Here is a 57,671-nt window from a genome sequence, read left to right as displayed (position 1 = left end):
CAGAATTCTGAATTCTTTGTTAAAATTGATGACCAGCCATCCTTTAAGGTAACGTTAAGAGCCGATTACAGTTGGGAACAGTTAGGGATGGCTACTCAATTCGTTGAATTAAAAGAGGGTACACATTCAATCGCAATCAGCAAATACAACCAGGATACAGGTGAAATGGGGCAGGGAGCAGCAACTCTTGACGCCATTGAGCTTAATTATAATGGAGAAATCGGGGCGAAGCCAAATTACCGTGTACAGGCAGAATTTGCCGATTATGACAGCAACTTAAGAAGAGAGAGCAAAGCACCAGGCTTTGAAGGTGCAGGCTATGTCACAGGCTATCATGACAATTCAAGCAGTAATACGAATCGATCGGGCCATTCACCAAACAGTAAGTCATCTGACGCAAAAACTCGTTTTGTTATGAGTGTTCAAGAAGACGGGATGTACGATGTAACCGTAAGATATTCTACTCAAAATACAGGTGATCTTACTATTGACCATGATCGAAAGAATGCACTGAACATACCAGTAAATAATACCAATGGAAAATGGCAGAGCACCAAAGTACGGATGTTCTTACGTGAAGGAATTAATTTAATCGATATTCAATCCAGTGCGAAACTAAGCTTAGATTATCTTAATGCATCCTATGTAAATAGTGATCCAATTTATTCAGAGGAAGCAGAAAATGCTAAAGTGGTTGGTGAACCTGCAGAAGGAGATCCATCATTAATCCGTGATGATGCGTTTGCAAAATATGCATCAGGCGGCAAATATGTAAATGGTATTACTTCCTATGACGGTAATGAAAGAAACTTGGAGCTTACTGAAGTAGAAGTCCCAGAAGCAGGTCGCTATAAGCTCGTAGTCCAATATGCAAACGGTGAGTATTCTGGGTCGCATTCGTACAATAATAATGTGGTGGAACGGTATGCACAAATATCCGTAAATGGCGGCGAGTCAGAAACAGTGTATTTTAAAAATACTATTTCATGGCAGCAGTTTGCGACGGTTACCATTGACGTTAATCTTAAAAAGGGTAAAAATAGCATTAAATTTTATAATAATAACACCTATGACGGTGGTGCTAATCCTTATGGAGGAAGCAATGGATCTGGAACAGCACCATTTGTTGATACCGTAATGGTACCAAAACAATATACACCTGCGTTTGACAAATTCGAGATCTATGGACAACCGACTGTTGTAGATAAAAAAGAAAAATAAAAATAATTAAATGTGACCTCAAAAAAGTCGTGTTATCGGCCATGTTGAGGTCCTTTTTAGTTAGTGATGATTTAGCAGAAAAGGAATTAGTATATTTATAATCTTTTCTGTTTGAGATTGGGATGTAAGACTGATTAGGACTGATCAGTAAACTGTTCAATTCGTAGCTCGCTTAATAATATTAAGTGGGCTTTTTAAATGAAATAGATGGATAAATAAAATAGCTAATTGGAAAGATAAATTAATTAAAAGTGGATATTTTATGATTTGATCAAGAATTCTAAATGGATTCTGTTCTAAGAGAACGAAACCAGTGTCTTTTAAAGACAAGATGGTTAATAACCATATAAGTAAACAGGAGATTTAAATGGAAGATACACTTATACCAATTCTGAGAACGGGTGTCAGCTTTATGCTTTTAATACTCGTTACTCTGGCTATTGGAAAGCACATTAACTCTCATAAAAACCACTATAGCTTTGCCTTATCCGTTACGATTGGTTCCTTTATAGCTAACATGGGGTTTGATACGAATTTAAAGTTCAAAGAAATGCTGATTTCATTTCTTGTATTAGTTTTAATTTTTTATTTGTTCATGGTGTTATCTTCGAGGAGTCGAAGTTTTAGAAAATGGTTATCTGGTAGACCTACCGTGCTAATAGAAAAAGGAAAATTACTTGACAAGAATATGAAAAAGGTAAAGTTCTCGATTGACGATCTTAATCAGCTTTTGAGGGAAAAGAATATCTTTAATATATTTGAAGTGGAATACGCATTACTAGAAGTGAACGGGGAATTATCTATTCTTAAAAAGGTACCGTTTCAAAATGTAATAAAAAAAGATTTAAATTTGCCCAATTCATCGGAGTCGCTACCAATTGAACTAATAATGGACGGGAAAATCATTGAAAAGAACGCTTCCGGCATCTATAATCGTGAGTGGATTGAAGCTGAATTCAAAAGAAGAAATTTACGATTAGAAGAAATTTATTATGCTGTGGTAAATAGCGGTGGTTACCTTTTTGTAGACAAATATGAAGATAAACTATCTTCACCTACAGATGTTGAATAGTCATATTGATAAAAATATATCTGTCACCCGGAGAGATACTAAGATAAGGTATGAGGGAGTCTTACACAGTTTTCAATAAAAGAGAGATATTTTTTGTGATTAGACGTTCCCTCGGTTGTTCTTTTTATAGTTTTACAAGATGCCCCTTTAATATTTAACTAAATTGTCTTTTAACATATGAGTGACCTTTTCTCTTTCTTCTTTAGATACATTTAAATAATAAATACCGTCAATCTTTCCGCCAGTACCCTGGATTTCATACTCTGAAATATTATTTATACATTCACGATAGTTTTTTTGTATATTCATCATTTCATCAAAGGTCATATTTGTTTTTACATTATCTCCCATAGCTTTCAGAATATCGTTAAAGCGGGTGACAGATGAAATGCTTGTAGCCTTGGCAAGAATTGCAGTAATGATTTGACGTTGGCGTTTGTTCCTGCCAAAATCGCCATCTGGATCCAAGTGTCTCATTCTAACGTATCCTAGTGCTTTATCCCCATTAAGTTCTAAATCACCCTTTTTATAATGATACCCTTTTTCATAGTATCCTTCATCAAACCAATCCAAGTCATTTTGAATTTTAACCCCGCCAACAGCATTTACAAGGGCTTTCAATGCCCTCATATTCACCCGGATATAATAATCCATTTGTATACCTGTGAAGTTTTCAACCGTTTCTATTGCCATTTTAGGTCCTCCAAATGCATAGGCGTGATTTATTTTATCTATTGTACCCTTTCCGATAATTTCTGTTCTTGTATCACGTGGGATGCTTATCATTTGCATGGTGTCATTTTTAGGGTTCAAAGTCATGGCAATTAATGTATCAGAGCGGCCCCTGTCACCAGCCCACTCATCTACTCCCATAAGCAGTAAGGAGATAGGCTGAGGGGATTGGGCAGTCTGTGTGGACTGACTGTTCTGGCTGATTACGGGTTTAATCTGCGGCCTGTTCAACTTTATGGTTTCATGCATTTCACTCGCTGTATCTTTTACGGAATTATATAAATAAAAGACATATCCGCCAATTCCAATTGCTATTACAGCAATGATACTTGTGACTATTAATAAAATTTTTTTCATTGACCATTCCCCTTTCCGATCATATAGTCTTTAAAACATTTGAAGCATATCTATAAAAAGCTCAAGAATCTGGAACTTAATTACTATGTAAGGAGAAAAGACTGCACTAGCAGTAATTGAGGTCCGTCCGAATTAGATAGCAATTGATGCAAGATTGATGCAAAACTAAAGGGCTACCGTTAATGAGTATGCTGTCATTAACTGAATATGAACCGTCATAATTAGAAAAATGTAGGCTTCCCGGCCCATTCCATATGTCCAGGTCATTAAAATCAATGGACAAACATAATATGAATAGACCCAAGCCGAATGACACTAATTCAATGGAGGTAGATCAATGGAAGAAAAGCTTTCCTTAAGAGAGGGATTTAAGGTTTTCAGGAAGTGGTTGTGGCTTATTATATCTCTGACTTTAGGAGCAGCGATTACAGCGGCAGTTATTAGTTTTTTTTTCCTAAAGCCTGTGTACCAAAATAGCTCTCAGTTTCTGGTTAATCAAAAGAATCCGGCTCCTGGACAGGTGTTTTCTGAGAACGACATACGGACAAATGTGGAATTAATCAATACCTATAAGGCTATCATTCTAAGCCCCAGGATTCTAGACCGTGTAGATGAGGAATTAAATCTGAAAATACCAAGTAATACTTTAGCAAAAAAAATCGAAATTTCCAGTGCAGAGAGTTCGCAGGTGGTTACCGTACTTGTGACGGATAATGATCCAAAACTTGCCGCAAATATTGCCAATACGATTGTTAGTATTTTTCAGTTAGAAATCCCTGATCTGATGAATGTAGATAATGTGAAAATTTTATCCGATGCTCAAGTGCCTTCTAATCCAAGACCCGTTTCGCCGAATAAAATTCTGAACATTGCTGTCGCCATGATTTTAGGTGCCATGGCAGGTGTAGGGATAGCCTTTTTAATAGAATACTTGAACAACAAGATTAAAACAGAAGATGATATTTTGAAAAAATTGCAGACACCTGTTCTGGGTGTGATTTCCCATATTGGGGATAAAGAAATAATTAAAATCCACGAAACGCAATCTGTTCAAAATAAAAAAGGAGCAATGCTTGATGGTGCGTCGTAAGAAGCAAATTAAAAATACAACAATGCGTTATTTAATTACAAAGCTTAGCCCGCGTTCTTCTATTTCTGAACAGTACCGGACAGTCAGGACCAATATTCAGTTTTCATCCGTGGGTGAGGATGTAAAAACCATACTCGTAACCTCAGCTTCTCCTGGTGAAGGGAAGTCGATGACAGCTGCAAATCTAGCTGTTGTCTATGCCCAGCAAGGCAAATCGGTTTTACTTATAGATGCAGATTTGCGGAAGCCAACGGTCCATTATACCTTCCGTGTGGATAATTCCAGGGGACTTAGTAATATTTTGGCAGGCGGGGCAACACTTGTAGAGGCTGTTATTACAAGTGAGGTTGAAAATCTGAATATCCTTACCAGCGGGCCAATCCCGCCCAATCCATCTGAATTGCTTGCTTCAAAAAGAATGAATGCTTTGATTGAAGAAGCGCGGCATTTTTATGACATTATTCTGTTTGATACGCCCCCCATTTTAGTTGTGACAGATGCTCAAATTTTGGCCAATATATGTGATGGATCCGTTTTGGTGGTCCGCAGTAAATGCACAGAGTTTGACCCGGCACAGAAAGCAATTGAAGTGCTAAATGCCGCTGAGGGAAAGATACTCGGAGCGATCTTAAATGATTCGGACAAGAAAGAATCGGACTATTATAACTAAACTTACCCTAAATATGGACAGTCCAATTCTACTCAAAGAAGTGACTTCGGTAATTACCGTAGTCATTTTATTTTATTAATTTTTATCATTGTAATATTTTAAAAAATACTTTCATAGATTGAAATAGCCATATAGGAGCTAAGGCACATGACAATCGAATTAATACAAGATTTCTATATTACTAGGGGGGAAAACTGATTGACAAAAATAAAAAAACAATTATCCCATCAGCAGGTCTTGGTACCCGATAATGTAGAAATTCATTACATAAGTCTAGATGAGCCTTAGGCCATGCGGTATGGTGCACACGTAAATTTATTGGCAATTAGCCATTTGCAGTTCTTTTAGGTGATGATATTGTACAAGCTGAGAAGCCGTTCGAGGAACTGCTCCTTCTAATTTAGCAATCTTGGAAAACACAGCAAAATAAACCCTATCAACTGGAGGAGAAAATATGAAAATTACTGTGGTTGGTACGGGTTATGTTGGTCTTGTGACGGGTGTCAGCCTTTCTGAAATTGGCCATCATGTAACCTGTATAGATATAGATGAAGCAAAGGTTGAGATGATGAAACAGGGGATCTCACCTATCTATGAGCAGTCTTTAAGCAAATTAATGATAAAGAATATTGAAGCAAACCGTTTGTTCTTTACGACAGAAGGATTAGGGGAGACTGAGGTAATTTATATTGCTGTTGGAACACCTGAAAATGAAGATGGTTCCGCTAATCTTAGTTTTGTCATTCAAGCAGCACTTGATATCGCAAAACACATAAATCGGGACACAATTGTAGTTACTAAAAGCACTGTCCCGGTTGGTACAAACGATAGACTTAAACAGATAATCAATACAAATCTAATAAATGATGTAAAAGTAGAAATTGTTTCAAATCCTGAGTTTTTAAGAGAAGGGTCAGCGATTCATGATTCCTTCCATGGTGACCGTATTGTTATAGGAGCCGATAGTGAGGAAGCTGCAAGTATTATAGAAGAAATAAATAAGCCATTTGGCGTAAAGATATATAAAACCGATATTCGAAGTGCCGAAATGATTAAGTATGCTTCGAACGCTTTTCTTGCCACAAAAATTAGCTTTATCAATGAAATTTCAAATATTTGTGAGCGTGTGGGTGCAAATGTGGAGGAAGTAGCCCATGGCATGGGCCTCGACCAGCGCATCGGAAACCAATTTCTAAAAGCGGGCATTGGCTACGGTGGTTCCTGTTTTCCGAAAGATACAAAGGCACTTATCCAAATTGCCGGTAATGTGAACTATGATTTTGAATTGCTAACGGGTGTAGTCAATGTTAACAAACAACAGCAAGGCCTCCTTTTAAGAAAATTAAAGAACCGTTTGGATTCGCTAGAAGGAAAGAGAATTGCTGTCCTTGGCCTGGCATTTAAACCGAATACCGATGATATGAGAGAAGCGGCGTCCATCGTAATCATTGAAGAACTTGTAAGTCTCGGGGCGTTTGTTGTTGTGTATGATCCGGTTGCTATGGAGAAAGCGAAATCAATCTTATATTCTAGGGTGCAGTATGCCAAAACTGCTGCGGAAGCTATTCTCGGCTGCAATGCAGCATTAATTGTTACTGAGTGGGATGAGGTTAAGAATTTGGACCCAAAGTTATTTGAATCAATGGCATATCCACTTTTGATCGATGGTAGGAATTGTTTTGATCTCGAGGCACTGAGGGATCACAAAATTGAATATCATTCAGTGGGCAGGCCGGCCATTAAAAACGTTGAATGTAAGACTTACGTGTAACTCTTAAATAAGCATAAGGCAGTGGGGGATATACATTATGAGTATAGAAACTTCTCAAGTTGAAGCCGCTCCTTCAAAAACTGCAGCAGTAACAAAAAAGGCTAAAATTTCATCAATATATCTATTCGGAAAACGCAGTCTCGATATAATCGGAGCCATTTTAGGATTAATCATTTCATCGCCCCTTTTTATTGTTATAAGTATTATGTACAGCTTTGGTGATTCCAAAGGGCCGTTATTTTTTAAACAGCAGCGTTATGGAAAGAATGAAAAGCTCTTTTATATTTATAAGTTACGGTCCATGGTGGTTAATGCGGATGAAATCCTAAAAAGGAATAAGGTGTTATATCAAAAATATATTAATAACAATTATAAGCTTGAACAGGATGAAGATCCCAGAATTACAAGATTAGGCCGTATTTTGCGAAAATTCAGTCTGGATGAGCTTCCTCAATTAATAAATGTTTTAAAAGGGGAAATGAGTTTAGTTGGTCCCCGCCCAATTGTTGAAGAGGAATTAAAAGAGTATAAACATAAAAGGCAAGACCTCCTTGCTGTGAAACCAGGCATGACCGGCTACTGGCAAGTGTGTGGAAGAAGTGATATAGGTTATCCGGAAAGAGTGGATTTGGAACTTTATTATGTTTATCACCAGTCCATGTATTTAGATATCAAAATTTTGCTTCGAACTTTAGCTGTGGTGGTTTTAAAAAAAGGTGCATACTAAAAGCGGAAAGTGTGATAATTTTTTATGAATAATCTGCCAGAAAAAATTAGTGTAATTATTCCTACCTTTAATAGAGAAAAACTAGTTATGGAAGCGATAGACAGCTTAAGGAACCAAACCTATAAAAACCTTGAAATTATTATTGTCGATGATTGCTCTACTGATAATACCCAAAACCGAATAGAAAATGATAGGGATACACGGATTGTTTATGTTAGACATGAGTATAACAAAGGGGGATCCCAAGCAAGAAATTCTGGGATTGAAAGAGCTACAGGTGAATTTATTGCCTTTCTTGACTCAGATGATCAATGGCTTCCAACTAAACTAGAAAAACAAATGGAAGTATTTAAAAACAACAGCAATGTAGGCATTGTTTATACAGGATATAAAAATGTATCAGGGACATCGGTACGGTCCGAGGTTAATCCTCATCTTAGTGGAAACCTGTTAACCGAAATTCTAAAGAAAAATTGTATAGGCACGGCATCAACGGTTCTAATAAAGAAAAACCTTCTTTTAGAAGCAGGGAGTTTCGATCCTGAATTGCCAAGCTGCCAGGATTGGGATTTGTATGTGAGGCTGGCCCAAATTACTGAATTTGGTGTAGTGGAAGAAGCTGTTGTTTTATATAACGAACATGATGAAGGCAGAATTACCACGAATATAAAATCTGTTCTAGCGGGCCATCAGGCCTTTTATAAAAAGTACTCTTCTTTAATAATACAGTTAAACAAAAAGGATTTTCATGTACTTCACGTAAATATGGCAAAAGTGATGGTTAGAATAGGAATCGTCGGCCAGAATAGGATCATAATCAACAAGGGTCGGGATTTCCTTAACTTTGCTATAAAAGCTTATCCGTTTTCTATAAAAGTATATTTAATTTACCTTGGCACACTTTTAAATAAAAAGATGCTTTTGAAGATGTATTATTTGTTCAAAAAAAGGCTTTTACATTTTTAGTACTTTTCTTAAGTAAACCTCTATCTAATATCAAAAATGGGTCGTTCATATTAACTCATATAAAAATTGGGGATGGACTATGAGAAAAAAAGTGTTAATTATTTGTGAAACCCTTAGTGGGGGCGTTCGCAAACATATTATCAATATTTTGCAATATCTTTCACCGGAAAAATTTGAAATTGCCATTGCTTATGGAGAAAATCGGACCGATGAAATATTTTTGGATTTTGCCCATAAAAATATAGAAAGATTTACGTTCTATCCCATTTCTGCTTTTGTAAGGGAAGTTAAGGTTTTTCAGGATTTAAAAGCAATCATGCAATTAAATAGTATTATTAAAGATTTCCAGCCTGAAATCATCCACTGCCATAGTTCAAAAGCAGGTGGCGCCGGCAGGCTGGCTGCCCTCTTTTATAAATCCAGGAAAATTATTTATACTCCACACGGCTATATCATGCAGTATCCATACATTAATAAACAAAAAAAACGAGTATTTGGCTTAATTGAAAAATATCTGGGCAAAATCACGGATTATACGATTAACGTATCAAAAGGGGAGCAGGCTATTGGGCTTCACTATAATGTTTTTTGTTCGCATAAAAGCGAGGTTATTTATAATGGAGTTGAGGAGAAAGAGCTTGGAGGGCGTCTAATTACTAAGGGAAATAGAAAAATAGTTGTTGGTACTTTGGCAAGGTTTGACCAGTCGAAGGATCCAAAAACCTTTCTTGAAATAGCCATATTGATTGTGGGACTACATCCTAATGTTGAGGTTTGGTATGCAGGAGACGGAGATTATTTTAAAGAGGAATTTTTGGAAGCAATAAAGGAAATTCCTCAAATCAAGTATTGCGGGTTTCTTAGTTCCATAGATCCATTCTTAAGTGAAATTGATATTTATTTATCAACTTCGCTGCACGAGGCTTTGCCCTATTCCATTATTGAGGCTATGGCAATGAAAAAGCCGATTGTCGCGTCCAATGTCGAAGGGAATAATGAGCTCGTTATTCATAGGTATAACGGATATCTCTATACTCCAGGCGATGTGTCTCAAGCAGCAGCTTATCTTTACAAACTAATAAATGATAAATCTGAGATTGATAGGTTTCAAAAAAATAGTTATCAACTATTTAAAGAAAAGTTTCATATCCAGAATATGATCAATAGGCTGGAAGAAGTTTATGAAAAATAAGGACTTATTGGACAAGGCAGCTACTCGGGGCAAATAACAAAAATTAAAGGAACGTCCAAATAACGGAGTTGAAATAATGTATCAGATGAAAAATTATTTTTCCAAAACCATGCTCATTGCGCTGCTGTCTTTGCTGTTAGGATGTATGGCTGTGTATCTGACAGTCTTTATTCATATACCAAATAATACTATTTATCCAGTGATTCTATTTGCTTTCATTGGAGCTGCAGGCTTTGTTGTTTTGTTTCTTTTAAAATGGGAGAAATTATTATTTCTGTTTGCGTTAAGTGTTGGTTTTCAACTCAATGATCCATCTCCATATGAAATTATGTTTTGCCTAATGATTCTTTTATTTTTAGTAAAGAGGATTCCTTTTAATAGGGAAATGTTGAACAACTTTCTCTTACTTATGCTTTTTTTATTTGTTTTGTTTGGGACGTTCTCCATATTCTTTTCAATTAATATCCATAAGGCCGCAGCATGGCATTTAATTACGGTCTATTTAGTGCTCAGTGCTTTCTCTCTTGTATTAATTATCAAAAATGATAAACAGCTTGTTTATTTTCTGAAAGGATATGTAGTGGGCGCCGTTGTGAATAGTATGCTGGGAGTGATTGGTTACCTGGCTGGCAAAAGCCAGGGCCGAGGCAACCGTCTCGAAGGTTTTTTTCAGGATCCCAATATCTTTAGTCCTTTTGTAGTCATTGCCATTTTGTTAGTAATCGAGGACAGTGTAGCTCCAAACTTATTTAAGTCTAAAATATTTAAATTTCTTTCTATTGTCTTAATGGTCGGTGCTCTTGTATTGGCGATGTCGCGTGCAGGATGGATTAACTTTGCCATTGCCTTGGCCCTGTATGCTGGAGTTAAAATCTTAAAAAGACAGCTTAGGCTAGGTTTTGTCATCAAGTTTCTTCTGGTACCATTTTCGGTTTTGTTATCCATCCCTTTTATATTCCCTGGTTTAAATTTCATGAACCAGTTAAAGGATCGAACAACACTTCAATCCTATGATAATGACAGGTTTGGCGCTAATTATTTCACTTTGAAAGTTGCAGAAAATCATCCTTTCGGAATTGGGCCAGGAGAAATTACGTCCATCTATTATATGGATACTCATAATACCTATTTAAGGTTATTTGCGGAATACGGCTGGTTTTCCGGTATTTTTCTGATACTGTTTTTCTTATTTCTTACTGGCGTTTTACTGAAACGAAGTCTTTCTCACGATAGAAGGGATTTTAATCTTTATTTAGTCCTTTTATGCTCATTAGTGGGGACGCTGGTTAACATTATCGTTGTTGATGCTCTTCACTGGAGACATTTTTGGGTTTTAATTGCACTTTGTTATTATCTCATATTTTTTAAAAAGGAACCTGCTACTGCTTTAAAAGGGGAAATCCAATGAGAAAAATATGGGGAAATCGATTAGTCGGAAACATAATTTCCTTGATCGTGCTGCAGGGAAGCAATTACCTGTTTCCTTTAATTACATTTCCGTACTTAATAAGAACGTTAGGTGTGGGAAATTACGGAGTACTGTTATTTTGCGTTGGCATGATGCAATTTTTAACTATTTTTATAGACTATGGTTTTAATATTTCGGGAACAAAGGATATTTCGATTCATAAGCACAGGATGGATAAGGTAAATGATATTTACAACATGATTCTAACAATTAAAATGATCCTCGTCTTAATAGTGGGGATTGTCTACTTCAGTCTTGTTATAACGGTGCCTTTTTTCAGTGAACACAGAACGGCCTTTCTTTTAAGCTTTCTTATTATCATTGGCAACACTCTATTTCCTCTTTGGCTGTACCAAGGTCTGGAAAGAATGAAGTACATTACTTATTTCAATATAATTGTGAAAGCATTCGTGACCCTGTTAATTTTTATTTTTATAAAAAATACTAACGACCTAAACCTTGCAGTGATTTTTCAAACCTTTTATTTCATCCTACCTGCCATCATTTCTATTCTTTTCGTAAAGATAAAATTGAAGATAAATTATAAGGCAGTCCGCGATATCAAAAAAATAAAAGATGAACTTAACCGTGGAAAACATATCTTTATGACAACCCTATGGATTAACTTTTATAGCCAGGGTCCAATAATTCTTTTAGGATTTATATCCGGAAGCCGTGCTACAGGAATTTATGGGATGGGGGAAAAAGTCCAAGGAGCTTTTTATGGTTTAACGCAGCCCTTTACCCAAGCGCTATATCCGTATTTATGCGATTTGTATGAAAATAAGAGGGGACAATTCTACTTATATAAAAGGAAGCTGTTAGGGATAGGGTTATTGTTCTCCACTATAATCGGTATCACCTTATTTGTATTCTCAACCCCAATCGCAGCGATCGTTTCTGGTAAAAAGGACTCCGCTATTATCTCACTGATCGAGGTGTTTGCTATTGTTGTATTCTTATCGACTGCCAATACCTTAATGGCAAGAATCATGCATGCGGTTAATTTATCACATGTTTTAAATAAAGGTTATTCTGTGGCAGCTATTGTTTTTGTTGTTTTTTCCATCCCTCTCACGATTTTGTTTCAGGAATTTGGTATGGTATGGGCTGTTATCATCGCGGAGATTTCTATATTTGTTTTTAATATTCGCAATGTAATTAGTATTAAGCCCGCCGAGATACTGCATCCCGCTTCTGAGAACAAGGTGGTGTCTGATGGCTAAAAAGAAAGGTGAATATAGGAAAAAGATGAATAAGATATAGAGCATTATATGAAGGAGTTGTCTTCCAATGAAAAGTGATAAGCATGGTACTTTCATTATTTCCCTAGATTTTGAGCTGTTTTGGGGTGTTCACGATGTATATAAAAAAGAGCAGTATGAACAAAATATCCGTGGAGCACATAATGTTGTTTTGTCCTTGTTGGATATGTTTACGCAATATCAAATTCATGCCACATGGGCGATTGTTGGAATGATTTATTGTAAAAACATAGAAGAATTAGCAAGTTTCGTTCCCGTCCAAAAACCAGCCTACTATAATAAAAAACTATCCTCCTACCATTACTTTGAAAACAATCCAATAGATGAAAAAGACAAGGATCTATTTTTTGCTCCTTATTTAATTAAGCGTATTGCCGCAACACCAGACCAAGAGATAGCTACGCATACCTTTTCCCATTACTACTGCTTGGAAGAGGGGCAAACAATAGAGCAGTTTTCAGCCGACCTTCATCTTGCTCAGCAAATTAGCCTGCAGCAAGGCAGGGAAATAAAGTCGATTGTTTTTCCCCGCAATCAAATCAATGTAAATTATATAAAAGAGTGCAAACGACTAGGAATAAGAGCTTATCGTGGGAATGAGGATAGATGGGTGTACCGCCTGCAATCTACGGAGAAAAAAAGGTATATGAAACGGGCCTTACGTCTTTTAGATAGATATATAAATATATTCGGCCACCAGACTTTTGAGTTGCCACAGCAATCCTCTGATGATCTGCCACTTAATATTCCATCAAGCAGGTATTTAGCTAGATGCTCGGATAGATTAAAGTGGCTTGAAGGCATGCGATTGAAACGAATTCTAAGCGATATGACCTGCGCAGCCCAACAGGGCAAGTCTTATCACCTATGGTGGCATCCACATGATTTTGGCAGGAATACATGTGAAAATCTGGCGTTCCTGGAGAAGATATTGGAGCATTTTTTACATTTGCAAAAAACATATGGATTCAGGAGCAGGAATATGAATGAGTTGGCCTTGGAAATAACTCATGAAAAGGAAGAGAGAAATGAATATAAGATGGAAGAAACTGTTTTTTAATATAAATGAGATATACGGAAAAGTGGAAGATTCGGTGGAACTGCAGAAAACAGACGTCCATGTGTTTTTTCAACAGCCAGGGATAATCGAGGCGGCAAAGTGGAATACGCTGCATAAAGAAACTCGAACACTGTTTATTGAACTGCATAAGACAGAAGAACAATTACGAACTGAACTTAATAAATCAACTCGCTATCAAATTAACAAAGCTGAAAGAGATGGTTTAACTATACGAGTCATTACAAACCCCAATGCTATTGATTTAGAGGACTTTAAACTCTTTTTTAACGCCTATGCTAAAGAAAAAGGAATAGAATTATTCCAGGAAGAGCGCATAAACGGAATAGCAGGTAATGGAAAACTCTTTATTACCTATGTTTATCATAAGAATGGGGATAAACTGGCAGGACATTTATATATTGCAGATGGTAAGCGTGCTGGTATGTTTTACTCCGGCTCCGTAAGGTTAACTAATACCGAAGTACCAAAAAATGATGTGGGCCGTGCCAATCGGTATCTACATTGGCATGATATTCTATTTTTTAAAAAGGAAAACTATCAATTATATGACTTTTATGGAATATCATTGGATGAAAACAATAAGGATCAGCAAAATATTAATCAATTTAAAAGAAGCTTTGGAGGAAAAGAAGTGACAGAGTATCGAAGCTTTATTCCGCAAACGCTGAAAGGAAATCTATTTGTCTTCCTATTAAAAATAAAGTGGCGCAACCAAGTAGAACTGATAAAAGGTAAGATGGTACAAACGAACAGATAAGGGCCTAGAAAGGGTCCTTTTTCTATTGTTATAATATTGGTAAAGTTATATATTAGTGATGCACATAATACAACCTCCGGGTCCTTTTATTGGAAGATGCTTTCACAGAAATAAAAAGATTAAAATAAATTTAGGTAAAATGGGCTCAGTCTATTATGACTGAGCCTTTTCGTAATTATTTGTTTTCGAACTTCTTAATAGGTGCAAATAAATAATTTACTAGTTATGTGCGTTTATTTTTTTGTTGCTTTTTGATTTCGGTCTTTTTTTTGTTAGAGTTTTTAGCATTTCTGTATTGTGAAGGAGATAGATTCGTTACTCGTTTAAAGGATTGTGCAAAGAATGACTGGGAAGAAAAGCCGATAATGGTTGAGATATCTGAAATTGGGTAGTTGGTGGTTTCTAACAAAATTTTACTTTCCCTAATGCGGGTTTGTATTAGATATTCAATCGGTGAAACACCGACGGATTTCTTAAAGGAATGGGAAAGATAGTATTTATTGATATGACCAGCCTCTGCTAACGTATCCAGATTGATCTCTTCGCGAAAAAACTGCTTAATGTAATTTTTGATAAAAGCCACATCTTTACTGATCTTTTTAGTAGAGGTCTTCTCCAAGTTAAAAGCTTTTTTTCTCATCATTTTAAGCAACAAAATTTCTAATATATTTTGTATGATCAATTCAAAATCTTCCTTTTGGTTTTCCACTTCCTCCACTAATTGCTGGAGGTATAAGAGATAGACCTTTTCCTCTTGTTTAAAATTTAAAAAAGTGACTTGTAAACCCGGATCATCTGGAGACGAAAAGGCGAGCCCTTGGATACCCAGTGCAATGTATTCGAGCGGATGATCGACACCAGACTTTTCCGTGTGTTCAATATTCGGATTGATAACAATTACATCATGCTCTTTAACAGGAACTTCTTGATTGGAAAAGATAAAAGTCCCTTTGCCTTTGGTAATATACAATAATTCTGTAAAATGATGTGTATGGTTGGTACTATGCCAATCTTTGTCATATTTTGATTTTGTTACATAGAGAAGTTTTACTGGAAGATGGCCTCGTTGCGATTGCGGAACCTCATAAATCTCATTTGACAAATGATTCCCTCCTTCATCTGCAATCTGATACCTGAATTATAGGATTTTTAGTGAATTATTACAATGAAAACAAGATATCTAAAAAACTGGACAAGATGTTTGTTGTGAAAGCGTTTTTTTATTTCGTATACTTTACCTATAAAGTGAAAATAAAGAGGAGGGTCAAAATGAAGATGAAAAAGAAGTTTTTGTTGTCAGGAATGACAGCGTGGTTATCCCTTAGTTTAATAGCCTGTCAGAATAGCGAAACTACAAATGGTGATGACTCTAAGGATGGTAAAGATTCGGGTAATAAACAAACCCTTCAAGTGGCGGCGCTTGAATCTGCTTATGGGAAAGATATGTGGACTAAAGTGATCGATGCTTATGAGGATGCCAATCAAAATGTCAACGTGGAGTTGACGGTAGATAAAAATCTCGAGGATGCGATTAGTCCGAATATGAAAGCCGGAAACTATCCGGATGTAGTGTTATTGGGAACCGGGAGGAAATTGGCCTTAACAGAAACATTGATTAAGGATAAGGCATTAGAAGATATTACTGATGTTTTTGATAAGAAGGTTTTTGGTGAAGATGCCAAAGTTAAGGATAAGCTAGTACCAGGTTTTACTGATACACTTGCCACTAGTCCTTATAACGACGGCAAAACGTATATGGCACCGATGTTTTATAGTCCAACAGGATTATTCTATAATGCCGCCTTGTTAAAAGAAAAAGGCTGGGAAGTACCAAAGACCTGGGATGAGATGTGGGCGTTGGGCGATAAAGCGAAAGCAGAAGGAATCTCTTTGTTCACGTATCCTACGACCGGTTACTTTGATGCATTCTTCTATTCTTTATTATTAGAAGTTGGCGGTCCGGAATTCTACAATAAAGCGATGAAATACGAAGATGGCATTTGGGAATCTCCTGAAGCAACGAAAGCATTTGAAATTGTCGGTAAATTAGCGAAATACACTGAGCCAACAACAGTTGCCAATGCAAATGACAAAGATTACACGAAAAACCAACAATTGATTCTCGATAATAAAGCACTGTTCATGCCAAATGGTACGTGGGTCGTTGGTGAAATGAAAGATGCCCCAAGAGCTGATGGCTTTGTATGGGGAATGACAGCGTTGCCGGCTATTGAAAATGGCGGTGACCGTTACGCATTTACGTTCTTCGAACAAATGTGGGTACCTGCTCAAGCTAAAAATAAAGATGCAGCGAAAGACTTCTTAACTTTTGTGTATTCAGATAAAGCAGCAGCTATTTTTGCAGAAGCTGGTGCGATTCAACCAATCGAAGGTATCTCTGAAAAGCTGACTGGTGACAATAAACTCTTCTATAGTATCTATGATTCCGGAGCAAAAGCTGGTATGGGTGGATTTGCTGCAACAGAAGCTGTTGAGGGAGTCAGCATGGCAGATACATTATTCAGATCCATCGACAGCATTGTTTCAGGTGATAAAAAAGTGAAAGATTGGCAAAAATCCGTTGAAAAAGTGAGTGACCAATTACGGTCGGCAATAAAATAAAATAAAATAAACTAGTAGTTTTATAGTTCACTAATATAACGGTGAGTAACTCTTCTCACCGTTATATTTATTAGTAGAGGTGATAGCAATGAATAAAACGATAGAAAAAAGGATTTTTATCTTTGTTTGTACGGTACCCGCACTGATTTTGCTAACCATTTTTATGATTATTCCTACAATTCAGGTATTCAGGATGTCCTTATATAAGTGGGGCGGATTTTCTAATAATAAGGTATTTGTCGGGCTCGATAATTTCAAAATTTTATGGAATGATATGAACTTCTTTCGATCACTTCAAAACAGTATTGTATTGATTGTTATCGTTACACTCATCACCATGGTGCTGGCAATCTTGTTTGCCACTTTGTTAACGAGAGAAAAGATGAAAGGCAACAGCTTGTTCCGGATTATTTTCTATATCCCTAATATCTTATCCGTAGTGGTCATTGCTGGGATTTTTTCTGCGGTTTATGATCCAAACACAGGTTTGTTGAATAATCTACTTGCTTTATTTAACCTTGAGAACCTTCAAAAAATGTGGCTAGGTGATCAAAAAATAGCCATCTTCAGTATTGGCGGCGCGCTCGTTTGGCAAGCGGTTGGCTATTATATGGTCATGTATATGTCCAGTATGGCGAGTATCCCGGAAAGCTTTTATGAAGCATCTGCTTTGGAAGGGGCAGGACAAATCAGACAATTTTTCAGTATTACCTTGCCGTTGATTTGGAATAACATTCGGACCACGTTAACCTTCTTCATTATTAGTACGATTAATTTAAGTTTTCTTCTTGTCCAAGCGATGACTGGCGGCGGGCCTGACGGATCGACGGAAGTATTTTTAAGCTATATGTATAAGCAGGCTTACACCAATTCTTCGTATGGTTACGGTATGGCAATTGGAGTGGTCATCTTCATATTCTCATTCGCATTATCGGCTATTGTCAGCCGCGTCACAAAACGGGACGTGCTGGAGTATTAGGGGGTCCATGAATAATGAAAAAACACAAAGGCATGAGTGCAGAAAAAGTTTATCGTATATTTATCTTTGTCACACTGATCACATTAGCAATTTCAATTATTATCCCGGTTGCATGGGTTTTCTTAGCTTCACTAAAGCAAAACAAAGAATTTTATGGAAGTCCGTGGGCCATGCCAAAAGGTTTCTATTTTCAAAACTTCATAGATGCATTTGAAAAGGCCAACATGGGCACGTATATGTTAAATTCGGTCATGGTGACTGCCTTGGCGCTTCTTATCTTATTAGTTGTTGCTTTACCAGCAGCGTATGTATTGGCCAGATACACCTTTAGAGGCAGTCAATTTATAAATACCTTGTTTAAAGCAGGCTTATTTATCAACGTGAACTACATTGTCGTTCCGATTTTCTTGATGTTATTGGATGGGGATACCTTTTTACGAGGACAATTTGGGGATGGAGTCCTACTAGACAATTTATTTATTTTAGCTGTAGTTTATGCAGCGACCGCTTTGCCATTTACCATTTACTTGTTGTCTAGTTATTTCCAATCGCTGCCGTCTACGTATGAGGAAGCTGCGTTGGTCGATGGGGCCGGATATTTCAAAACGATGATTTCGATTATGATTCCAATGGCCCGGCCCAGTATCATAGCCGTCATCTTATTCAACTTCCTGGCATTTTGGAATGAATACATTATTGCGTTGACATTGATTCCAGGTCCAAATAAGACCTTGCCTGTTGGGTTAATGAACTTAATGGCAGCTCAAAAATCTGCTGCTAATTACGGCCAAATGTATGCGGGAATGGTTCTCGTCATGCTGCCGACCTTGATTTTATATATCATTGTTCAAAAGAAATTGACACAAGGGATGACCCTTGGCGGATTAAAAGATTAGGAGGATTTATATGGAAAAGAGAAAAGGTCGCGTTACCTTGCCAAGTGAGGAAAACTTTCTAAAGGAAACACAAGAATTGATGGAACGATGGGGCGCGGATGCCATTCGAGATAGTGATGGAACGAAACTGGATGAGACAATAAAGCAATTGGATGCGAAAATTTATACGACCTATTTTGTTGCCCGCGGCAATAATGAGTTCGCGGAGAATCACATGGATGAATGCCAACAGCTTTATTTAATGAGCTTGTTCAACACTGCACTTACGGACGAACTGGAAATTGATTTTATGAAGGGCTATTTTGAGGAACAAGTGAGACCTGATTACCTCCATGATCCGAAGAAATACTGGGAGGTCATCGACCGGACAACCGGTGAAGTGGTTGATGTTAATGAGTGGGACGTAAACGAAGCGGCAAATCGGGTCTACATTACGAAGGCGATTCCTTGGCACGAATACACGGTATCCTTCTTAGTTTATGCCATTTGGGATCCAACACAAATGTACAATCATATCACCAACGACTGGGGCGATAAGCCACATGACATTCCTTTTGATGTCAGGCAGCCACACTCGAATGAATTTATGAATACCTATTTAAAACAATGGCTGATAGAAAATCCGGACACGGATGTCGTGCGATTCACAACGTTTTTCTACCATTTTACCCTTGTGTTCAATAATCTAGGCAAAGAAAAATTTGTCGATTGGTTTGGTTATGGTGCGAGTGTTTCAGTGGCTGCGATGGATGCCTTTGAACAAGAAAAAGGCTACTGTTTAAGACCGGAAGACATCGTTGACCAAGGCTATTACAATACTTCCTTTCGAATTCCCACGCCAGCCTTTTTAGATTATATGGATTTTGTGCAAAAGTTTGTCGCCGAAGAAGCGAAGAAGCTCGTGGACATTGTTCATGAAAGCGGGAAAGAAGCGATGATGTTCCTTGGCGATAACTGGATTGGTACGGAACCGTATGGAAAATACTTTGAAAATATCGGATTAGATGCAGTGGTCGGCAGTGTCGGCGGCGGAGCCACATTACGTATGATTGCCGATATCCCGCATGTCCGTTATACAGAAGGACGATTCTTACCTTATTTCTTCCCGGACACGTTTTATGAAGGGAACAACCCTGTGATTGAAGCCAATGAAAACTGGATAACGGCCCGAAGAGCGTTATTAAGGAATCCTGTTGATCGGATTGGTTACGGCGGTTATTTGAGCTTGGCCTATCAATTTCCGGATTTTGTTTCCTATATTGAAAAAGTGACCGAGGAATTCCGTGAAATCTACGACACGATCAAAGGCATTACACCTTATAGCGGTCTTAAAGTTGCGATTTTGAATTCTTGGGGCAAGCTGAGAACTTGGCAGACACATATGGTTGCCCATGCCTTATGGTATAAACAAATTTATTCTTATTTAGGCATATTAGAATCCATGAGCGGCGCTGCCGTGGATGTTTCCTTCATTAGCTTTGATGATGTCATCAATGATGGGGTGCCTGAGGATGTTGATGTCATTATTAATGCCGGAGACGCTGGAACCGCTTTTTCCGGGGGAGCTCATTGGACAAATGAAAAGTTAGTCACGACAATCAGAGCCTGGATTTATAACGGCGGGGGCTTCATAGGAATTGGCGAACCGACAGCCTGCCACCATGAAGGCCATTATTTCCAATTGGCGAATGTCTTAGGTGTTGACAAAGAACTAGGATTCAGTTTGTCCACAGATAAATATTTTGTCACTCCTGTCGAAATGCATTTTATTTCTGCTGACAGCACCCAGTTTGATTTTGGTGAAGGAATGAAAAATATTTATGCATTGTCAGAGGACACGGAAATTATTGAGTATTCAAATGGAGAAGTTCACCTTTCCAGTCATCCATTTGGTGAAGGCAGGGCCGTCTATATCGCGGGGCTCCCATACAGTGAGGAAAACACAAGGATGTTGATGCGGGCGTTATACTATGCGGCCCATAAAGAGGAGGAATTCCATAAATGGCATGCCAGCAACATCCATTGTGAAGTCCATGCCTACCCATCTATTCGAAAAATGGCGATTGTCAACAATTCGATGAAGGAGCAAACAACGGTTGTCTTTGACGGAGAAGGCAACAGTAAAGTAGTGACGTTGGCACCTAGTGAAATCCGGTGGGAGGAATTCCTAAATGAAAGCTAATATTATAGTCGTTATTAAAATTGTTGTGTTTATCATTTGTCTAGCTTTGATTATCAACGACCAAAAGACAGCCGGTAAACTCGAACTGGGCATCATGTTAATCGGATTAGCCGGTCTTTTAGGACTTCTTTATGATTACAATCGAAAATACATTTAAAAAAAGTAAAACTTTATTGAGCTGGTTTAAACGCTCGATAAAGTTTTACTTTTTTAGCGAGGAAGATTTTCTTAAGAAAATTAAAAATAATCCAAATTTCTATATACCTGTTGGGTTGACACTACAAGAGTGGGTGATATAATTTTTTAAAAGAATGTTAGTATGCTTGAAAGGGTGGCTTATTATAATGGAACCACTGCAGTATGAAAGTCTAATTCCACTTTATCATCAATTAATGGAAAGGCTTAAGGATTCTATTGAAAAGGGACTTTGGACACATGGTGATAAAATCCCATCTGAAAATCAATTGATGGATCAATTCGGTGTGAGCCGTAACACCGCTAAAAAGGCAATTGAGGAGCTAGTTCAAGAAGGGATCCTTTACCGAATTCAAGGAAAAGGTACCTTTGTGGCTAAACCAAAATTGCAGCAGTCATTGATGGGGTTTTACAGTTTTAGCAAAGTATTAAAAGAAAAGGGAATGAACCCCAAAGATATCATTCTAAAAATAGAGGAAGCTAAACCAACTACAAAAATCCGGGAAGCGTTGCAGCTTGGGGAAGACGAGAAGGTCATTGAAATGAAACGCCTTCGTTGTGCCAACAATGAACCTTATATTTTGGAATCGTCTTTTATTCCGAAAAACTTGATTTCAAATATAGAACAGCTTAAAAAGGTTGGCGAAGTATCCTTATATGATTTATTTACACAAGAATTTAATATCGTGGTAACTAGAGCTAAAGAGGCGTTTGAACCAGTCCTCATTCGTTCTGAGGAAAGTAAATATTTACAAACGGAAGAAGGTCTTCCGGCACTGTTGCTTGAACGAACAGCCTATGATGTTAATGGTGTTCCTGTTGAATTTTGTAGATCCATTGTCCGAGGCGATCGTTGCCGCTTTTATACGGAACTAACGTAAAGGCTGAAATTACTAAAAGTTTCATTGAGTTCAATAGAATTCTGAGAAATCTAATAAATTAATTTAAGTTGATGGGTTGACAGGTTAACTAGGGAAAGAGTATATTCTTATTAGTTGAAATTTTCAGTTAAGACTAACTGGAAGAATCTTTTTTGAAAAAGACCTGCACTTTCAACCTATTAACTTCTCAATTTATTGGACATATTCTTTTAGAAAACAACGCCTCTTTTACAGGACATAATAAAAATTTACAAGATATTTTCGAAATAGGATAAAAATTTGTTATCCTATTTATGCAAGTACTTAACACATAATTAAGAGGTGTTTTATTAGTGGCAAGATTAAAGGATATTGCGGAATATGTAGGCGTTTCGATCTCTACTGTTTCGAGAGTCATTCAAAATGATCAGACTCGAAATGTTAACCAGGAAACAAAAGCGAAAATTTGGGAGGCTGTTAAGGAGTTAGGCTATGTACCAAATCAGCATGCTCGAAATTTAGTTACCAAGAAGGAAAAGAAGAGTAACATAAGAACAATGAAAATTGGCTGGGTTGCCAATCCAAGACAAGCGGAAATTAACCCATACTTTGCCAAAATTTATACAGGTATTTACGATACACTAACAGCTAATGATTACACCCTTATCAGTATTACCAAGGATGAGCTTGAAAACGAGGCGCTGCTTCTTAATACGATTCATGACTTAGGGATTGAAGGACTTCTGCTGATCGATAGGATTGATGACAGCCTGATTGACTACATACAGCAAACGATCCCGTTGGTCGGATTGGACTTTTTCTATACAGATAAGAATATGGCTGTTGTCGATTACAACCGCGTGGCTGCTATTAAAATGGTGGTACAGCATTTAGTCAGCCAAGGACATCGGGAAATCGGGTTTATTGGCGGCGGAGTTAATGAAAATTTTGAAGATTTGTTTGCTGAATATCGTTTTAAAGGGTATCAATCTGCCATGAAAGAAGCGGGACTTGCTGTCCGGCCTGATTGGGTCATCAATACGAAGTGGAAAATGGAAAATAGCTACGAGGAAATGAACCAGCTAATTAAAAGGGATTCTGCTCATTTGCCAACAGCTATGGTTTGTGCCAGTGATATGATGGCCATCGCTGCCATGAGAGCCGTCATAGAAAATAATCTTAGAATTCCAGAGGACATCGCTTTCTTTGGTGTGGATAATATTGAAATGGGAAAATATTCAACACCACAGCTATCAACGGTAGAAATCCCTAAATATGAAATGGGAAGAATGGCGGCTAAAACCATTATGGAAATGGCAGAAGAGAAAATTAAACTGCCAATCAAGCTTATTTTACCATTTGAATTAGTCCTTCGTGAATCAACTAATATAAAGCGAACCTAAATGGTTCTTTTTTAAACATCACTTGGAAAACGTTTGGATTAATACAGGAAAACGATATGCAAAAATGCAGTGAATGAATGAGAGGAGAGACTTAAATGAAAACCATGACAGCGATTATTATTGGAGCAGGTGACAGAGGGGCACGAGCTTATGCGCCATATGCCTTGACCTATCCGAATGAATTGAAGATTGTCGGCGTGGCAGAACCAGGCATCGAAAGAAGAACGAAACTACAACAAGCGCACGATATTCCGGATGAACATTGTTATGATTCGTGGGAAGAGGTGTTGGATTCCGACCAAAAAATTTCCGACATTGCGATTATCTGTACGCTTGACCGGGATCACTTTAAACCAACGATGAGAGCGTTGGAGCTCGGTTATCATGTTCTGTTGGAAAAACCAATGTCGCCGGATCCGCTGGAATGTATCGCAATGGAACAGGCTGCGAAAAAGTATAACCGGCAGCTGACCATCGGCCATGTACTGAGGTATACCGAATTTTGGTCAACGATTAAAAAGGTGATTGCCAAAGGAGAAATTGGCGAGGTCGTATCGCTGCAATTAAATGAAAATGTAGAAGTAATGCACATGTCCCATAGCTTTGTTCGTGGTAATTGGAATAATAAAGAAAAATCGAGTCCGATGATCCTGCAGAAATCCTGTCATGATATGGATATCATTTCTTTTGTTATGGGCAAGAAATGTAAGCGCATTAGTTCCTATGGTTCGCTAATGCATTTTAAAGAAGAGAATGCCCCTTTTGGCGCTCCACAGCGTTGTTTGGATGGCTGTCCTGCTGAACTAGAATGTTCATTCCATGCTGGCAGGTATTATCTTGGCGAAGGAAAAGGCTGGGCCAAGAAATTCACCGAAGATTATACGAATGAAGGCATTGTCAAAGCATTACAGGAAACGCCATATGGAAAATGCGTATACCGCTCAGATAATAATGTCGTCGACCATCAGGTAGTCAACATGGAATTCGAGGGCGGAGCAACTGCAACATTTAGTATGTGCGGCTTCACGAGAGAGCAGACACGGATTGTTCAAATTATGGGAACAAAAGGAGAAATCCGTGGAAATATGGAAGAAAATAGCATTTCAATTTTTAATTTCCTCACCAAGCACGAAACCGTCATCAAATTCGACAACCCTGTGGGCGGACACGGCGGCGGCGATAACGGTATCATGAGGACCTTCCTCCAGGAAATTCAATTTGGAAATAACGGGCACAGCGTGTCTTCCGCCTCTGCATCCGTAAGAAGCCACCTCATAGCATTTGCCGCTGAAGACTCAAGGCTAAATGAGGGTCAATCTATTAATATCGATGATTATTATAAGAGTTTGCTAGAAAACATCAAGGCTTAAGAAACGATTGTTCACACTGCGGTTTTCGTAGTGTTGCAATAAAAAGTCATACGTTAAGAACAAAGGTTATGGGGAAAAAATGTAATGGGAAAACGTTGTTATTGGAGGTGGTTAACGTTATCCAACACATTTTAATGGTATGCGAATAATTTTTTTATCGAGAGAAAAACCCTTAAGTTTTAAGAAGTGATTTGGTTAGAAATCTACTAAACTCTATTCGAAGGAAGGGAAATATGATGAAAAAATGGCTAATAATGCTTTTAATCGTAGTTCTAGGTTTGCTAGGGCTGGCTGGCTGCAGTGATAATGATAAAGCATCAAGTGATGCAAAAGATGGAAAAGTTGAAATTACCTATGGCTTTTGGGATAAAAAACAAGTCCCTGCTATTGAAGAGATTATCAAATTATTTAACGAAAAGTATCCGAACATCAAAGTTAAAACAGAGATTTCTCCTTATGGACAGTACTTTCAAAAGCTTGAAACGGCTGCAACGGGCGGCGCTTTGCCTGATGTTCTTTGGATGAATGGTGCTCACGTTGTTCAATATGCAGAGGGTAAGGTCATCCTTCCATTAAGCGACATGGCTAAAAAGGATAACTATAGCTTAGACAATTATCCGAAATCATTAATTGAACTTTATACTGTTGATGGCAAAGTGTATGGAATTCCAAAAGATTACGATACAACCGGCTTATGGTACAACAAAAAAATCTTTGATGATGCAGGTGTGCCATATCCGGATGACACTTGGGATTGGAATAAGTTAAAAGAAGTTGCGAAACAGCTGACAAACAAAGACAAAGGTATTTGGGGTTATGCTTCTGTAATGGGCAATCAAGGCGGATATTATGATTTCATTTGGCAAAATGGCGGCCATATCATTTCTAAGGATGGCAAGTCGGTTGGATTCGATCAGCCTGAAGCAATCGAGGCACTGAAATACAATATTAGCTTCATTAAAGAAGGCTTGTCACCAACACAGGCACAAATGACAGAAACTGCTGCTTCTGAATTATTCTCTTCAGGAAAAATAGCGATGATGTTCGATGGACCTTGGATGGTTCCAGAATATAAGAAAAATCCTGATTTAAATGTTGCTGTTGTTCCTAAAGGGAAAAAACGCGCAGTAGCGATTCACGGTTTATCCAATGTGATTGCTGCGAATACGAAACATAAAGATGCGGCATGGAAGTTTGTTCAGTTCCTTGGCTCTAAAGAATCAGCAGATGTATACGCGAAAACAGGAACGGTTATTCCTGCGTATAACGGTACACAAGATGCTTGGAAAGACGCAGTTCCAAATTTAAATCTTCAAGCCTTCATTGATGGCGCAGAATACTCTATTCCACTTCCAAGTGTGAAAAATACAGGGGAAATATGGCAATATGAAACAGATATCCTGAAAAAGGCTTGGAGCGAAGAAGTAAGTGTTGAGGATGCAGTAAAAGAGTTAACGAAAAAAGCAAATGATGCGCTATCTAAGAAGTAGTAGAAAAAATGAAGAGAGGAATGTAGTTCTTCTCTTCAATTTCTTAAAGGGAGGGAATGCTGTGAAACAAATTCCTCTACAGGCTGAAGTGAAAGCAACGAAAAAATTAACGATTTCCAGCTTAACAAAAACAAGGAAACGTTCCGATTACTTTTGGGCTTATGTGATGATTGCACCTACTATGTTAGGTTTGTTTATTTTTTACTTGTGGCCCATCATCCAGACCTTTTACTTTAGTTTTACCGAATGGGGCGCATTTGGACAGTATGAGTGGACAGGGTTAACGAACTATAAACGGGTGCTGGAGGATGCAACCCTTTTACAATCATTTAAAAACACCGGTATTTATATTATTTTTACTGTGCCAATCGGAATTTTCCTGTCGATTATTGTAGCGGTTCTTTTGAATCAAAAAATCAAAGGGAAATCTGTTTATCGAACATTGTATTTTTTACCCGTGATTACGATGCCGGCTGCTATCGCGATGGTGTGGAAATGGCTTTATAATTCTGATTACGGACTACTAAACTATCTTTTATCCTTAATCGGAATCAAGGGGCCGCAGTGGGTAAGTGATCCGAAAATTGCCATATATTCAATTATTGTTGTCGCGATTTGGAGTGGAATCGGCTATAACATGGTCATTTTCCTCTCCGGGCTGCAAGGGATTCCAAAAATGTATTACGAAGCAGCAGAAATTGATGGCGCAGGTCCCATCAGGGTGTTCTTTAAAATTACCTTGCCACTACTATCTCCTGTTATTTTCTTTGTGTCAATCATGTCTCTAATCGGAGCGTTCCAAGTGTTTGACTTGATTTTCATGATGATTGGAAAAAGCAGTACGGCGTTAGAAAGTACACAGTCGATTGTTTATTTATTCTATCAGCATGCCTTTGTATTAAATGATAAGGGATATGCGGCAGCCATCGCTATTCTCTTGTTAATTGTTATTCTGATTATTACTGCGATTCAAATGGTCTTACAGAAAAAGTGGGTTCATTATGATTAAAGGAAGTGTTACCATTGGAAAGAACGAGACAGCTTGTAACAAGAAAAACATTCCTTATCCATTTCATCCTGATTGTGGGAGCGGTGGCAATGGTATTGCCTTTTCTATGGATGATCCTCACCTCGTTAAAAACCTATGCTGAGTCCATTCATGTTCCGCCCGTTTTTATTCCAAAGGATTTCCAATGGGGGAACTACAAAGAAGTATTTGGACTCTTACCATTTTTCAAATTTATGTATAATACAATCATTATTACGGTGCTGCGGACCGTCGGCCAGTTGTTTCTATGTTCGTTAGCCGCCTATGCTTTTGCCCGGATTGAATTTCCCGGCAGGAACTTCCTGTTTTTATTAGCGTTAACCGTGTTAATGGTGCCGGGGCAAGTGTTTTTACTGCCGCAATATATGATTATGGTGAAATTAGGCTGGTTGAATTCATTGCAAGCTGTGATTGTCCCAGGTTTGTTTAGTGCATTCGGTACGTTCCTCTTACGGCAATTCTTTATGGGGCTTCCAAAGGAATTAGAAGAGGCTGCCCGGCTTGACGGCTGTAACCATTTTCAAATTTACTGGAGAATTATGCTTCCGCTAGCAAAGCCTGGTCTGATTGCGTTAGGGATTTTTACCACCCTTTGGAGCTGGAATGAATTGATGTGGCCAATGATTGTCAATAGCTCTCCGGAATCGATGACCCTTTCAGTAGGATTGTCATCACTTCAAGGCCAATATCTGACCAACTACCCGATTCTTATGGCCGGTTCCTTTTTAGCGATCTTGCCAATGCTGATCCTATTTATCTTCCTGCAGAAGCAATTTATTGAAGGAATTGCCGTCACAGGCGGAAAATAAAAACAATACATGCGGTCGGGTACGGCCGTATGTATTGTTTTTTCTCTAGCTAATAGGAAAGTATTACTTTTGTAGGAAATTTATGTAATTGGGTTGACCCATCAACCCGATTTATTATAAAGTAAAACTGTAAGAAAATTACCTAAATTTAGACTGAAAGGGAGGAGGCGATGGATCTTCTATTAGTAATAAAAACAGTAAAACATCCTAGTAGGTAGCAAGTGAAATAAAAGGGCAACGTAGTACTAAACTGGTAATGACAACACAACCACTTGTAGTTCACCAACGATCATTTCACAACCACCAATTCCATTACATACAGATATTACTTGATCTGCTATTATACCAAATTTCATTTTTCATTATACAAAAACCACATATTAATGCTTTATAAAGGTCTCACTTAATTACGCTTATATATTTAAAAATATAAATATATAAAAAAATATAAAAGGGGGATGGAGATAAATGATATTTTTTGCAAGCCAAATTATCCGTGAATAGGACAAATTGCAAGTTTTAGAGTTTTTAAGGGGACTGTCTTTCTTTTCTTCCAATTGGATCCACTAGGAATTGTATAAGGCCAATTATTCATACGAAGAGTTAAAGTCAATCGGAATTCATTTTCAGTAAACCATTATTACATTCGGAGGTAGAATATGTTAAGACGTCAAGCTAGGTTAAAAAAACTGGTGAGCTTGTGCTTATCAGTGGGTATGTTGTTTTCTATGCTTCCAACAGCATCTGCTGCTACAACGGATAAGGAGTACTCAATTAATAATGTTTCTACCAATCAAACCTATAAGACTATAGGAAAAGTAACTAAGATTACGAAAGAAAGAAATAACGTGTACTTTGACTTAGAAACAGGAGAAAAAATAAAAATTAACTTCCTTAAAAATAATGTTTTTCGATTACATTTGGACCCAAAGGGTATTTTTGAAGAATATCCAACTCCCGACAAAGCAGAGCATGTGACGAAAATTATCGACAAAAATGTTAACGATTACAAAAAGCAATATGGAGAAATTGACATTAAGGTCGATGAAAGTGATAACAATGTCTATAAAATATCTACTGATGGTTTGGAATTAAGAGTAGATAAAGCTACTTCAAAGATGAGCCTATATGATAAAAAAAGAGCAAAGATTCTTTGGAGTGAAAGTGAACCGCTAAAGCATTCAAACGGAAGTACAGTTCAAACCCTCGATACAAAGGAAAACGAATATTTTTATGGTGGAGGTCAACAGAACGGGTTTTATGCCCATAAGAATAATTCCATTAAAATTGCAATCGGCGGAGGTTGGGATGCAGGAGCTGCATCAAGCCCAGTCCCTTTCTATTTAAGCACTGAAGGCTACGGAGTCATGCGAAATACCTTTAAGCCAGGCGCTTATGATTTTACAAAAACAGCTGCCTTTACTCACAATGAAGATAGATTTGACGCGTATTATTTTGTAGATAATTCAATGCCAAAAATTATTAACGAATATACAGAATTAACGGGGAAACCGGCCCTTATGCCAAAATACGGTTTCTATTTAGGGCATGCTGACTGTTTTAATGGAACTCATAATGGTCATAAGGACCAACGAACACTCCTAACTAATGGATTAAATACTTTAAATCAATATGTCGATAACGATATGCCTTTAGGATGGTTTTTACCAAATGACGGTTATGGATGCGGTTATGGCGGACTGGGCAATTTGGAGCAATTTGTTGATAAAGCAAATGATCAAAAAGTAGAGGTAGGCTTATGGACTCAAAGCAATCTCTATCCAGACCCTAATCTACCTGATGATAGCCCTTTACGCAGAGACCTCGACGGGGAAGTTAAAGCTGGTGTAAAAGCAATAAAAACTGATGTTGCATGGGTTGGGCAAGGATATTCCATGGCCTTAAATGCAACACGCCAAGCAGCAGAAGGAATTCAAAAAGAAGAAAATTCAGGTGGTGCACGTCCATTTGTTATTTCGCTAGATGGATGGGCTGGTACTCAGCGTTATGCTACATTATGGTCAGGCGACCAATATGGCGGTAATTGGGAATACATAAGAATGCATATCCCTACCTACATTGGCGCAGGCTTATCAGGAAATCCAAACGTTGGCTCAGATATGGATGGTATATTTGGCGGAGATCCAAAAGTACAGACACGTGATTTCCAATGGAAAGCATTCACTCCTATCCAAATCGATATGGACGGCTGGGCATCGGGAGGTACTGATTATAGTAAGTCTAAAAACCCTTGGAATTATGGTGAACCCTATGCATCGATTAATAGAATGTATTTAAAATTAAAGTCACAAATGATGCCTTATATCTACACGATTGCTGAGGAATCAACAGAAAAATCCATGCCAATGGTTAGAGGGATGATGTTAGAATATCCGAATGATCCTTATACGTACGGGACTCAAACACAATATCAATATATGTGGGGGCCAAATCTATTAGTGGCACCAATATATGATGGAAACTCTAATTCAGCTGAAGTAAGGAACGATATTTATCTTCCAGATAAAGATCAAATTTGGATCGATTATTTTACAGGTGAGCAATATCAGGGAGGTTCGGTTCTTCATAACTTTAGCGCTCCACTATGGAAGACTCCCGTATTTGTTAAGGCAGGTGCAATTATTCCAATGGCACCAGAAAACAACTCTATTAATGAATTAAATGGTTCTGAAAATAGAATATTTGATGTCTATCCATCGGGAAAATCAGAGTTTACCTTATATGAAGACGATGGTAAAACCGTTGAGTATAAGGAAAAGAAAAATACAACAACGAAGGTCACTTCAAAAGTAATCAAGGAAAAAGCTGTTATAACCGTTAATACCACAAAAGGAAAGGGCTATAAAGGTATGGTTAAAAACAGGGGCACAGAAGTGATTGTTAATACACGTGTAAATCCAAGGGATATTACGGTTAAGGTTGGAAATAAAGATGTGACATTAAGAAAAGCTACGAATGAAGAGGAATATAAGAACTCAGAAAACGTGTACTTCTATAATGAACAGCCAAACCTTAACAAATATTCGACAAAAGGCTCACCATTTGAACAGACTGCCATTATTACATCACCAAAGCTATATATTAAAGTAGGGAAAACAGATATCACGAAAAATAAAATAACTTTTACAGTCAATGGCTTCGATAATACTCAAAAGAAGGATGTAGTAGATAAAGAAGTACCAACTATTCCAACAGGGCTTGGTTCTGAAGAGGCCAACATTACAGACCGGAATATTAAATTAAATTGGGACAAAGTTGAGGGTTCGAATGTAACCTATGATTTAATGATTAATGGTATTGTTCATACAAATGTGTTTCAATCTAGTGATAGTCAGCAAGCACCATTCTATCTTCATTCAGGATTAGTATCTGATACAGAGTATTCTTATAAAATAAGAGCGACGAATACAAAAGGCTCATCAGGCTGGAGCGATGAGATCAAAGTAAGAACGAAGCTTGACCGATACAGAAATGTCCCTAAGAATATGACAGCAAAAGCAAATAGTCAACAGCCGGGGCAAGAAGCATCTTTAGCTGTCGATGGAAAGGATGAAACATTGTGGCATACTGCATGGGGAGATTCGGGCAATAAACTGCCACATACCTTTGAGATTGATATGAAGCTAGCTTATGAATTAGATAAGCTCGAGTATGTTCCAAGACCTGATGCAGGGAATGGGACAATATTAAAATACAATTTAGACGTAAGTCTAGATGGCAAAACATATAAAAATATCATCACTGATGGAACATTTGAGAGAAATAAGGAAACAAAAGTCATAGATTTTAAGGAAAATAGTACTGCAAGGTATATTAAGTTGACCATTACAAGTTCTGTAGGTGGCTTTGGGAGTGCACAGGAATTTAGACCATACAAAAAGGATAAAACTGCAGGAATGGTTGTTGGGGAAAATATACCAAATGGAGTAATTGATGAAGATGACCTGCTCTTCTTTGCAAGCTATATGGGTGTTGATCAAACTGATACAGCTTGGGGACAGGTATCAAAGGTTGATATTAATTTCAATGGTGTAATTGATGCCTACGATTTAATGTATGTAGCATCACAATTGGGTGAAAAACCACTTCATGCAACAGGCAGGCCGGTTGCTGGATTATTGGATATTAGACCTAGTAAGCAGCAGTTAAAAGCAGGTGAAGAATTTTCAGTAGAAATAATAGGGGCAGGATTAAAGGATATCAATGCATTCAACTTAGAATTAAAGCTGGATCCGAACAAATATGAAGTAATAAAAGAGTGTAAACCTGATGGGACTTGTGGTGAAAATATTGTTTCGCCAGCGAATGAAACCTCCAATATGTTAAATTACTCCACACTTGCTGGTATTGGAAATGCTGAACAACGAATTATGGCAGCATTTTCTAACAAGGGAACGCAAAATACACTAGAAGGTACGAAGACATTAGCCACGATTAAGTTAAAAGCTAAGAAAGATATTTATTTCGATATGCCGATAACAAGATCTTTACTGATTAATACAGCCTATGACACAGTTGATAAAATAGGAGAGGTTTTAAATCCTGGCCAAGAACCTGGAGATGTTGAACAACCACAAGAGCCAAAGGAACTGCAATTATCGAATAAAGATATGGCGGTTACTGGTGAAGGAGAAAAGATGCAAGGCGGTGCAGCAGCTTTTGCCAAGTTGATTGACGGTGTGATAAGCGAGAGTTCATTAGCGGAATTGAAATGGAGTCTCACTGAAAATGATGGAATTTCACTGCCGGTAACCATGGATTTTACCTTTAATAAACCACAAGAAATGACTAAATTTATAGTTTATAATCGCCCGCAATATACGAACGGAAAAATAAAAAAACTGCGTGCCAAAGCATATACTGAAGCTGGAGAGGAATATGATTTAGGTGCAAAGGATGTTGGAGTTAGCGATAACTCGGTAACATTCAATCTTGCGGAAGCTGCTATACCGTCTGGTACAAAATTTTCAAAGATAACGATCATCTTTGAGGAATCACATAGTGGACCACTTATGTTGTCTGTTGCAGAGGTTGAATTTTATGCGAAGAATCCAGCTTATGTAGAAAATTAGAACTAAAATTAAAACAAGCAGAGGCAGAGGCTATTAAGGGAAGCAGACCAACATTAGTATACTTCCCTTTCATCTTAAACTTCAACTTTATATATTTCCTTTGGATTGAAGTTAAGCTTTATACCTTCATAACCCATATTGTTATACCATTCTCTCCCTAGTTCTAAGCGGTAGGGAATACCTTCATTTCCTCCACAATGCATAAAATATTCCTAAAATATTTTTGTTGATAACCTTTACAAGGAGTTGAGAGGGGGATATACTGGTAATAACCACACTACCACTTGCAACTAGGAGGGGAGACATGACTCGTATTGATAAGACTAGCAGAATTCCACTTTATCTGCAGTTAATGGATATTTTAATGAATAAAATGGAAGATGAAATAGGGGAAAATGGGCAATTACCTTCTGAGAGGGAAATATGCCAACAGTACGATTTATCTCGGACAACCGTTCGTCAAGCGATAAACGAGCTCGAGAAAGACGGATATATCTATAAAGTGCATGGAAAAGGTACTTTTGTCTCACCGAAAAAAGTTAATCAAGAACTGGTCAAATTTTATTCCTTTACAGAAGAAATGAAAAAGTTGGGTAAAGTTCCTATCTCAAAGGTTTTATCGTTTGGTGTTCTTGAGGCCGACCGAAAGATTAGTAATAAGCTTTTAGTTGGTGAGGGCAGTAAGGTTTACTGTTTTTCGAGATTGCGGATTGCTGATGATATACCAATGATGCTTGAAACTTCTTTTGTCCCCTATGATTTATTCCCGGGTATAACAAAAGAAGACCTAGAACAGACAGCTTTATACGAGATTTTTAGACATCGTTTTCAAACAGAAATTACAATGGCAGATGAGTTATTTATGCCAGTAATGACAGATGAGAAAGAGGCAAAGTTACTAAAGATGCCTCCATCCTTGCCGTCTTTACGTATTGAACGATTAACACATGGGGTAGATAAGGTGATTGAGTATACGAATACCATCGCCAGAGGTGATAAGTTTAAATACCATGTTCGCCTAGAAAATTAATCTAGGTGTGCCTTAACTGGTAATGACGTATCTACGTAATTACATCATGTGGGTCTTGTTTTGAACTATTTGCTTTATGGTCAGTTTTTTGCATTATTTAATTCGATTCATTTGGGAATAGCTCCAGATAACCCAGTTTACCATCTGGAATGGTAAACTGGGTTGTTAAAGGAGTTAAATATATCCAATTCATCAATTATTTTACTAGGGGGTAATATCATGCCGAATATTTTGCTAACAAGAATCGACAACCGATTAGTTCATGGCCAAGTTGGGGTTACATGGGTTAATCATTTAGGAGCTAATTTAATTGTAGTCGCAAATGATGAAGTGTCCGAAGATGAGGTACAACAGGATTTAATGGAAATGGTTGTTCCGGGGTCAATCGGAATTCGCTTTTTCTCAATCCAAACAACCATTGATGTGATCCACAATGCAGCGGATGATCAGTATATCTTTTTAGTTGTAAAAACACCACAAGATGTATCACGACTTGTGGAGGGCGGCGTGCCAATTGAAGAAGTAAATATTGGGAATATGCATTTTTCCCAAGGAAAAACGCAATTATTCTCCACCGTTTCCGTTGATGAAGATGATAAAAGAGCCCTTAGGAAGCTGCGTGACTTAGGAGTGAAACTCGAGGTACGCCGCGTTCCGGATGAAAGACCAGATGATATTTATAAACATTTATAGAAAGAAGTGAGAATAGATGGATAATCATATGCTGCTTCAAGCCTTATTAGTTGCCATTTGGGCTGGAATTGCAGGAATAGACCTGTTTAACGGGTTGTTCCACATTCACCGACCAATTGTAACCGGTGTCATCATTGGCTTGATTTTAGGGGATGTAAAAACAGGGGTTATGACAGGTGCTGCCATTGAGTTAGTGTGGGCAGGTATGGTGCCGCTGGCTGGGGCACAGCCGCCAAACGTTGTTATTGGGGGAATAATCGGAACGTCGTTTGCGATTCTGACAGGACAAGAGCCAAAAGTGGCAATCGGAGTTGCTGTTCCGTTTGCAGTTGCCGTTCAGGCGTGTATCACACTCATGTTTACTGCTTTTTCGCCGGTTATGCATAAAGCTGATCAATATGCACAAGAGGCGAATACAAAGGGAATCGAACGAATCAATTATTTGGGGATTCTTACATTATTTGTATTCTATTTTGTTATTGCTTTCTTACCAATTTATTTTGGTGCAGATGCTGCCAAAGGAGTTGTAGAGGTTTTACCAAAATGGCTTATTAGCGGACTTGGTGCTGCCGGTGGAATGATGGCCGCTATCGGCTTTGCGATGCTATTAAAGATTATGTTAAAAAAACAATATGTTGCCTTTCTTATCGTCGGATTTATTTTAGTCACATATATGAACATGCCAGTCATTGCTGTTGCTTTAATTGGAATGGCCATCGCGCTTTACGATTACTTTAAAGCAAATACTGGTAATGGATCAGTAAGGGGGGTTCAAAAACGTGGAATCTAAACAATTAGTAGATACGACAATAAACCATACGAGCAGTCCGGATTATTATCAAGATGGTGCCACAGATCAGGACATGTCCAAAAAAGATTTAAACAAAATGGTGTGGCGATCCCTTTTACTACAAGCATCGTTTAACTATGAAAGAATGCAGGCCGCAGGATGGTTATATTCGATCTTACCAGGTTTGAAAAAGATTCACAAAAATAAGCACGATTTAAGTGAATCGATGAAAAGTCATATGGAATTTTTCAACACGCATCCATTCCTTGTAAACATTATTATGGGGATTGTCCTCGCAATGGAGGAAAAGAAACAAAACAGAAATACGATTAGAGCCATTCGAGTAGCCATGATGGGACCACTTGGCGGAATTGGTGATGCCCTTTTCTGGCTGACCCTCCTTCCCATTTGCGTTGGAATAGGTGCCTCGCTAGGGCAAGATGGAAACCCTATGGGGGCAGTGATCTTCTTATTAATCTTTAACGCAGTTCATTTTGCGCTTAGATTTGGATTAATGCATTACGGTTATAATGCCGGAACAAATGCCATCAGTTCTCTAAAGGAAAATACTAAAAAAGTAGCACATGCTGCATCGATTGTAGGGTTAACAGTTGTCGGCGCATTGATTGCCTCATTCGTAAAGCTAGAATCAAGTTTAGTGGTCCATGCTGGTAAGGCAAAAATTGCCCTGCAAAAGGATTTACTTGATAAAGTCATGCCAAATCTATTGCCTTTAGCCTATACATTATTAATGTACTACCTATTAAAAAAGGGATTTTCTCCAGTTAAGCTAATTATCATTACCGTTATCATTGGTATTATTGGTAAAATTCCATTTCCTTTTGGAACCATTTTATAATATTTAGCATGTTAGGAGGCTTTTTAAAATGAACGGTTTGATCATAAGCGGTCATGGATCGTTTGCAACGGGTCTTCAATCTTCAGTTAAACTAATCGCTGGAGATCAACCCAATGTGGAATACGTGGATTTTCTTGAAAGCGATTCGACAGGCGACCTTGAGAAAAAGCTGCTTGAAGCTTTTGCAAGATTACAAGAATGTGAATCTATCTTAGTCTTATGTGATTTAGTTGGTGGTTCTCCGTTTAAAACAGCTGTCTCGCTTACAAATGGGAAGGAAAATTCAGTTGTGGTTGGCGGAACAAATCTGGCTATGGTCATCGAAACTGCTTTACTAAAGGACGGACTTCAGATCGATAGTTTAAGAGATTTAGCGATCAATACTGGTAAACAAGCGATTAAAGGTTTTCAAAAGACAGAGCGTCCAAGTTTCAAAGGGGCAGGCATTTAATGAAAGCAAGTGAGGGAAGATTAATCTATACGTCGAACTATAGGTGCCTGTCACCCCATGATAAAACGGAGTTACAGCTGAATAATGTAAGGGTGACTAGGTTGTCGATCTTCTATACCTGAAAATAAAAACATTTAATGCAGATGGATTCGGCAGCATTAAATGTTTTTATCTGTTGGGTTGACCCTAAAGTGGGGAAGATATAATAGAATTACTTACAACAATCAGATTATTATTCCCATAGTCTAGTTTCTATGAGTTTTTCTTCCTTTCAACTTGTACCAACAACCCAACGTTAGATAGTGCGTAGAAGGGATTTTTTGAAGAAAACTCGTTTTCTCGATAAAACCAATTTTTTCAACAGATGAGCAAGTACACCATAAATCAAAATGGACAGTAGAGGTAAAGGCACATGAAAATGGCAATTGGAATTGATATTGGCGGGACAAAGGTTGCGGCGGGCATCATTTCGGAAACAGGGGAATTGCTCAAGCGTGCGGAGGTAAAAAGTGATCCTTCTGACAGAGAAAAGATGTTTGCTAAAGTGGTAGAAACAGTAGAACAAGTTCTTGAAGATTCCACTTATTCGCTAGTGGACATGGAAGGTATTGGTGTCGGCGTACCTGGCAAGGTGGATCGAGAGCAGGGAATTGCGGTTTATCAAAATAATTTACCATGGACCCAGTTTCCTGTCACTGCCCGGTTACGGGAGCAATTTGGACTCCAGGCGATTACGATCGACAATGATGTTTATATGGCGGCCTTTGCCGAGTGGAAGGCAGCCCAGGCAAAAAGCGATGAAACGTTTGTCTACGTGACGATTAGTACGGGCATCTCTTGCTCGATCATTCATCATGGTTCATTTTTCCGAGGGGCTGGATTTGCCGGAGAGCTTGGCTTGATCCCTGTCCTTTCGAAGGCTGTTGGGCAGAAAATGGAACGGCTTGAATCTGCGTCTTCCGGACCTGCGATAGAAAAGTTAGTACAAAAGGAATTGCAAGTGGCGCATCTGACCACCAAAGATGTCTTTGAGCGCTATAAGGATGGGGCAAGTGAGTATCAGCCCATCATCGATGATGTGACGGACAATTGGGCCCAAGGCCTCTATGCGATTTCATGCTTACTAGACCCGCATAAAGTGGTATTCGGGGGCAGTGTCATCGCCAATAACCCTTTTCTGCTTGACATCATAAAGGAAAAACTGAGATCGTACCAAATCCCTGAACAACAGCATCTCTTAAGTCACATGTCGATCAGCACAATCAAGCAGGATAATGGCGTTGTTGGTGCAGGATTACGGGTATTCGAACAGAACAAAAAATAAGACTTGTTTTTATTGATTGCCGATAAACTGGGAAAATTCGCCAATAAAGTGATTGAATTAGCTGATAAACTAGAAAAATCGCTGATAAATCAGACTAACTTGTATCTAAGTTGTGAACCTAAACTACATTATGACTTTTTAGGAGTTTAACCAGGTAAAAAACACATTTTTAAGAAAATACCCCAAAAAATAAGAGGAGTGTTACATTTGTTTACATTAAGTCAGGAAAAATTAATACCATTAGGGGCATCGATTACAACAGCGGAAATCAAACAACAGCCTGAATTATGGGGCGAAACACTTGCATTGTATAAGGAGAAGCGTCAGCAGATTGAAGCGTTTTTGCAGAACTTGACAGAAAAGCATGAACATGTCCGTGTTATTTTTACAGGGGCTGGAACTTCTGCCTATGTTGGTGACACTGTTACCCCCTACTTAAAGGAAAAAGTCGATGAAAAACAGTGGGAATTGATGAGTGTTCCAACAACAGCAATCGTGTCAAATCCTTACCAATTCTTAAAAGCAGATATCCCGACATTATTGATTTCATTTGCCAGAAGCGGAAATAGCCCGGAAAGCGTTACGACAGTGGAATTAGCGGCACAAGTGGTAACGGAACTCTACCAAATTACAATCACCTGCTCTAAAGATGGGAAGTTGGCACAACGGGCAAAAGGGGATGAGAGCAATCTCTTATTATTAATGCCTGAAAGGTCCAATGACCAAGGCTTTGCGATGACGGGAAGCTACACATGCATGGCTTTAACCGCACTTCTCATTTTTGATCCACTGTCAGTTGAAGAAAAGTTGAACATTGTCGAAACGATACAACGCTTGGGTGAAAGTGTTATTAGCAGAGAAGCTGATATTGAAAAAATGATTACTTCCGACTTTGAACGTATCATTTATCTTGGCTCAGGAGGCTTTGAGGGCTTGGCGAGAGAAGCGCAATTAAAAATATTGGAGTTAACTGCCGGGGAAATTGCCACTTCTTTTGACTCATCACTCGGATTCCGCCACGGTCCTAAATCATTTGTGAATGAAAAAGCGATCGTGTTTGTGTTTGTTTCCAACCAACCGTATACACGCCGTTACGATCTCGATATGTTAAATGAATTGAGACAGGATAACATCGCCAGCTATATTTGTGCAATTGCAGTGGATGGTGACACGAATTATGCCGGTGATACGTTCTTATTTGACAGAGACGCAAGCGCAGTGCCAGATGCCTACTTGTCGCTGCCGTACGTCATGGTCGGACAAACGCTCGCCCTAATCGCTTCGATTAAAGTCGGGAATAAACCGGATACTCCTTCACCAAGTGGAATGGTCAATCGTGTTGTAAAAGGTGTAACGATCCACGAATACAAGTAATTCAGTGGGAAAGGGAAGTTCAGTCTTTCTCATTTCTAAATAGAGGTGCAGATTATGGAACTATTTGTTTACGCAGACAAGTTTTTTCTTGAGGATGGGGTGGCAGGTCCTGGATTCCTGGAAATAAAAGACGGGAAATTTGGTGCCTTTTTTGAGACACTGCCAAATGAAACGGCTAAGGTAATCGATTATGCCGGACAATGGATTGCTCCTGGTTTAGTTGACACACATATTCATGGCTTTAGGAATCATGATGTTATGAACAATGACTTTGAAGGATTGATGGAGATTTCCGATGGGCTGCTTTCATGTGGCGTGACGTCGTTTTTGCCCACTACGTTAACCTCTGCGCCCGAATCGTTGAACGATGTGGTGGCGATGATTGGAGAAAATTATACGAAGGTGAAGGGTGCCAAAATAAAAGGAATCTTTTTAGAAGGACCATTTTTTACAGAAAAACACAAAGGTGCCCAAAACACGAATTATTTTTGTGACCCTTCGGTCGAAATGCTGGAAACATGGCAAAAGCTATCGGGACATTTTATTAAAAAAATAGCGCTTGCTCCGGAAAGAAAGGGGGCAGCGGAATTTATTGAGCTTGCTGTGAACAATCAGGTTACCGTAGCGCTCGCTCATAGTGACGCGACCTATAATGAGGCAAAACAAGCGGTTGAAAAGGGAGCTTCGATTTTTGTTCATACGTTTAATGGCATGAGCGGGCTGCACCATCGTGAGCCGGGAATGGCTGGCGCCGCAATGAATCTGCCGAATGTGTTTGCCGAAATTATATGTGACGGACAACACGTTCATCCTGCTGCCGCAAATATTTTAATGAATGCCCGCGGCAGGAAGGAAACCGTGATAGTGACTGATTGCATGATGGCAGGCGGCATGCCGGAAGGAAGCTATCAGCTCGGAGAATTCCCTGTTGAAGTAAAGAACGGGGCGGCTCGTTTGGAGAGCGGAAGTTTAGCGGGCAGTATTTTGCAATTAAAAGATGCTGTCAAAAATGTCGTCGCTTGGGGGATCGCGACCCCAGAGGAAGCCATCTACATGGCAAGTACAGCACCTGCGAAAAGTATTGATATCGATAAGGAATGCGGAAAGATTGCAATCAGGCATGATGCGGATTTTATTGTACTGACACCGGAGCTCGAATTAATGGCGACGTATCTTGATGGTGTTTGCCGGTTTCAAGCTGAAAACTTGATTGGGAAAGAGGGAGTGCGATGATTTTAGCTATCACGATGAATCCATCTTTGGATATTTCCTATCCGATTCAAGAATTCAAACTGGATGAAGTTAATCGGGTAGATCATGTTTGTAAAACCGCCGGTGGAAAAGGCTTAAATGTGGCCCGTGTCGTCAAACAGATGGGAGAAGACGTCCTGGCGACAGGTGTGCTTGGCGGAAACATTGGTGACTATATTGTTCAGGAATTGACGAAAAGCGATATCGGAAATAATTTTTTAAAAATCAATCAAGAATCAAGAAACTGTATTGCCATTCTCCATGGTGGCAGGCAGACGGAAATTTTAGAATCCGGACCGACACTTTCAGCGGAAGACAGTGCAGCTTTTTTAGAAAAATATCGTGAATTACTGACTGCTGCTTCACTTGTGACGATTTCGGGTAGTTTACCAAAAGGGCTTGAGCCTGGGTTTTACTGTGGGATGGTCGAAATGAGCCGAGAGATGGGTATTCCAGTGATTGTTGATACATCAGGGGAGTCGTTGAGACAGGTTTTGCGACATAAGGTAAAACCATTTGTGATTAAACCGAATATAGCGGAGCTATCTCAGCTGCTGGGTGTAGAGGTGGAACAAACCATTAGCAGTTTGAAACAAGTACTAACCAATGAATGGTTTCATGGGGTTGAATGGGTTGTCGTTTCGATGGGCGGGAATGGTGCCTTTGTTAAGCATGGTACGGATTATTACCGGGTTACCATTCCTTTGATTGACGTGATGAACCCTGTCGGCTCCGGTGATGCCACCGTTGCCGGATTAGCGGTTGCATTAAATCGAAAGCAGTCAGTTCCAGACGTTCTGAAAACAGCCATGACGACTGGCCTGCTCAATACGATGCAAGCAGGAACAGGTTATATTGATCGAGCTAATTTCGGCCAATTTTTTGAGTTGGTAGAGGTTACGAAAATAGATTAATTGAGATAAAAGCCAATTTTTTTAACTAGGTGAGTTTACGAATAGATGATATAGGGGTGATTGTCGATGTTAGAATTAACGAAAAATAAAGTAGCGGCTCTTAAGCGTTTATCGGATGAGAATGGGATTATCGGAGCTTTGGCGATTGATCAACGGGGTTCATTAAAGAAAATGATTTCGGCAGGAAATTCAAGTTTTGTCGGAGACGAGGGAATCGTCCGCTTTAAAGAATTGGTTTCTGAAGAGTTGACACCTTATGCGACATCAATCCTATTGGATCCGGAATATGGTTTGCCGGCTGCGAAGGTCCGCCATCCTGAAGCTGGATTATTGGTGGCATATGAAAAAACAGGCTATGATGCAACAGCCGTGGGCCGTTTGCCTGATTTATTGCCGGAATGGTCTGTTAGAGGATTGAAGGAAGCTGGAGCAGATGCGGTTAAATTCTTACTGTACTATGATGTGGATGAAGATGAAAAAATTAATGACTATAAGCATGTTTATATGGAACGAGTCGGGTCTGAGTGTGCAGCAGAAGACATTCCGTTTTTCCTCGAGATTGTGACATATGATGCCAAAAATGATGATGTGAAAAGTTTAGAGTATGCCAAAGTGAAGCCGCATAAAGTCATTGAGGCAATGAGAGAATTCTCCAAGCCACAGTACAAGGTGGACGTTTTGAAGGTAGAAGTTCCTGTGGATATGAAGTTTGTGGAGGGATATGCGGAAGGCGAAACAGCTTATACCAAGGAAGAAGCATTTGCGTATTTCAAAGAGCAAAGTGAAGCAACAGATCTGCCGTTTATCTTCTTAAGTGCCGGCGTAAGTGCAGAGTTATTCCAGGAAACATTGAAGTTTGCCAAAGAATCCGGCTCAACCTTCAACGGTGTCCTCTGCGGCCGGGCAACATGGAAAAATGGCGTGGCTCCCTTTGCCGAAAATGGGGAACAATCCGCACGAGCATGGTTACAAGATACCGGCAAAAAAAATATCCAAGAACTAAATATTGTCTTGAAAGAGACAGCAAGCCCGTGGTTTGAAAAAATCGTAGGGTAAGGAAGCAAGGAAAGGAAGCGCGGGGGAAAGTTTTCGCGCTTCCTTATTTTTTTGCTTTATTTTTCTTCATGTTCTTGCATTTCGGTATTGTGAAGGAGATAGGTTGGTCACACTTTTATGGACTGTTCAAAGTATACTGGGAAAAAAGCCGGGAATGGTTCATATATCTGAAATTGGGTAGTTGGAGCTTCAAGCAAAAAGTTGCTTTCATGGATACACGTTTGAAGGAAGTACTCAATTGGTGAAACACCGACGGATTTCTTGAAGGAATGGGCAAAATAGTATTTGCAAGATATCTAAAAAACAAAACAAGATGTTTATTGTGAAAACGCTTTTTCATTTGTATACTTTTTCTAAAAATAGTAAAGAGGATGAAAAAGAAAGTTTTGTAGGCTCAAATGGCAGCCATGTTATCTAATAGTTTAATAGCCTGTCAAATGTTATGAGGAATTGCTGGTATTCGTTTGTGAAGGGAATGTTGGAAAATAGGAAGAGGAGCGTAAAATATGTTCACTTTTAGTCAAGAAAAATTAGTGTCTTTAGGTGCATCGATTACAACATCGGAAATCAAGCAACAACCGGATTTATGGAGTGAAACCTATTCATTGTATACGAAGAAACGAGTAGAGATTCAAGCTTTTTTACAAAAACTGGCTGAACAGCATGAACGTATCCGTGTTATTTTTACGGGTGCTGCAACCTCTGCCAATGTCGGTGAAACGTGCCTTCCTTATTTAAATGGAAAAGTGGATGAAAAAAAGTGGGAATTGCTGAGTGTTCCAACAACCACTTTGGTATCTAATCCCTATGAATTTTTTAAAGCAGATTTCCCAACCTTGTTGGTTTCATTTGCGCGAAGCGGCATCAGCCCCGAAAGCTTGGCTGCCGTAGAATTAGCTGAACAACTAGTAAAGAACTTATATCAGCTAACGATTACCTGTGCAAATGATGGTGAGTTAGCGAAAAGGGCAAAAGGAGATGAAAACAATCTTTTGTTGTTAATGCCCGATAGAGCAAATGATCAAGGATTTGCCATTACCGGAAGTTATTCGTGCATGACGCTAATGGCATTACTCGTTTTTGATCCGCTGTTTGTCGAAGAAAAGTGGGCGATTGTCCAAATCATTCGCCAAATGGGTGAAAGTGTCATTCTTCGTGAAGCGGATATCCAAACTATCATCGATTGCGATTTTGAAAGGATCATTTACCTTGGCTCCGGAAGTTTAGAAGGCTTGGCGAGAGAAGCACAGTTGAAAATATTAGAGCTGACAGCCGGTAAAATTGTCACCTCATTTGATTCCCCGTTGGGATTCCGACATGCTCCTAAGTCATTCGTCAATGAAAAAGCATTGGTGTGTGTTTTTGTTTCCAATCATCCTTATACACGCCAATATGATTTAGATATATTAAAAGAATTGCAGCGAGATAACATTGCCAAAAACATTTGTGCTATCGAGGTCGATGGAAAAACGAATTATGACGGGAACACATTCTTATTCGACAGAGATGCCCAATCCATACCGGATGCTTACTTAGCATTACCTTTTGTCATGATTGGGCAAACGATCTCACTGCTTGCTTCCGTAAAAGTCGGTAATACACCTGATACCCCTTCACCGACAGGAACGGTTAACCGAGTGGTTAAAGGCGTAACCATCTACGAATATAAGGGAGGCAAGGAGGACGGTTCTCTTGCTTATTCAATCTGAATTCGTAAGTTTAATAAACTTAAATGGAATTATTATTACCAGGGTACTTATCCGAAAATTCGTGATCCATAGGATATGCTCTCATAAAAACGCGAATAGTGATAGGCACTGTTCGCTTTTTTATGCAATTCACTAAAAAAACAATATTACTAAAAATTTGAACAATATCTTTATTGTGTAAGCGCTTTAACAAAAGTAAGCTAGATTACAAGTAGAAGGTGGTGTTTATTGTTAATTTTATCAATATAAAAGGCATCGTCATCTATCAAACTATTATTTTCAAAGGAGGAGAGGAATTGGGTAGAAAGTATTACAAGAGATTGACTTATACCCTGCTAGCACTTGTGTTATTTTTGCCAACATTTTTAACGGGGTTCATTCCACCGTTACGTGCAACAGCAGAAGTAACGAATCCATGGGTTACCATTTCAACTGGAGGAAATGAAGTAAATGAAATTGTTACCCAGAATGGTAAGGCTTATGCATTGCTTGGAGCAGGTGCTGGAAATGACAATGGGGTTAAAGCTGCTATTTTTCAAGAAAAGGATAAAGCAGCAAAAGAGTCAGGAACGATGGAATATACCTTTATTCCCGAATTGAATGCGGCAGATACCAGATTTGGTTTCTATCCACATTATAGTGACCCTAATAACTTTGTATTTGTAGGGTATGACTCACTCGGCTGGTTCTATGAATACAAATATCAAGGCAGTGGAACTTGGCTGCAAACTAGACCAAACATCCCACTTCCTGAAGCTGGGAGCAAACATTCCATTAAAATTAATTATAGCGGAGCCACATTGAATGTTACCTTAGATGGAAAAGATTTATTTGGACCGGTTACTTTATCAAATGATGTAAATAAGCTGCTAACAAGTAAGGAAGCGGTTAAACTTGGTGCTTTTGGTGGTAAAAACAGCCAAGTACTCATTGAATTGGGAGATGCTTCAGGAGATGGAGGTCAAGTGCCGGGAGAAGGAGAACTTGTTGACATTACTGATAACCAACTTGAAGAAGGTGATTTTAAAATCATCTCTGGTGACGGAAGCGTTACTTATAATCAAGATGGTTCAGCAACTTTCCATGTTACCTCTACCCAAAAGAATCGAATTGTCTACAATAAAATGAAAGCAATTAAGAATGGTATTTTTGAAGCTGATATTACTCCAGCAACTGGCTCCATGAACCGTTTTGGTCTAATCTATCGTGTGCAAAATCCATCTGCATACACGTATGTAGGTACTGGAGATCAAAATAATCAGTATTTTGGAGAAACCTTTGGTCCTGCAAACAGTTGGACGGCGATGTCCTCAAACGTGCCATTAGAAGCAAATAAAACCTATCATTTACTCATGAAATTCATGGACGATGTAGCTACCTTATACATTAACGATAAAAAGGTGAATTCCTGGACATTATCAGGCGGTGTTGATAAAACAGGTTTACTCGGATTTGAAAAAAGCCGTGGTGCTGCCAACATTACGATTTCAAACATCAAAATTAAAGAATATGTTCCACCTAAAGCACCAGATACTCCACCAGTTGAAGATTCATTAAGCTCAGACTTTATGGATGTCATTATTGACCAGGTATTCCCTCGTGTCATCGAATACCGGGTTGGCGATAAAGTAATGGATGGACAAAAATCTCCTGTTTACGGATTGAAAGTGAACGGCACTCTTTACTATCCAGAAGTAAGCTTTGAAAAGCTGAGTGACAGTGAAGCGTTGTATACATTAAAGGTAATCGATGAATATGAAAACCTTGATGCTGTATTTAAAATTTCTTTAAAAGTCCAAAAAAATAAAGTGATCTATACCTTTGAAGAAATCAACAACGCCAGAAGTGCAAAAATTGAAACGGTTGAATTGGCCGATTTGAACTTTATCTCAGTTAATTCAGCTCAAACCAATGCTAAAGCAAAATTAACGAATCTTAGCAGTGATGTGACCAAACCTGGGGATGTCGATATCACTGTCGATTCAACTTTGGGAGGCATTGGAACTTCAGAAAGATACTATAGTGCTTTCCTGTCAACGGACACATTGAGTGCAGGTGTATGGTCAAGTTCAGAAGTCAATGGCTACCGTAACCTAGTGGCAAATCGTTATCAAAGTCAAGATGGCAAGAAAGCCATCGGTATTGGTTCTAGCTTGCTTTATTCTCAAAGAGAATTTATGCAGGAACCTCAATTCAATAAACCTACTGTGAAAATTGCTATTGCTGACGATTTAAATAAAGATGATGAAATTGACTGGCAGGACGGTGCGATTGCCTACCGAGAAATTATGCAAGACATAAAAGGATCAGAAGATGTAAACAATCTTGTCGGCACACGTATTGCTATGAATTTTGGATCACAAGTACAACAGCCATTCTTAAAAACATTGGATAATGTTAAAAAGGTAGCTCTCGCTACAGATGGATTAGGCCAGGCTGTTCTGTTAAAAGGATATGCGAATGAAGGACATGACAGCGGGCACCCGGATTATGGTGATGTCGGTGAACGGATGGGTGGTGCTGACGATTTAAAAACACTTATTAGTGAAGGTCATAAGTACAATTCTGAATTTGGTGTCCATATTAATGCCCAAGAAACGTATCCTGAAGCAAAAGCTTTTAGTGAGGATTTTATTGATGGTCCAAATTCCAAAGGCTGGGGCTGGTTAGATCAATCCTATACTATCAATAAATTAAAAGATTTATATTCTGGGACGCGTGCAAAAAGACTGGATGAATTGAAAGCTGCTGCACCAGGTCTTGACTTTATTTATTTGGATGTATGGTATCAAGACCAGTGGGAATCTGATAGAGTTGCAGAACAATTTATGGATAGAGGTTGGAGAGTATCAACCGAGTTTGGTACTTCTATTGCCAATTATTCAACCTGGCAGCACTGGGCAACGGATAAGAACTACGGTGGGGCAGCCAGCAAAGGAATCAACTCAGAAGTACTCCGCTTTATTAGCAATCACCAAAAAGATTCTTGGGTGTTGAATTGGCCTGAAGCAGGCGGAACGGCTGATCATCCATTGCTTGGCGGATTTGAATTAGCCGGCTTCGAGGGATGGCAATCTGATAAGAGCTTTGACCAGTTTATTCGGATGACATTCGATACAAATCTTCCAACTAAATTTTTACAAAAGTATTATGTCACAGATTGGTCAGATGTCGAAGGTGATAAAAACAAAACAAACTTGGAAAAGGAAATTAAATTGGCGGACCCAAGTAATGGGGATGATGTTGTTGTAACAAGAAAAGACAACTCCAGAGAACGTGTCATTACACTTAATGGAGATGTTGTCCTTGATGGACATACTTATCTACTTCCGTGGGTAGAACAGGATTTCAAGACTCCAACACCTAATTCCGAAAAACTTTATCACTGGAATTTGGAAGGCGGAACAACTACTTGGACGCTCCCAAATGAATATTCAGGTATATCTAAAGTTTATGTATATAAATTGACCGATCAGGGTAGAACAGATGTGCAGAAAGTCAAGGTGGTCAATAATCAAGTAACATTGAGGGCTGAGGCAGCTACACCTTATATTGTCGTACCGGAAAAAAAGGAGAAGGGCTTACAAATCGAAGACTGGAGCAAAGGTGCTCATGTCTATGACACAGGATTCAATTCAGGAACAGTCAAAGATGAAGATACAAAAGTTGCTGGTGACAAAGATGCTGTAAGTGTCATCAGAACGAATCAAACTGGCGCTGCCCGAAATTTAAGCAGCGGCGACTATTATTTGAATATGGAAAGTCCTTCTCGCTATACAACCGTTACACGTACCATTACTGGCCTTGAAGCTGGCAAAGATTATGTAGCAGAGGTCTATGTAGAAAACAATAGTGATGTAAAAGCCGGAATAAAAGTAAGTAGCGAGGGAAAAGATGTAAGCAATTACACGGTGCGGAGCCTGCAAAAGAACTTTGTAAAAGCAGACTCACATGCTACGAACGATGGGTACAATAGCAAAATGCAAAGGATGCAAGTAAGCTTTACGGCTACATCTAAAAAGGCTGAATTAATTCTCAGCCGTGAGGCCGGTGAAGGAAATACCAAATTTGATGATATACGAGTCGTTCAAAAATCTCTGAAAAATGATGTTTCACCTGGGGTATTTGAACAAGATTTTGAAACGGTCGCGCAAGGAATTTACCCATTTGTTATTGGTAATACGGAAGGTGTTGAAGACAACAGAATTCATTTGTCTGAATTACATGCACCGTATACACAAAAAGGATGGGCAGGCAAAAAATTAATAGATGATGTCATCGAAGGAAATTGGTCCGTTAAAGTAAATACTGGAAACAAAGGCTTAGTGTATCGCACCATTCCGCAGCACTTCCACTTTGAACCAGGAGTAACCTATAAAGTATCCTTTGACTATCAAACTACTGCCAATTCCTATCGCTTTATCTCAGGGGATCAAGAGATTGATGCACGAGATATTATGGTTGCCAATGGACTAAGTTTGAATAATACGCTTCCGGCATCTATCAATACCAAAACTGCAGAGTTTACTGTAACTGGTTCCGAGAATAGGCAAACATATATTGGAATTTTCAATGATGGAACTAGTTTGAATGGAGATACCGGGGCAGGAACTTTTGTTTTAGACAATCTTCGCATTGAACGTTTAGCCACAGGGTTGAAGGTTAAAGATGCAACAATTTCTACTGGCGAATAACTAGATTTAAAATCACTGAAAGCATTTACTGAAGACTCCAAAGGAAATCGCTGATTTCGTCCAAACTGCTTCTGTCACAATAAAGTATTTTTAGTCTGCTAAAACTATACAGGTTCTTCCTCTTTCGCTAAAAAAGCGAAAGGGGATTTTTTTAATTATGCGAAAGAGATTAAAGAAAGGAGGCAATATTGGAATGAATGAACGATTAAGAGGGAAATAAGAACTAAAAAAATAGATTGGCTATAAAGAGGGGATTATGATTGAATGGAGCACCACCTTTTAAAACAAGAAAAGGTGGTGCATTTGTTTGTGATTTAATTTAAGGGTTCAATCCATTTTCACATTAATCACTAGTAGATGAATGCGTCAGCATTCGGGAGTGGAATTTAAAATGTTCTAAAAATTTCTTTGTGTTGATGGAAAAATGATTTTTCTCCGAGCGAACCCAACCTAATCCAATCTTTTCTTGTTCGAAATTGATTATTTCAATAGGAACGATTTCACCGCTTAATACATAGGGATCATTTTTTATCGAAAAATCTTGCCCGAAACTAATTCCTAATCCCTGTAAAATCGCTTTTTTAATTACTTCTGTATTATCCGAGGTAAATAAAATATTCATTGGCCCAAATTTACTAATTAAATCATTGGCAAAGAGTTTCACATAATCCCCATTATATAGAATGATGCTTTGAGTCATCAATTGTTCAGGCGTTATCGATTTATGTAACGCTAAAGGAGACGATTTGCTGACATACACCTTCATTTTTCCTTCATGTATAACTTCAAATATTAAATCATCTCTTTTTTTTATTAAATCTTCGTAAATCGTGATAAGGCCAATGTCAATCTGATTATTTTCGACAAGCTCAATAATATGCTGAGTGCCTTTTTCTGAGATTTCTATATTCACATTTGGATAAGCGTTTTTAAAAGAAGATAAAGGCTCTAACAGGAACAGCATAAAGCCAGGGATCGATGATAGCTTTAAATTTCCGGAAATAATCGTGTTAAAAGATTGGGCTTCTTCTTTAAATTCTTGTAGTCGGACTAATACCTCATATGCCTTTTTAATTAAAGTTTTCCCTTCATTAGTTGGAACGGCACCAAGTCGTCGGTGGCGTTTAAATAGTTTAACGCCCAACTCCTCCTCTAATCTAGTAATGGATTGACTGATTCCCGATTGAGAAACATGAAGGTTTTCTGCTGCTATTGAAATAGATCCCGTTTCTGCAACCTTTACAATGTACTCCAATTGTTCGATATGCATAGATTTCTCCTTAAATATAGAAGTGTAGCTTATATAAACTTCATTAATGGTTGATTTATTTAAGTGTAAATTATATATATAATAAATTCAAGAAAATCTTAATTTTCTAAAAAATAATACAGAGAGGAAAAGGATGACTTTGAATCTGAATGAGAATTTAAAGAACAGTGCAGCAAGATTTCCTAATCGCACCGCCTATACGTTTCTGAATCAAAGTAAAACATATGCAGAACTAGATAAATTGGTAGAATGTGCTGCATCCGGTCTATCAGCCGCAGGCATCACAAAGGGTGATAGAGTCGCTCTATTACTAGGTAATTGTCCTGAGTTTGTAACTGCTTACTTCGGGATTCTTCGGGCAGGCGCAGTGGTTGTTCCGATTAATCCTGCCTACACTTCTGGAGAAATTGCTTATATTCTATCAAATAGTCAAGCGAAGGCAGTGATTGCTCATTCTTCTTCAGAACCGACAATATCGCCATTAAGTGAGAAACTAGAACAATTGAAGTTGGTTATCTATACAGAGTCAATCGAGTTCGAATGGCCTTGGGAGCGTCTCATTCAGGAACCAAAAGAAGTTTTTGAAAGCCTTTCCATCGATGAGGATGATTTAGCAGTCATTCTTTATACTTCAGGAACAACTGGAAAGCCGAAGGGTGCCATGCTATCCCATCGAAATCTGGCATCTAATGCTGATTCGATGTCCCAGCTTACTGAGTTCACTGAAGAAGATCGTATTATTGCGGTTCTTCCGATGTTCCATGTGTTTTGTATCGCGACTTGCATCAACATTCCGATCGCTTGCGGGGCAGCCATTGTTATTGTTCCGAAATTTAGCCCAACCGAAGTGATCAACACGATTAGAAGAGAGAATGCGACGATTTTTGCCGGAGTTCCAACCATGTATAGCTTTTTGTTACAGGTACCAGTAGCGTCAGCAGAAGACTTTTCATCGATACGAGTTTGTTTTTCAGGTGGTGCTTCGATTCCAGTCGAATTATTACATAGATTCGAAGAGAAGTATAAGGTTCACGTTTTAGAGGGGTATGGCCTTTCTGAAACGGCTCCTGTGACAGCCTTCAATCCGTTACGGGGAACACGGAAACCAGGCTCTGTCGGTATAGATATACCGGAAGTGAAGAATAAAGTGGTGGATTCGAATGGAAGGGAAGTTCCAAGAGGCGAAATCGGCGAGTTAATTGTAAACGGCCCTAATGTGATGATGGGGTATTTAGAAATGCCGGAAGCTACATCTTCCGCTTTGAAAGACGGATGGTTTTATACGGGTGATCTGGCCCGAATGGATGATGAAGGATACATTTACATCGTTGACCGTAAAAAAGATATGATCCTCGTTGGCGGATACAATGTCTATCCGAGAGAAGTCGAAGAGGTAATATACCAACATCCGGCCATTGTCGAAACGGCCGTGATCGGAATTCCGGATAAAGAATACGGAGAGATCGTGAAGGCTTTTGTGGTTACTAATGATGATGGTATCACGATGGATGACATCCTTTATTTCTGCCAAGACAAGCTTGCAAAGTACAAGCTGCCAAAACAAGTGGAATTTATGAAGGAATTACCTAAGAACAGTACAGGTAAAATTTTGAAAAGAGCTTTGCAGGTTGAACAAGTGGAAGTTTAATTAGTTTGATAGAGAACTTGTCTAAAAAACATTGGTGGATTTTTAAAGAGTAAATAACAAGGAGGACTTTCTATGGAATCAACAGTGCAAACATTGGAATTTCCACTCTTTTTAAATGGGGAGTGGAAGCCAGCGATAAGCGGAGAAACGTTTGATGTAATCAACCCTGCAACTGGTGAAGTCGTGGCTAAGGTAGCGAAAGCTGGGAAAGAAGATGTGGAGGCGGCCGTTTCATCTGCTCGACAGGCCTTTGATTCTGGAGTATGGGCTAAAAAATCTCCACAAGAACGTGCTCACGTCCTTGTCCAATTTGGAAACAAGATCATTGAACATGCTGAAGAATTGGGGTACTTAGAGTCGATTAGTTCGGGAGCGACAGTTCGACGGATTTCAAACCTAGACATCCTATCTATTGTCGATCTCTTACAGCAGACGGCAAAGTTTACCGTAGAGTATCCGTATGTTGAGTCTCTTCCTACTGTACCATTTCCTGGACCAAGCAATAACCAAGTCTGGCGAGAGCCGCTTGGGGTTGTAGCAGCTGTTACTGCTTGGAACTTTCCAATGATTTTAGCTATGTGGAAAATTGCTCCTGCGTTGGCTATGGGTAACTCGATCATAATCAAACCAGCATCCAATACACCGCTATCTACCTTGAAATTAGCGGAATTGGCTGTTGAGGCAGGATTACCGGCAGGTGTATTCAATGTTGTATCAGGCCCTGGTGCCAGCATTGGAGAAGCTCTTGTCACGCATCCAAGTGTGGACAAAGTGGCTTTTACCGGTTCTACAGAAGTAGGAAGTCGCATTATGCAGCAGGCATCTAAAACGGTGAAACGCGTCACGCTTGAGTTAGGCGGGAAATCACCTGCAATCGTATTGCCGGATGCTGACATGAGCATTACCATTCCTGGTATTTTATTCGGATTCTTGACGCACTCTGGGCAAGTTTGTGAATCCGGTACGCGTGTATTAGTACATGATTCCATTTATGACCAGGTAATTGAACAATTAGCTGAGCTTGCCAGCACGATTACAATTGGAAATCCGTTAGATATCGCAACAGGAATGGGACCGATGGTATCACAGCAACAATTGGATACAGTACTCTCTTATATTGAATCTGGAATTCAAGAAGGGGCACGATTGGTTTGTGGAGGAAAGCGTGCAATTGTAGAAGGATTTGAAAATGGCTATTATATTGAGCCTACAATTTTTGCCGATGTTCATAATGACATGAAGATTGCTAGAGAAGAAATCTTTGGTCCTGTGCTCTCGGTCATCCGTTACTCCACAGTTGAGGAAGCAATCGAAATTGCGAATGACACGATTTATGGATTAGCAGGTGGAGTTTGGACAAAGGATGTAAATAAAGGAATGAAAATAGCCCGTGAATTAAAGGCTGGAACAATCTGGATCAATGATTGGCATATGCTCCGTAGTGATGCTCCATTTGGGGGATACAAGCAAAGCGGTTTCGGGCGAGAATTAGGCCGCCACGCACTTGACGAATATTCGCAGCTAAAGCATGTTCACTGTTCACTCGTACCTGAAGTAAGCCAAAGACCTTGGTACCAAATCTTATTGGGATAAAACAGATTCATTTATTAATACAAGGCTATGTTAACGCTTAATGTTGATTTTGGCACCCTGTTGACTGGAACGGAAGGAGCGAAGACTCCTGCGGGAGGACGGGGCAGGGGAGACCCCGCAGGAGCGCAGCGACGAGGAGGCTCCCCGGACCGCCCGCGGAAAGCGAAGCGCCTGGAGTGGAAGTCAACAGGCAACTTTAACCTGGCCTATACAAAAATAATAAAGGGTGATTCTATGTCGACATCATTTTTTCAATTTTCTGTTCGAACGATTGTAAATAGCGGAGCGGGATCAAGAAGTTTGCTTCCTGAGATGATTAAAGGGCTTGGGGGTAAACGAGCAGTACTTTTCACGGATAAGGGTTTAACCCAAGCCGGAATTACAGCTCAAATTAAAGAATTATTTGAAATCATGCCGGGTACGCCGCAGCTCGTTGGGGTTTTTGAAGATATCGAACAGGATGCAAAAGGTGAAATTATTAATCGCGGAGCTCGCTTCTTTAAAGAATGCAACGGTGATTCCTTAATTGCTCTTGGAGGCGGCAGCGTTTTGGATACGGTAAAAGGGATCAAGTGGATGCTCCATAAAGGTTTGGACGATATACGTGATTCCCTTCTTACCGGAAATGTGATGGAGTGGTGGCCGGAAGCCCAATATATTTTTATTCCGCATGTAGCTATTGCGACAACGGCGGGAACAGGTGCTGAAGTATCACCGGTAGCCGTTATCCTTAATGAAAAGCTTGGAATAAAAACAAATCTTCTTCATCCATTTATCAATGCGGATATGGCTATTCTGGATCCGGATTTAACGGTAGGGCTTCCTCCTAAAATCACTGCCTTTACAGGATTTGATGCATTAACTCATGCAGTGGAGGCTTATTTTTCACAAAAGGCCAATCCGATGACAGATGCCTATGCAATTCAATCGATTCGAATGATTGTAGACAATTTAGAAACTGCTGTTCGAAAAGGGGACGATCTTTCAGCAAGAGCGAATATGCTAATGGCAAGTTCGATGGCTATTTCTGCTTTTTGCCTTGCGATGAATGCGGTTCCAGTTCATAACATGGCACATGCGTTAGGGGCAAAATTTCATATCCCGCACGGGCTAGCTAACGCTGTATTGTTGCCGAATGTAATGGAGTCCCTACCGACGTACTATTTGCCAAGAATTACGGGGTTCGCCCAAGCGTTGGGTATCGCAAATCCATCAGAACAACCCGAAAAATGTTTAGAGGAAGTTGTCCAATATATAAGGGATCTCCGCAAAGCAGTGAATTTGCCAGACACTTTTGGTGAATTTGAATGTAACGAAGAGACACTTCAACATTTGGTACCAGCTGTTCATAATGACCCTGCCGGAGTTTTCTATAAGATACCAGCCACGATTATCACCAAAGTAATAAATGAAGTTTTCGAGGTACCTGCGATAAAGGCTTAATCTCGTTTACAAGGTGTAAAGCGCTAATTTTACATTTCATAATCTGGCAATCTAGTTATATGGAAAACACTTGAAAACCTCCTCTTAATGTTTGGTTGGTGAACTGACATTATAGCCAGGTAATCAAAAGTGTTTTCCTTTTTTTAAATTTAAAATAATAATCCTTGGAGGTTTGTATGAAAAGTAAAGTTTCAACTCAACCTATGTCCGCAACTTCTTTTACAAAAAAGGCAAATTTAGCAGTGTACGAATCTCTAAATTTTGATGATTTACAGGATTTCGTAGATGCAAACCGAGGCTTTATTGCACCTTTAGAATCCACCATGATTAAGGATGATTCTGGGGAAATCATCTGGGACATTGCTAAGTTAGAATTTCTAAACGACACGGCTCCTGACACAGTGAACCCAAGTTTATGGAGAAATGCACAATTACAGGCTATCTCGGGTTTGTTTGAAGTTGTAGAAGGTGTTTATCAAATTCGTGGGCAATCAATCGCCACCACTTTCTTTTTTGAAGGTAAACAAGGAGTCATTGTCTGTGATGCATTAGGAAGTAATGCATCTGCTAAAGCCGCAATGGAATTATATTATAATCATCGACCAAGAAAGCCAGTTTCAGCCATCATTATAAGTCAAAGTCATGCGGACCATTTTGGCGGTATTCAAGCAGTTCTAGAATATGCAGAGAATCCAGATATTCCAATTATAGCTCCCCAATATTTTACAGAAGAAGCGTTAAGTGAAAATGTGCTTTTAGGCACAATCATGGCGCGTCGAGCAGAGTATCAGTTTGGTAAAAATTTACCAGACGGCACGAAGGGCTCCGTATCTATAGGTATAGGTAATACGATGAGTTCAGGGACGATGAGTTTTGAGAAACCTACTGTTGAAATAGTAAACGAAATCCAAACGATGGAAATCGATGGGGTAACCTTTCAATTTTTATTAACTCCAAACACAGAAGCACCGGCTGAAATGCATTTTTATATCCAAGACTACAAAGCATTATTTGTCTCAGAGAACGCCAATAAATTGATGCATCAAATTTATACGGTAAGAGGGGCAAAAACCCGGGATGCCCTTCATTGGGCTAATTCACTCGATAAAACCATCGATTTATTTGAAAATGAAGAGATTGATGCCTTGCTCATGATTCATGCATGGCCTGTTTGGGGTAAGAATCAGGCATTAAACCATTTGAAATTGCAACGTGATTTATATAAATATATGCACGATCAGACAGTGCGCTTAGCCAATCACGGATATACGATGGATGAAATAGCTGAAACAATCAAACTTCCAGAAGCATTGGATACTTATTGGGGGAATCGTGGGTATTATGGTACGTTAAAGCATAATTCAAAGGGTATTTACAATTTTTACTTAGGCTATTATAGTGCTCATCCTTCAGATTTAGATCCATTACCACAAGTGGAAGCGGGTCTTAAATATGTAGAATACATGGGTGGAGCGGCTAATATTTTGAAACAAGCAAAAGCTGACTTTGAAAATGGTGAGTATCGCTGGGTAGCGCAAGTATTAAAAAATGTCGTAATGGCCGACCCAGAAAATTCGGAAGCAAAAAATTTATTAGCAGATGCATTCGAACAATTAGGATACCAAGCCGAATCAGCGAATTGGCGTAATATTTATCTTGTTGGTGCATCAGAACTAAGGAATGGAATAAATAAAGATAATTCCCCATTAGATGTTTCTGGAATCATTAAAAATATGCCAGTAGATGAATTCTTAAAGCTGATCGCTGTTAAACTAAACGGTCCAAAAGCAGATGGCAAAAAAATAACGCTGAATGTAACGTTATCAAATACTGATCAAGAATATACGATTTATTTAGAAAATTCCGTTTTAATTTTTAAAGCTGGTAAGTTAGATGCTGATCCAGATGTTTCCTTAACTCTTGATCAATTCACATTTTATGGAATTGGACTTGGTCTTCTCTCACCAGAACAAGCAGTAGCAGCAGGTAAATTAATCATTTCTGGCGACCAAACGAAACTGAATGAATTTTTATCACTTTTAGATGAGTTCGACCGGTTACCTAATATCGTAACTCCTTAATTAACTGAGAAAAATCATTTATGATTCAATTTTTTCACAATAAGCACCTGCTCAGTCTTGCTCGCTTTTAAGGCGGGCAAAGCAGGTGTTTTTTCTCCTTAGGTATGATTGCTAATTTTTATCGAAAAAAATGAATATATTTGGTGAGAGGCAGGAGTTTGAATGAAAAGTTGGA

44 protein-coding genes and 1 pseudogene (2 of these 45 cut by a window edge) are annotated in these 57,671 nt (G+C 38.8%); 42 read left to right on the top strand and 3 right to left on the bottom strand.

What is annotated here, in order from left to right; all coding sequences use genetic code 11:
* Both KW850_RS09975 and KW850_RS09970 read left to right on the top strand, forming a co-directional pair.
* Window positions 1–1,221, top strand: the 3' portion of a protein-coding gene (locus KW850_RS09975; RefSeq protein WP_218347414.1) for a carbohydrate-binding protein. The gene continues 735 nt to the left of window position 1, outside the view; only the last 1,221 of its 1,956 coding nucleotides appear in the window; the start codon falls outside the window, past its left edge; its stop codon occupies window positions 1,219–1,221.
* A gap of 367 nt (window positions 1,222–1,588) precedes the next feature.
* Window positions 1,589–2,293, top strand: coding sequence for a DUF421 domain-containing protein (locus KW850_RS09970; RefSeq protein WP_218347413.1), 705 nt, complete (start codon window positions 1,589–1,591; stop codon window positions 2,291–2,293).
* A gap of 147 nt (window positions 2,294–2,440) precedes the next feature.
* Here KW850_RS09970 and KW850_RS09965 read toward each other — a convergent pair whose 3' ends face one another.
* Entirely contained in the window at window positions 2,441–3,382 is a 942-nt protein-coding gene (locus KW850_RS09965) for an LCP family glycopolymer transferase (protein WP_218347412.1), read from the bottom strand.
* A gap of 337 nt (window positions 3,383–3,719) precedes the next feature.
* Here KW850_RS09965 and KW850_RS09960 point away from each other — a divergent pair, with 337 nt between their 5' ends.
* From KW850_RS09960 to KW850_RS09915, 11 genes and pseudogenes are all read left to right on the top strand, one after another.
* Window positions 3,720–4,472: a YveK family protein gene (locus KW850_RS09960; protein ID WP_218347411.1), complete on the top strand. Its 753-nt coding sequence runs from the start codon at window positions 3,720–3,722 to the stop codon at window positions 4,470–4,472.
* Window positions 4,459–5,142, top strand: coding sequence for a CpsD/CapB family tyrosine-protein kinase (locus KW850_RS09955; RefSeq protein ID WP_218347410.1), 684 nt, complete (start codon window positions 4,459–4,461; stop codon window positions 5,140–5,142). Before KW850_RS09960 ends, KW850_RS09955 begins: the two co-directional genes overlap by 14 nt.
* Window positions 5,143–5,426: 284 nt before the next feature.
* Window positions 5,427–5,519, top strand: a pseudogene (locus KW850_RS34245) (UTP--glucose-1-phosphate uridylyltransferase); the annotation flags it as partial.
* A 77-nt stretch (window positions 5,520–5,596) separates the two neighbouring features.
* On the top strand, window positions 5,597–6,913 hold the full coding sequence (locus tag KW850_RS09950) for a UDP-glucose dehydrogenase family protein (RefSeq protein ID WP_218347409.1): 1,317 nt from the start codon (window positions 5,597–5,599) through the stop codon (window positions 6,911–6,913).
* 37 nt (window positions 6,914–6,950) lie between these two features.
* Window positions 6,951–7,640 (top strand): sugar transferase, encoded by a 690-nt coding sequence (locus tag KW850_RS09945; RefSeq protein WP_218347408.1) that lies wholly within the window; start codon window positions 6,951–6,953, stop codon window positions 7,638–7,640.
* A gap of 24 nt (window positions 7,641–7,664) precedes the next feature.
* Window positions 7,665–8,606 carry a glycosyltransferase family 2 protein gene (locus tag KW850_RS09940; RefSeq protein ID WP_218347407.1) on the top strand — a complete coding sequence of 314 codons (942 nt, stop codon included), beginning with the start codon at window positions 7,665–7,667 and terminating at the stop codon, window positions 8,604–8,606.
* 79 nt (window positions 8,607–8,685) lie between these two features.
* On the top strand, window positions 8,686–9,798 hold the full coding sequence (locus tag KW850_RS09935; RefSeq protein WP_218347406.1) for a glycosyltransferase: 1,113 nt from the start codon (window positions 8,686–8,688) through the stop codon (window positions 9,796–9,798).
* A 76-nt stretch (window positions 9,799–9,874) separates the two neighbouring features.
* Window positions 9,875–11,206, top strand: a complete 1,332-nt coding sequence (locus KW850_RS09930) for an O-antigen ligase family protein (protein WP_218347405.1) — start codon at window positions 9,875–9,877, stop codon at window positions 11,204–11,206.
* On the top strand, window positions 11,203–12,492 hold the full coding sequence (locus KW850_RS09925) for a flippase (RefSeq protein WP_218347404.1): 1,290 nt from the start codon (window positions 11,203–11,205) through the stop codon (window positions 12,490–12,492). The genes KW850_RS09930 and KW850_RS09925 overlap by 4 nt, the downstream gene beginning before the upstream one ends.
* Before the next feature lie 67 nt (window positions 12,493–12,559).
* Window positions 12,560–13,591, top strand: a complete 1,032-nt coding sequence (locus tag KW850_RS09920) for a polysaccharide deacetylase family protein (RefSeq protein WP_218347403.1) — start codon at window positions 12,560–12,562, stop codon at window positions 13,589–13,591.
* On the top strand, window positions 13,560–14,369 hold the full coding sequence (locus tag KW850_RS09915) for a peptidoglycan bridge formation glycyltransferase FemA/FemB family protein (RefSeq protein WP_218347402.1): 810 nt from the start codon (window positions 13,560–13,562) through the stop codon (window positions 14,367–14,369). The genes KW850_RS09920 and KW850_RS09915 overlap by 32 nt, the downstream gene beginning before the upstream one ends.
* A gap of 223 nt (window positions 14,370–14,592) precedes the next feature.
* Here KW850_RS09915 and KW850_RS09910 read toward each other — a convergent pair whose 3' ends face one another.
* Window positions 14,593–15,471, bottom strand: coding sequence for an AraC family transcriptional regulator (locus KW850_RS09910; protein ID WP_218347401.1), 879 nt, complete (start codon window positions 15,469–15,471; stop codon window positions 14,593–14,595).
* A 173-nt stretch (window positions 15,472–15,644) separates the two neighbouring features.
* On the opposite strand from KW850_RS09910, the gene KW850_RS09905 reads away from it, so the two are divergent.
* The 24 genes from KW850_RS09905 (at window position 15,645) to KW850_RS09790 (ending at window position 49,461) form a co-directional block, all read left to right on the top strand.
* Entirely contained in the window at window positions 15,645–16,991 is a 1,347-nt protein-coding gene (locus KW850_RS09905; protein WP_218347509.1) for a carbohydrate ABC transporter substrate-binding protein, read from the top strand.
* Window positions 16,992–17,079: 88 nt separating this feature from the next.
* A complete protein-coding gene (locus KW850_RS09900) occupies window positions 17,080–17,970 on the top strand; it encodes a carbohydrate ABC transporter permease (protein ID WP_218347400.1) in 891 nt (296 codons plus the stop codon).
* Window positions 17,971–17,984: 14 nt separating this feature from the next.
* Window positions 17,985–18,866 (top strand): carbohydrate ABC transporter permease, encoded by an 882-nt coding sequence (locus tag KW850_RS09895; protein ID WP_256358177.1) that lies wholly within the window; start codon window positions 17,985–17,987, stop codon window positions 18,864–18,866.
* Window positions 18,867–18,876: 10 nt separating this feature from the next.
* A complete protein-coding gene (gene gnpA / locus KW850_RS09890) occupies window positions 18,877–21,048 on the top strand; it encodes a 1,3-beta-galactosyl-N-acetylhexosamine phosphorylase (RefSeq protein WP_218347399.1) in 2,172 nt (723 codons plus the stop codon).
* Window positions 21,038–21,205 carry a DUF6903 family protein gene (locus tag KW850_RS09885; protein ID WP_218347398.1) on the top strand — a complete coding sequence of 56 codons (168 nt, stop codon included), beginning with the start codon at window positions 21,038–21,040 and terminating at the stop codon, window positions 21,203–21,205. The genes gnpA and KW850_RS09885 overlap by 11 nt, the downstream gene beginning before the upstream one ends.
* 187 nt (window positions 21,206–21,392) lie before the next feature.
* On the top strand, window positions 21,393–22,124 hold the full coding sequence (locus KW850_RS33885; RefSeq protein ID WP_218347397.1) for a GntR family transcriptional regulator: 732 nt from the start codon (window positions 21,393–21,395) through the stop codon (window positions 22,122–22,124).
* Between the two features lie 332 nt (window positions 22,125–22,456).
* The gene (locus tag KW850_RS09875; protein WP_218347396.1) at window positions 22,457–23,506 is read left to right on the top strand and encodes a LacI family DNA-binding transcriptional regulator; all 1,050 of its coding nucleotides are present in this window, start codon (window positions 22,457–22,459) and stop codon (window positions 23,504–23,506) included.
* Window positions 23,507–23,601: 95 nt separating this feature from the next.
* Complete coding sequence (locus KW850_RS09870; RefSeq protein ID WP_218347395.1) at window positions 23,602–24,876, top strand: Gfo/Idh/MocA family protein; 1,275 nt, start codon at window positions 23,602–23,604, stop codon at window positions 24,874–24,876.
* 236 nt (window positions 24,877–25,112) lie between these two features.
* A complete protein-coding gene (locus KW850_RS09865) occupies window positions 25,113–26,366 on the top strand; it encodes an ABC transporter substrate-binding protein (protein WP_218347394.1) in 1,254 nt (417 codons plus the stop codon).
* An 88-nt stretch (window positions 26,367–26,454) separates the two neighbouring features.
* Complete coding sequence (locus KW850_RS09860) at window positions 26,455–27,375, top strand: carbohydrate ABC transporter permease (protein WP_374226306.1); 921 nt, start codon at window positions 26,455–26,457, stop codon at window positions 27,373–27,375.
* A gap of 89 nt (window positions 27,376–27,464) precedes the next feature.
* Entirely contained in the window at window positions 27,465–28,223 is a 759-nt protein-coding gene (locus KW850_RS09855) for a carbohydrate ABC transporter permease (RefSeq protein ID WP_256358189.1), read from the top strand.
* A gap of 659 nt (window positions 28,224–28,882) precedes the next feature.
* Entirely contained in the window at window positions 28,883–33,316 is a 4,434-nt protein-coding gene (locus tag KW850_RS09850) for a discoidin domain-containing protein (protein WP_218347392.1), read from the top strand.
* Between the two features lie 304 nt (window positions 33,317–33,620).
* Complete coding sequence (locus tag KW850_RS09845) at window positions 33,621–34,346, top strand: GntR family transcriptional regulator (protein ID WP_218347391.1); 726 nt, start codon at window positions 33,621–33,623, stop codon at window positions 34,344–34,346.
* Window positions 34,347–34,565: 219 nt separating this feature from the next.
* Window positions 34,566–35,039 carry a PTS N-acetylgalactosamine transporter subunit IIB gene (gene agaV, locus KW850_RS09840; protein ID WP_218347390.1) on the top strand — a complete coding sequence of 158 codons (474 nt, stop codon included), beginning with the start codon at window positions 34,566–34,568 and terminating at the stop codon, window positions 35,037–35,039.
* A gap of 16 nt (window positions 35,040–35,055) precedes the next feature.
* Window positions 35,056–35,829, top strand: coding sequence for a PTS N-acetylgalactosamine transporter subunit IIC (gene agaW / locus KW850_RS09835; protein WP_218347389.1), 774 nt, complete (start codon window positions 35,056–35,058; stop codon window positions 35,827–35,829).
* On the top strand, window positions 35,819–36,688 hold the full coding sequence (locus KW850_RS09830) for a PTS system mannose/fructose/sorbose family transporter subunit IID (protein WP_218347388.1): 870 nt from the start codon (window positions 35,819–35,821) through the stop codon (window positions 36,686–36,688). Before agaW ends, KW850_RS09830 begins: the two co-directional genes overlap by 11 nt.
* A 28-nt stretch (window positions 36,689–36,716) precedes the next feature.
* Entirely contained in the window at window positions 36,717–37,139 is a 423-nt protein-coding gene (agaF, locus tag KW850_RS09825; RefSeq protein WP_218347387.1) for a PTS galactosamine/N-acetylgalactosamine transporter subunit IIA, read from the top strand.
* 412 nt (window positions 37,140–37,551) lie between these two features.
* A complete protein-coding gene (locus KW850_RS09820) occupies window positions 37,552–38,463 on the top strand; it encodes an ROK family protein (protein ID WP_218347386.1) in 912 nt (303 codons plus the stop codon).
* A gap of 207 nt (window positions 38,464–38,670) precedes the next feature.
* Window positions 38,671–39,837 (top strand): SIS domain-containing protein, encoded by a 1,167-nt coding sequence (locus KW850_RS09815; protein WP_218347385.1) that lies wholly within the window; start codon window positions 38,671–38,673, stop codon window positions 39,835–39,837.
* Between the two features lie 54 nt (window positions 39,838–39,891).
* Complete coding sequence (nagA, locus tag KW850_RS09810) at window positions 39,892–41,070, top strand: N-acetylglucosamine-6-phosphate deacetylase (RefSeq protein ID WP_218347384.1); 1,179 nt, start codon at window positions 39,892–39,894, stop codon at window positions 41,068–41,070.
* Window positions 41,067–42,002, top strand: a complete 936-nt coding sequence (gene lacC / locus KW850_RS09805; RefSeq protein WP_218347383.1) for a tagatose-6-phosphate kinase — start codon at window positions 41,067–41,069, stop codon at window positions 42,000–42,002. The genes nagA and lacC overlap by 4 nt, the downstream gene beginning before the upstream one ends.
* A gap of 66 nt (window positions 42,003–42,068) precedes the next feature.
* Entirely contained in the window at window positions 42,069–43,058 is a 990-nt protein-coding gene (gene lacD / locus KW850_RS09800; RefSeq protein WP_218347382.1) for a tagatose-bisphosphate aldolase, read from the top strand.
* A 506-nt stretch (window positions 43,059–43,564) separates the two neighbouring features.
* The gene (locus tag KW850_RS09795) at window positions 43,565–44,767 is read left to right on the top strand and encodes an AgaS family sugar isomerase (RefSeq protein WP_218347381.1); all 1,203 of its coding nucleotides are present in this window, start codon (window positions 43,565–43,567) and stop codon (window positions 44,765–44,767) included.
* Window positions 44,768–45,063: 296 nt separating this feature from the next.
* A complete protein-coding gene (locus KW850_RS09790; RefSeq protein WP_218347380.1) occupies window positions 45,064–49,461 on the top strand; it encodes an endo-alpha-N-acetylgalactosaminidase family protein in 4,398 nt (1,465 codons plus the stop codon).
* A gap of 343 nt (window positions 49,462–49,804) precedes the next feature.
* Here the strand turns inward: KW850_RS09790 and KW850_RS09785 are convergent, their stop codons facing one another.
* Entirely contained in the window at window positions 49,805–50,731 is a 927-nt protein-coding gene (locus tag KW850_RS09785) for a LysR family transcriptional regulator (RefSeq protein WP_218347379.1), read from the bottom strand.
* A gap of 133 nt (window positions 50,732–50,864) precedes the next feature.
* On the opposite strand from KW850_RS09785, the gene KW850_RS09780 reads away from it, so the two are divergent.
* The 5 genes from KW850_RS09780 to KW850_RS09760 all read left to right on the top strand — a co-directional run.
* Window positions 50,865–52,379: a long-chain-fatty-acid--CoA ligase gene (locus KW850_RS09780; protein WP_305730290.1), complete on the top strand. Its 1,515-nt coding sequence runs from the start codon at window positions 50,865–50,867 to the stop codon at window positions 52,377–52,379.
* A 72-nt stretch (window positions 52,380–52,451) separates the two neighbouring features.
* On the top strand, window positions 52,452–53,972 hold the full coding sequence (locus KW850_RS09775; RefSeq protein ID WP_218347378.1) for an aldehyde dehydrogenase family protein: 1,521 nt from the start codon (window positions 52,452–52,454) through the stop codon (window positions 53,970–53,972).
* Window positions 53,973–53,999: 27 nt separating this feature from the next.
* On the top strand, window positions 54,000–55,415 hold the full coding sequence (locus tag KW850_RS09770; RefSeq protein WP_256358176.1) for an iron-containing alcohol dehydrogenase: 1,416 nt from the start codon (window positions 54,000–54,002) through the stop codon (window positions 55,413–55,415).
* Between the two features lie 176 nt (window positions 55,416–55,591).
* Entirely contained in the window at window positions 55,592–57,496 is a 1,905-nt protein-coding gene (locus tag KW850_RS09765; RefSeq protein WP_218347376.1) for an alkyl/aryl-sulfatase, read from the top strand.
* 162 nt (window positions 57,497–57,658) lie between these two features.
* Window positions 57,659–57,671, top strand: the 5' end (the start) of a protein-coding gene (locus KW850_RS09760) for an MFS transporter (RefSeq protein ID WP_218347375.1). 1,259 nt of this gene lie beyond the right edge of the window; only the first 13 of its 1,272 coding nucleotides appear in the window; it begins with the start codon at window positions 57,659–57,661; the stop codon falls past the right edge of the window.

The sequence above is a fragment of the Bacillus sp. sid0103 genome, assembly GCF_019219025.1.
The sequence above is the reverse complement of the archived record's forward strand: the minus strand, read 5'-3'. Positions and strand labels throughout refer to the sequence as shown.

Bases quoted from the DNA above. Each gene is read 5' to 3' on its own strand.
- KW850_RS09930 (WP_218347405.1), top strand. From the start codon at position 9,875: ATGTATCAGATGAAAAATTATTTTTCCAAAACCATGCTCATTGCGCTG.
- KW850_RS09850 (WP_218347392.1), top strand. From the start codon at position 28,883: ATGTTAAGACGTCAAGCTAGGTTAAAAAAACTGGTGAGCTTGTGCTTA.
- KW850_RS09925 (WP_218347404.1), top strand. From the start codon at position 11,203: ATGAGAAAAATATGGGGAAATCGATTAGTCGGAAACATAATTTCCTTG.
- KW850_RS09900 (WP_218347400.1), top strand. From the start codon at position 17,080: ATGAATAAAACGATAGAAAAAAGGATTTTTATCTTTGTTTGTACGGTA.
- KW850_RS09970 (WP_218347413.1), top strand. From the start codon at position 1,589: ATGGAAGATACACTTATACCAATTCTGAGAACGGGTGTCAGCTTTATG.
- gnpA (WP_218347399.1), top strand. From the start codon at position 18,877: ATGGAAAAGAGAAAAGGTCGCGTTACCTTGCCAAGTGAGGAAAACTTT.
- KW850_RS09920 (WP_218347403.1), top strand. From the start codon at position 12,560: ATGAAAAGTGATAAGCATGGTACTTTCATTATTTCCCTAGATTTTGAG.
- lacC (WP_218347383.1), top strand. From the start codon at position 41,067: ATGATTTTAGCTATCACGATGAATCCATCTTTGGATATTTCCTATCCG.
- KW850_RS09945 (WP_218347408.1), top strand. From the start codon at position 6,951: ATGAGTATAGAAACTTCTCAAGTTGAAGCCGCTCCTTCAAAAACTGCA.
- KW850_RS09820 (WP_218347386.1), top strand. From the start codon at position 37,552: ATGAAAATGGCAATTGGAATTGATATTGGCGGGACAAAGGTTGCGGCG.
- lacD (WP_218347382.1), top strand. From the start codon at position 42,069: ATGTTAGAATTAACGAAAAATAAAGTAGCGGCTCTTAAGCGTTTATCG.
- KW850_RS33885 (WP_218347397.1), top strand. From the start codon at position 21,393: ATGGAACCACTGCAGTATGAAAGTCTAATTCCACTTTATCATCAATTA.
- KW850_RS09915 (WP_218347402.1), top strand. From the start codon at position 13,560: ATGAATATAAGATGGAAGAAACTGTTTTTTAATATAAATGAGATATAC.
- KW850_RS09845 (WP_218347391.1), top strand. From the start codon at position 33,621: ATGACTCGTATTGATAAGACTAGCAGAATTCCACTTTATCTGCAGTTA.
- KW850_RS09780 (WP_305730290.1), top strand. From the start codon at position 50,865: ATGACTTTGAATCTGAATGAGAATTTAAAGAACAGTGCAGCAAGATTT.
- agaW (WP_218347389.1), top strand. From the start codon at position 35,056: ATGGATAATCATATGCTGCTTCAAGCCTTATTAGTTGCCATTTGGGCT.
- KW850_RS09855 (WP_256358189.1), top strand. From the start codon at position 27,465: ATGGTATTGCCTTTTCTATGGATGATCCTCACCTCGTTAAAAACCTAT.
- KW850_RS09885 (WP_218347398.1), top strand. From the start codon at position 21,038: ATGAAAGCTAATATTATAGTCGTTATTAAAATTGTTGTGTTTATCATT.
- agaF (WP_218347387.1), top strand. From the start codon at position 36,717: ATGAACGGTTTGATCATAAGCGGTCATGGATCGTTTGCAACGGGTCTT.
- KW850_RS09870 (WP_218347395.1), top strand. From the start codon at position 23,602: ATGAAAACCATGACAGCGATTATTATTGGAGCAGGTGACAGAGGGGCA.
- KW850_RS09895 (WP_256358177.1), top strand. From the start codon at position 17,985: ATGAAAAAACACAAAGGCATGAGTGCAGAAAAAGTTTATCGTATATTT.
- nagA (WP_218347384.1), top strand. From the start codon at position 39,892: ATGGAACTATTTGTTTACGCAGACAAGTTTTTTCTTGAGGATGGGGTG.
- agaV (WP_218347390.1), top strand. From the start codon at position 34,566: ATGCCGAATATTTTGCTAACAAGAATCGACAACCGATTAGTTCATGGC.
- KW850_RS09765 (WP_218347376.1), top strand. From the start codon at position 55,592: ATGAAAAGTAAAGTTTCAACTCAACCTATGTCCGCAACTTCTTTTACA.
- KW850_RS09795 (WP_218347381.1), top strand. From the start codon at position 43,565: ATGTTCACTTTTAGTCAAGAAAAATTAGTGTCTTTAGGTGCATCGATT.
- KW850_RS09775 (WP_218347378.1), top strand. From the start codon at position 52,452: ATGGAATCAACAGTGCAAACATTGGAATTTCCACTCTTTTTAAATGGG.
- KW850_RS09960 (WP_218347411.1), top strand. From the start codon at position 3,720: ATGGAAGAAAAGCTTTCCTTAAGAGAGGGATTTAAGGTTTTCAGGAAG.
- KW850_RS09905 (WP_218347509.1), top strand. From the start codon at position 15,645: ATGAAAAAGAAGTTTTTGTTGTCAGGAATGACAGCGTGGTTATCCCTT.
- KW850_RS09950 (WP_218347409.1), top strand. From the start codon at position 5,597: ATGAAAATTACTGTGGTTGGTACGGGTTATGTTGGTCTTGTGACGGGT.
- KW850_RS09935 (WP_218347406.1), top strand. From the start codon at position 8,686: ATGAGAAAAAAAGTGTTAATTATTTGTGAAACCCTTAGTGGGGGCGTT.
- KW850_RS09770 (WP_256358176.1), top strand. From the start codon at position 54,000: ATGTTAACGCTTAATGTTGATTTTGGCACCCTGTTGACTGGAACGGAA.
- KW850_RS09965 (WP_218347412.1), bottom strand. From the start codon at position 3,382: ATGAAAAAAATTTTATTAATAGTCACAAGTATCATTGCTGTAATAGCA.
- KW850_RS09955 (WP_218347410.1), top strand. From the start codon at position 4,459: ATGGTGCGTCGTAAGAAGCAAATTAAAAATACAACAATGCGTTATTTA.
- KW850_RS09785 (WP_218347379.1), bottom strand. From the start codon at position 50,731: ATGCATATCGAACAATTGGAGTACATTGTAAAGGTTGCAGAAACGGGA.
- KW850_RS09865 (WP_218347394.1), top strand. From the start codon at position 25,113: ATGAAAAAATGGCTAATAATGCTTTTAATCGTAGTTCTAGGTTTGCTA.
- KW850_RS09940 (WP_218347407.1), top strand. From the start codon at position 7,665: ATGAATAATCTGCCAGAAAAAATTAGTGTAATTATTCCTACCTTTAAT.